Source organism: Aeromonas sp. SER (assembly GCF_038739615.1).
Taxonomy (GTDB): Bacteria; Pseudomonadota; Gammaproteobacteria; order Enterobacterales; family Aeromonadaceae; genus Aeromonas; species Aeromonas jandaei.
Genome location: NZ_JBCGFC010000023.1, coordinates 1 through 48733, shown reverse-complemented (window position 1 = coordinate 48733; position 48733 = coordinate 1). Strand labels below are relative to the sequence as shown.

Annotated in this window: 47 protein-coding genes; 20 read left to right on the top strand and 27 right to left on the bottom strand. The window is 59.5% G+C overall.

Going from position 1 to position 48733, the window contains the following annotated elements; all coding sequences use genetic code 11:
• Nucleotides 1–426 (top strand): hypothetical protein (locus AAHA41_RS21545; protein ID WP_323092197.1); only part of this gene is annotated, 426 nt, incomplete at its 5' end.
• A gap of 6 nt (nt 427–432) precedes the next feature.
• Here the strand turns inward: AAHA41_RS21545 and AAHA41_RS21540 are convergent.
• Nucleotides 433–1503 carry a nitronate monooxygenase gene (locus AAHA41_RS21540; protein WP_323070740.1) on the bottom strand — a complete coding sequence of 357 codons (1071 nt, stop codon included), beginning with the start codon at nt 1501–1503 and terminating at the stop codon, nt 433–435.
• Between the two features lie 72 nt (nt 1504–1575).
• Nucleotides 1576–2217, bottom strand: coding sequence for a ribonuclease (locus AAHA41_RS21535; protein ID WP_156853522.1), 642 nt, complete (start codon nt 2215–2217; stop codon nt 1576–1578).
• 203 nt (nt 2218–2420) lie between these two features.
• Here AAHA41_RS21535 and AAHA41_RS21530 point away from each other — a divergent pair, with 203 nt between their 5' ends.
• Nucleotides 2421–2981 (top strand): carbonate dehydratase, encoded by a 561-nt coding sequence (locus tag AAHA41_RS21530; protein WP_005343397.1) that lies wholly within the window; start codon nt 2421–2423, stop codon nt 2979–2981.
• Nucleotides 2982–3061: 80 nt separating this feature from the next.
• On the opposite strand, the gene AAHA41_RS21525 is transcribed toward AAHA41_RS21530, so the two are convergent.
• Nucleotides 3062–3970: an S-adenosyl-l-methionine hydroxide adenosyltransferase family protein gene (locus AAHA41_RS21525; RefSeq protein WP_182926150.1), complete on the bottom strand. Its 909-nt coding sequence runs from the start codon at nt 3968–3970 to the stop codon at nt 3062–3064.
• A 215-nt stretch (nt 3971–4185) separates the two neighbouring features.
• Between AAHA41_RS21525 and AAHA41_RS21520 the strand changes: the two genes are divergently transcribed.
• The 3 genes from AAHA41_RS21520 to AAHA41_RS21510 all read left to right on the top strand — a co-directional run bounded on the left by AAHA41_RS21520 (nt 4186) and on the right by AAHA41_RS21510 (nt 7574).
• A complete protein-coding gene (locus AAHA41_RS21520) occupies nt 4186–4644 on the top strand; it encodes a hypothetical protein (RefSeq protein WP_323070739.1) in 459 nt (152 codons plus the stop codon).
• Nucleotides 4645–4753: 109 nt separating this feature from the next.
• Nucleotides 4754–6223, top strand: a complete 1470-nt coding sequence (locus tag AAHA41_RS21515; protein ID WP_323070738.1) for a GGDEF domain-containing protein — start codon at nt 4754–4756, stop codon at nt 6221–6223.
• A gap of 103 nt (nt 6224–6326) precedes the next feature.
• The gene (locus AAHA41_RS21510) at nt 6327–7574 is read left to right on the top strand and encodes a DEAD/DEAH box helicase (RefSeq protein WP_323070737.1); all 1248 of its coding nucleotides are present in this window, start codon (nt 6327–6329) and stop codon (nt 7572–7574) included.
• A 78-nt stretch (nt 7575–7652) separates the two neighbouring features.
• Here AAHA41_RS21510 and AAHA41_RS21505 read toward each other — a convergent pair whose 3' ends face one another.
• A complete protein-coding gene (locus tag AAHA41_RS21505) occupies nt 7653–7961 on the bottom strand; it encodes a hypothetical protein (RefSeq protein WP_323070736.1) in 309 nt (102 codons plus the stop codon).
• Nucleotides 7962–8036: 75 nt separating this feature from the next.
• Between AAHA41_RS21505 and AAHA41_RS21500 the strand changes: the two genes are divergently transcribed.
• Entirely contained in the window at nt 8037–9461 is a 1425-nt protein-coding gene (locus AAHA41_RS21500) for a DASS family sodium-coupled anion symporter (RefSeq protein ID WP_071912905.1), read from the top strand.
• A gap of 105 nt (nt 9462–9566) precedes the next feature.
• Here AAHA41_RS21500 and AAHA41_RS21495 read toward each other — a convergent pair whose 3' ends face one another.
• Nucleotides 9567–10331 (bottom strand): CphA family subclass B2 metallo-beta-lactamase, encoded by a 765-nt coding sequence (locus AAHA41_RS21495; protein WP_139396099.1) that lies wholly within the window; start codon nt 10329–10331, stop codon nt 9567–9569.
• A gap of 343 nt (nt 10332–10674) precedes the next feature.
• Between AAHA41_RS21495 and AAHA41_RS21490 the strand changes: the two genes are divergently transcribed.
• Entirely contained in the window at nt 10675–11703 is a 1029-nt protein-coding gene (locus AAHA41_RS21490; protein ID WP_216951999.1) for a hypothetical protein, read from the top strand.
• 98 nt (nt 11704–11801) lie between these two features.
• Here the strand turns inward: AAHA41_RS21490 and AAHA41_RS21485 are convergent, their stop codons facing one another.
• Nucleotides 11802–13505, bottom strand: a complete 1704-nt coding sequence (locus tag AAHA41_RS21485) for an amidase (protein WP_323070735.1) — start codon at nt 13503–13505, stop codon at nt 11802–11804.
• A gap of 267 nt (nt 13506–13772) precedes the next feature.
• A complete protein-coding gene (gene aguA / locus AAHA41_RS21480; protein WP_124241734.1) occupies nt 13773–14870 on the bottom strand; it encodes an agmatine deiminase in 1098 nt (365 codons plus the stop codon).
• A gap of 155 nt (nt 14871–15025) precedes the next feature.
• Here aguA and AAHA41_RS21475 point away from each other — a divergent pair, with 155 nt between their 5' ends.
• Both AAHA41_RS21475 and AAHA41_RS21470 read left to right on the top strand, forming a co-directional pair.
• On the top strand, nt 15026–15979 hold the full coding sequence (locus AAHA41_RS21475) for a LysR family transcriptional regulator (protein ID WP_058059628.1): 954 nt from the start codon (nt 15026–15028) through the stop codon (nt 15977–15979).
• Nucleotides 15980–16661: 682 nt separating this feature from the next.
• A complete protein-coding gene (locus AAHA41_RS21470) occupies nt 16662–16997 on the top strand; it encodes an endonuclease domain-containing protein (protein ID WP_323070734.1) in 336 nt (111 codons plus the stop codon).
• Between the two features lie 129 nt (nt 16998–17126).
• Here the strand turns inward: AAHA41_RS21470 and AAHA41_RS21465 are convergent, their stop codons facing one another.
• The gene (locus tag AAHA41_RS21465; protein WP_041210179.1) at nt 17127–17693 is read right to left on the bottom strand and encodes a TetR/AcrR family transcriptional regulator; all 567 of its coding nucleotides are present in this window, start codon (nt 17691–17693) and stop codon (nt 17127–17129) included.
• 199 nt (nt 17694–17892) lie between these two features.
• Here AAHA41_RS21465 and AAHA41_RS21460 point away from each other — a divergent pair, with 199 nt between their 5' ends.
• Complete coding sequence (locus AAHA41_RS21460; protein ID WP_323070733.1) at nt 17893–18930, top strand: alkene reductase; 1038 nt, start codon at nt 17893–17895, stop codon at nt 18928–18930.
• Nucleotides 18931–19026: 96 nt separating this feature from the next.
• On the opposite strand, the gene rpoS is transcribed toward AAHA41_RS21460, so the two are convergent.
• From rpoS to putP, 10 genes are all read right to left on the bottom strand, one after another.
• Nucleotides 19027–20013 carry an RNA polymerase sigma factor RpoS gene (rpoS, locus tag AAHA41_RS21455; protein ID WP_041210181.1) on the bottom strand — a complete coding sequence of 329 codons (987 nt, stop codon included), beginning with the start codon at nt 20011–20013 and terminating at the stop codon, nt 19027–19029.
• Nucleotides 20014–20058: 45 nt separating this feature from the next.
• Nucleotides 20059–21135 carry a LysM peptidoglycan-binding domain-containing protein gene (locus tag AAHA41_RS21450; protein WP_043849958.1) on the bottom strand — a complete coding sequence of 359 codons (1077 nt, stop codon included), beginning with the start codon at nt 21133–21135 and terminating at the stop codon, nt 20059–20061.
• 9 nt (nt 21136–21144) lie between these two features.
• A complete protein-coding gene (locus AAHA41_RS21445) occupies nt 21145–21726 on the bottom strand; it encodes a YqaA family protein (protein WP_033113777.1) in 582 nt (193 codons plus the stop codon).
• On the bottom strand, nt 21723–22340 hold the full coding sequence (locus AAHA41_RS21440) for a protein-L-isoaspartate(D-aspartate) O-methyltransferase (RefSeq protein ID WP_033113776.1): 618 nt from the start codon (nt 22338–22340) through the stop codon (nt 21723–21725). The genes AAHA41_RS21445 and AAHA41_RS21440 overlap by 4 nt, the downstream gene beginning before the upstream one ends.
• 4 nt (nt 22341–22344) lie before the next feature.
• On the bottom strand, nt 22345–23091 hold the full coding sequence (gene surE, locus AAHA41_RS21435; protein WP_041210183.1) for a 5'/3'-nucleotidase SurE: 747 nt from the start codon (nt 23089–23091) through the stop codon (nt 22345–22347).
• Nucleotides 23072–24130 (bottom strand): tRNA pseudouridine(13) synthase TruD, encoded by a 1059-nt coding sequence (truD, locus tag AAHA41_RS21430; RefSeq protein ID WP_203132730.1) that lies wholly within the window; start codon nt 24128–24130, stop codon nt 23072–23074. The genes surE and truD overlap by 20 nt, the downstream gene beginning before the upstream one ends.
• Nucleotides 24130–24606 (bottom strand): 2-C-methyl-D-erythritol 2,4-cyclodiphosphate synthase, encoded by a 477-nt coding sequence (ispF, locus tag AAHA41_RS21425; protein ID WP_041210185.1) that lies wholly within the window; start codon nt 24604–24606, stop codon nt 24130–24132. Before ispF ends, truD begins: the two co-directional genes overlap by 1 nt.
• 54 nt (nt 24607–24660) lie before the next feature.
• Nucleotides 24661–25353: a 2-C-methyl-D-erythritol 4-phosphate cytidylyltransferase gene (gene ispD / locus AAHA41_RS21420; RefSeq protein ID WP_323070732.1), complete on the bottom strand. Its 693-nt coding sequence runs from the start codon at nt 25351–25353 to the stop codon at nt 24661–24663.
• Entirely contained in the window at nt 25346–25663 is a 318-nt protein-coding gene (ftsB, locus tag AAHA41_RS21415; RefSeq protein WP_041210187.1) for a cell division protein FtsB, read from the bottom strand. Before ftsB ends, ispD begins: the two co-directional genes overlap by 8 nt.
• Nucleotides 25664–25870: 207 nt before the next feature.
• A complete protein-coding gene (gene putP, locus AAHA41_RS21410; RefSeq protein WP_185228335.1) occupies nt 25871–27388 on the bottom strand; it encodes a sodium/proline symporter PutP in 1518 nt (505 codons plus the stop codon).
• Nucleotides 27389–27711: 323 nt separating this feature from the next.
• Here putP and AAHA41_RS21405 point away from each other — a divergent pair, with 323 nt between their 5' ends.
• A complete protein-coding gene (locus AAHA41_RS21405) occupies nt 27712–28605 on the top strand; it encodes a DUF535 family protein (RefSeq protein ID WP_203974948.1) in 894 nt (297 codons plus the stop codon).
• A 78-nt stretch (nt 28606–28683) separates the two neighbouring features.
• Here AAHA41_RS21405 and AAHA41_RS21400 read toward each other — a convergent pair whose 3' ends face one another.
• From AAHA41_RS21400 to AAHA41_RS21365, 8 genes are all read right to left on the bottom strand, one after another.
• Nucleotides 28684–29610 carry a L,D-transpeptidase family protein gene (locus AAHA41_RS21400; protein ID WP_033113768.1) on the bottom strand — a complete coding sequence of 309 codons (927 nt, stop codon included), beginning with the start codon at nt 29608–29610 and terminating at the stop codon, nt 28684–28686.
• A gap of 186 nt (nt 29611–29796) precedes the next feature.
• Nucleotides 29797–31038 carry a mechanosensitive ion channel domain-containing protein gene (locus tag AAHA41_RS21395; RefSeq protein ID WP_323070731.1) on the bottom strand — a complete coding sequence of 414 codons (1242 nt, stop codon included), beginning with the start codon at nt 31036–31038 and terminating at the stop codon, nt 29797–29799.
• A gap of 132 nt (nt 31039–31170) precedes the next feature.
• The gene (locus AAHA41_RS21390; protein WP_033113766.1) at nt 31171–32370 is read right to left on the bottom strand and encodes an acetate kinase; all 1200 of its coding nucleotides are present in this window, start codon (nt 32368–32370) and stop codon (nt 31171–31173) included.
• Nucleotides 32371–32591: 221 nt separating this feature from the next.
• A complete protein-coding gene (locus AAHA41_RS21385; protein WP_215805651.1) occupies nt 32592–33062 on the bottom strand; it encodes a YhcH/YjgK/YiaL family protein in 471 nt (156 codons plus the stop codon).
• A gap of 306 nt (nt 33063–33368) precedes the next feature.
• Nucleotides 33369–34475, bottom strand: a complete 1107-nt coding sequence (locus tag AAHA41_RS21380) for a 1-acyl-sn-glycerol-3-phosphate acyltransferase (protein ID WP_033113764.1) — start codon at nt 34473–34475, stop codon at nt 33369–33371.
• A gap of 130 nt (nt 34476–34605) precedes the next feature.
• The gene (locus tag AAHA41_RS21375; RefSeq protein WP_323070730.1) at nt 34606–35304 is read right to left on the bottom strand and encodes an aspartate/glutamate racemase family protein; all 699 of its coding nucleotides are present in this window, start codon (nt 35302–35304) and stop codon (nt 34606–34608) included.
• 126 nt (nt 35305–35430) lie between these two features.
• The gene (locus tag AAHA41_RS21370; RefSeq protein WP_042030532.1) at nt 35431–36021 is read right to left on the bottom strand and encodes a LysE family translocator; all 591 of its coding nucleotides are present in this window, start codon (nt 36019–36021) and stop codon (nt 35431–35433) included.
• A gap of 118 nt (nt 36022–36139) precedes the next feature.
• Nucleotides 36140–36736 (bottom strand): LysE family translocator, encoded by a 597-nt coding sequence (locus tag AAHA41_RS21365; protein ID WP_041210193.1) that lies wholly within the window; start codon nt 36734–36736, stop codon nt 36140–36142.
• A 120-nt stretch (nt 36737–36856) separates the two neighbouring features.
• On the opposite strand from AAHA41_RS21365, the gene AAHA41_RS21360 reads away from it, so the two are divergent.
• The 3 genes from AAHA41_RS21360 (at nt 36857) to AAHA41_RS21350 (ending at nt 40525) form a co-directional block, all read left to right on the top strand.
• Nucleotides 36857–38233: a PLP-dependent aminotransferase family protein gene (locus tag AAHA41_RS21360; RefSeq protein ID WP_201967694.1), complete on the top strand. Its 1377-nt coding sequence runs from the start codon at nt 36857–36859 to the stop codon at nt 38231–38233.
• Nucleotides 38234–38272: 39 nt separating this feature from the next.
• On the top strand, nt 38273–38734 hold the full coding sequence (locus AAHA41_RS21355; protein ID WP_323070729.1) for a hypothetical protein: 462 nt from the start codon (nt 38273–38275) through the stop codon (nt 38732–38734).
• A 129-nt stretch (nt 38735–38863) separates the two neighbouring features.
• Complete coding sequence (locus tag AAHA41_RS21350; RefSeq protein ID WP_323070728.1) at nt 38864–40525, top strand: hypothetical protein; 1662 nt, start codon at nt 38864–38866, stop codon at nt 40523–40525.
• 101 nt (nt 40526–40626) lie between these two features.
• Here AAHA41_RS21350 and AAHA41_RS21345 read toward each other — a convergent pair whose 3' ends face one another.
• Complete coding sequence (locus tag AAHA41_RS21345; RefSeq protein WP_033113757.1) at nt 40627–41037, bottom strand: CBS domain-containing protein; 411 nt, start codon at nt 41035–41037, stop codon at nt 40627–40629.
• Nucleotides 41038–41191: 154 nt separating this feature from the next.
• Here AAHA41_RS21345 and AAHA41_RS21340 point away from each other — a divergent pair, with 154 nt between their 5' ends.
• From AAHA41_RS21340 to AAHA41_RS21315, 6 genes are all read left to right on the top strand, one after another.
• Nucleotides 41192–43102, top strand: coding sequence for an ABC transporter ATP-binding protein (locus AAHA41_RS21340; RefSeq protein ID WP_043849947.1), 1911 nt, complete (start codon nt 41192–41194; stop codon nt 43100–43102).
• Nucleotides 43095–43556 carry a DUF2390 domain-containing protein gene (locus AAHA41_RS21335; RefSeq protein ID WP_033113755.1) on the top strand — a complete coding sequence of 154 codons (462 nt, stop codon included), beginning with the start codon at nt 43095–43097 and terminating at the stop codon, nt 43554–43556. The genes AAHA41_RS21340 and AAHA41_RS21335 overlap by 8 nt, the downstream gene beginning before the upstream one ends.
• Nucleotides 43550–44404, top strand: a complete 855-nt coding sequence (rlmJ, locus tag AAHA41_RS21330) for a 23S rRNA (adenine(2030)-N(6))-methyltransferase RlmJ (RefSeq protein ID WP_033113754.1) — start codon at nt 43550–43552, stop codon at nt 44402–44404. The genes AAHA41_RS21335 and rlmJ overlap by 7 nt, the downstream gene beginning before the upstream one ends.
• A gap of 611 nt (nt 44405–45015) precedes the next feature.
• Nucleotides 45016–47277, top strand: coding sequence for a tetratricopeptide repeat protein (locus tag AAHA41_RS21325; RefSeq protein WP_342697344.1), 2262 nt, complete (start codon nt 45016–45018; stop codon nt 47275–47277).
• Between the two features lie 101 nt (nt 47278–47378).
• The gene (locus tag AAHA41_RS21320; RefSeq protein ID WP_323092311.1) at nt 47379–47801 is read left to right on the top strand and encodes a hypothetical protein; all 423 of its coding nucleotides are present in this window, start codon (nt 47379–47381) and stop codon (nt 47799–47801) included.
• 305 nt (nt 47802–48106) lie between these two features.
• Nucleotides 48107–48637, top strand: coding sequence for an alpha/beta hydrolase (locus AAHA41_RS21315; RefSeq protein WP_323071668.1), 531 nt, complete (start codon nt 48107–48109; stop codon nt 48635–48637).
• The last annotated feature ends 96 nt before the right edge of the window (nt 48638–48733 follow it).

The window sequence follows — 48733 nt, the reverse complement described above, 5'->3', positions numbered from 1 at the left end:
AAATTGTTTTTGATGCTCGATGCTGTGAGTGCCCACACAGATTGCTTGATTCAAATTGTTAAAGAGCGAGGCAGCTTTTGCTGCTGCGGGAGTGGCATTCTACTCAACCGCCTTCTCGAGTCAAGCCTTATTTGCAAAGGCTTTTCGAGGTTATCGACCCGGTTGTTTGCGTTGCCGCTTACCGTGTCGATGGAGGCGCATTATAGAGAGATTGATCACATTGGCAAGGGCCAAAATGCAATAAAATCGCAAAAAACTGCACTTTATTGGTTATTCATATCAACCAACAAGCTTTGCACAGACTTATCCACAGAAAGGCGTAAAATCCGGATTGTTCGCGGCCATAACACAGCGCTTATCAGGTGGTTGAGCAGGCAGTTCGCCAGCCATCCCCTCACCAGTCAGCTCTCTTTGCCTTTTATATAGAGCCAATCACACCAGCCCGGCCTCCTTTATCCACTCCGCCACCAGCTCGCGGAGGGGCAGCTCACGACAACCGGAGAGATCCTGCCCCGCCCAGAGCGGAGAGAACCCGCTATCGCCCCGGGACTCCGCCACTGCGCGCAGCAGAGCCAGGGCGCCACTGGCATAAGGGAAGCAAGGCGCCAGCTCCGAGAGCGGGCCCAGCTCCCGCATCAACCGGTTGCTGATGCCACGAGCGGGGCGGCCGCTGAACAGATTGGTCAGCGCCGTATGCTCGCCTCGAGATGAGTGAAGCGCCGCACGATGCAGCGGCGAGGTCGTCGCCTCATGGCAACAGAGAAAGGCGGTACCCATCTGAACGCCACTCGCCCCCATCGCCAGCGCTTTGGCAATCCCCTTGCCATCGACGATGCCGCCGGCAGCGATCACCGGCAGGTCGATCGCGGCGAGGAGCTGTGGCAGTAAGGTAAAGGTGCTCTGCTGCCGCGCGAGATCATCAGAGAGGAAATGGCCGCGATGACCGCCCGCTTCCAGCCCCTGCGCAATCACCGCATCGGCTCCATGGTGAGCAAGCCACTGTGCCTCGGCCACCGTGGTGGCGCTGGCCAGCACATAGGCGCCGCTCGCCTTCACACTGGCAAGCAGCTCGGGGGCAGGCAAACCAAAGTGGAAGCTGACCACTGCCGGCCTGAACCCGGTCAGCAGTTCGGCATGTTGTGCGTTGAACGGAGCCCGGGTGGGCGCCCTGGCTGCGGCAGCCGTTGCTGCTGCCATGCTGATGTCAAACTCGGCATAGTAGGGAGAGATCGCCTGTTGCCAGCGCATCTGCTGATCAGTATCTGGCTCCTCCTGCCGATGGCAGAAGAAGTTGACGTTGAAGGGAGCATCGGTCGCAGCCCGCATTGCCTGCAGCTGGGCGGATAACTGCTCGCTGCCGAGCATGGCCGCGGGCAAGGAGCCCAGCAGGCCAGCCTGACAGGCGGCGATGGCCAGCCGGTGATCCTGCACACCCGCCATGGGTGCCTGGATCAGCGGGTAACGCAGGCCGAGACGACGAGCAAAACGGGAAGGGGCATCCATGAGCCAGACTCCTTTCTGAAAATGGCGGGAATAGAGCGGGCCCATCATGGGCCCGCTCACGCTAGAGACACATCAACGCACGCTGCGCAGCAGGAAATCCGGCTGACCGCAGGAACGGCGCTCGCGCTTTTGCATCTCGGCGGAGCAGGTGACCGCATCCGTCCCCTCTTTATTGACGCAGATGTAGATCTCCCGCAGGAAGCGGCCACCATCGGCGCACGCTACCGTGATGTTGTCGGGGGCCAGCCACTCGTTGGCGCTCGCCAGATCAGCCTTGAGCTGGAAGGTGCTCTTGCGCAGCGGCTCTTCCGGGGATTGATAAGCCGCCGGGATCTTCACCTTCTGGCGCAGGTCGCTCGCCAGCTGATGGAATTGGGGCTGACTCAGGCCGGAGCAGGTGCCGTGCTTCTCCCACTCATGGCGATAGAGAAAACGGCTGGGGTAGAGGCCGGCAAACTTCTGCTCCATGTTGGCGTCGAGCCGCTCGCGGGTACAGTTGCTCGGGTAACCACGATCGTACTGGGGCCAGAGACCATGCAACACAAAGCCCAGCTTGCGGGAACATTGATCCTTGTCCGCAGGTTTGACGGCGCAGTGCTCGGGCGACCAGGAGAGCGCCAGTGCATAGTAATCAAAGTCACCCGCCACCCCTTTCGCCTGCACCGCAGAGGAGAGCAGCAAACCACCAGCCAACAGGGCCATCATCTTCTTCATCTTTATATCCATCCAAACCGATTCTCGGGATGGCAGCCATGCTCCCATATTCCGGCGAGCGGAAACAGTGATCGCGGCGCTGCTTGCGACAAGGGTCAGACCAGTCAGGGCTTTCACCGAGGGGCAACGAGGGGTAAGCTGACCGACCGGTGGGCGCCTCGTCCACCACCCAAGCACTCCTCTTGGCAACCACAGGATGTAACATGATCCGCAAAAATCCCTCCGGCCACCTGCCGGTCATCGATGAATCCGCCTATATCGACAAAACCGCCATCATCTGCGGCAAGGTGATCATCAAAGAGAATGTCTTCGTCGGCCCCTACGCGGTGATCCGCGCCGACGAGGTGGATGCCAACGGCGAGATGGAGCCCATCGTCATCGGCGCCAACTCCAACATTCAGGACGGGGTGGTGATCCACTCCAAATCTGGCGCCGCCGTCACCATCGGCGAATACACCTCCATCGCCCACCGCTCCATCGTCCACGGGCCGTGCGAAGTGGGGAACCGGGTCTTTATCGGTTTCAACAGCGTGCTGTTCAACTGCCATATCGGCGATGGTGCCGTGGTGCGTCACAACTCGGTGATCGATGGCTGCGATCTGCCGCCGGAGTTCTACGTCCCCTCCACCACCCGCATCAACCAGCAGAGCGATCTGACCCATATCCCGCGGGTTTCGGTCGATGCCGCCGAATTCTCCGAAGACGTGGCCCACACCAATATCGATCTGGTCAAAGGGTACAAGGCGCTCTCCAACGAGTTCTGATCCCTTTCTTTATTACCAGAGAACAAAACGGGCGCCGAGGCGCCCGTTGCTGTTTCTATCGCTACTTATATATGTGCGGATCAGGAGCACTTCTTCAGGCTGATATGCCAGTTGGCACCGGACTGCACCTGATGCTTGGCGGCGAAGCTGTCCATGTTCAGCGCCACCGACACCTGCAGCAGGCTGTTGAGATAGACCAGCGGCTGCCCTTCCGGCACATCGCCAAAGCTGCTGACGTAGGGTGCCTTGCCGTCATATTTCAGCGCAGAACCTTCGCTGATCTTGATGCAGGCGGTATCCCCCTTGTTGATCCCCGCCTTGGTCAGCAGCGCATCGTCGATGTTGGTCCAGACGTTGCCGTACTGCACATCCAGAATGGGGATAGTGCCCTTGAGGGTGCCATCCTTCTCGGCTACCGCAGCCTGATAGGGGATCTTCACCACCTCGGCAGGCAGTTTCGGGCCCACCTGCTCGTAGCTGATGGCACCGGACGCGAGCCGCGCGCCGGTGTAAGCATACACATCGCGACCGTGGAAGGTGTAGGACTTCTCGGAGCCCTTGAGGCGGTTGGTCTTCTCGTCGATCTGGCGCACGGTGTCGATACCGAAGTGTTCGGCTACCAGAGTCAGGGTGCCGTTATCCGGGCTGACGATGTAGTGACCGCTCTTGGTCTTGAGCACCACCGACTTGCGATCGGTGCCGACACCCGGATCCACCACGCTGACGAACACAGTGCCCTTGGGCCAGTACTGCAGGGTCTGATAGAGGCGGTAGGAGGCTTCCCAGATGTTGTAGGCCGGGATCTCATGGGTCAGGTCATAGAGCGGCAGGGTGCGGTCCACCCCGAAGGCAACCCCCTTCATGGCCGACACGGCGCCATCTTTAAGGCCAAAGTCGGTCTGGATCACCAGCGCCTCGTTGGCGGTGGCAACACTGCTGGCCAGCAGCAGGGCGAGCGCAATGGCGCGGGGAGCGGTACGAATATCCATATCTGAACTCCTGAAACGGTGGCAATGAGTGGTTAAAAACCTTCATTTGGCCATCCAGACTGCCACAACAGGAATTTATTGCAAGGTGTTAACACCAAAGTGAGCCGCCACTCGCAAAACAGAGGGGCTATGGCAGAAATTGTGCTCGCCAAAGCCGGTTGATGGCGTTATCAAAAGAGGGTTGTCACACTCGCCCCCGACAGGAGTCCCGCACCATGAATCCCGCCCCCGACACCACACTGTTACTGGAGATTGGCGAGCAGCGCAGTCAGGTCTGGCTTGGCCACGCCGATGCCCCCCTCGCCAGCTGGACGCTCGCCTTCGGCACCCGCGCCATCCAGCCCGGGCCGTTTCGCCACGCGCCGCCCACCCCGCTCGAACTGGAGCGCGCCATCATGGTGGTGGAAGATGAACTGATGCGCATCGCTCCCGAAATACCGCCCGGTCTGCCCCTCACTCTGCACAGCGAACCCTCGCTGGCCGAAGTGCTGGGGGATAACACCATGAGCCGGGAGCTGGTGGAACAAGCCTTTGGCCAGCTGGCCGCCATGGCTGAGGGGGATCCCCTCGCCGCCAGCCAGTTGCCGCGGGAGGAGGAGTTTGCCGCCGTGCTGCTGATCGTGCGGGAGTGGTTGCACCATCTGGCCAGCGAGCAGGTGTTGCAGGTTGAATAGCCAGCCGCGCCGGGGCTGACGCCGGGCGGGGTGGCATATACTCAATCATGTCCACACCCGCAATCCGCCACCTGCGGATCCTTTACCCCACTCAGGAGAGACCCCGGCCATGGCCTGGTATCAGATTCGACTCGACCGTCCCAGAGCCACCCTGCTGGGGCTCGCCCTGCTGGTATTGGGCGGGCTGGGTTGCGTCCTCTATTACACCTATCTCAACATCCAGCACGATATGAACCTCATCACCGCCAAGCAGAAGAACGTGTTCGACGTCTTCTACCAGCGGGCCAAGATCCTCAAGGTGGAGAACATCGCCAGCTATCTGGCACAGCACCATCCGCTCGACCGGCGCCCGCCCCCGAGCGGCGTCGGCACCGACTATCTCTACGGCTACGATCTCAAGAGCAAGGAGCGCTTTGCCGATGTCCCGCTGCAATACCCGGCGGCCAATATCCTCAACACCTTCCGCTACGCCCTCTCCTACCCGGAGGTGATCAACATCTACACCATCTGGGACGACTACCGGCTGATCGGCATGGTGGCCAACGAGCGTATCCTGCCCGCCAAGCTGGGTTCTGTCCGGGTGGATCTGATGAGTTTTCGCCCCTGGTATCACTACTTCGGCTGCGCCAGCTTCAGCAAGCTCCGGCACTTCTGCAGCACCGATGAAGCGGTGGTCTCCGATATCGAGGTAGACAGTTTCAGCCTGCGCAACACCATAGTGATGTACTTCCCCTTCACCTATCAGCCGGGGCGCGGCGGCTACAAATACGGCCTGCTGGCCATCGATATCGCGGTAGATGAAGCCTTCAACGAGGTGCTGCGCCCATTTCAACATCTCAACCCGAGCCGCACCGCCATAGCCTTCGATGCCGCCGAGCCGTGCCGCGCCTTTCATCTCTGCCTCAACAAACCCTTTATGCAGACCAAGAGCGGCGCCGTGCTCTATCTGAAGTGGTCCTACTCCTGGCTCGACTTCATCAAGCTGGCGCTCCACAGCGCGGCGTTCAAGGTCTACATCATCATCATTCTGCTGGCGATGGTGGCATGGAAGCAGCTCTACCAGCGGCTGCGCACCCTGGCCCACACCGATCACCTGACCCAGCTGCCCCGGCGCGACATCCTCAACCGCACCATGCTGCACGAGCACGACTACCTGATGATCCTCGACATCGATAACTTCAAGTCGATCAACGACACCTATGGCCACGGTATTGGCGATCAGGCGCTGGTCGCCTTTTCCCGCCACCTCAGGAGCAATATCCGCAAGGTGGACAGCGCCATCCGCTGGGGCGGCGAGGAGTTCATCGTGCTGTTCAAGGGGATGGATGATGACGAGATGATGCGCCACTCCGCCGCCCGGCTGCTGGCTCGCCCCCTCACCATTGCCGAGCTGCCCGACCCCATCACCTTCTCGGCAGGGGTGATCCGCATTCGCGACTACCTGTCGGTGGCCGAGGCGGTGCATCTGGCCGACGAGCTGCTCTATCACGTCAAGCAGCAGGGCAAACACAATATCGCCAGCTACGATGGCCAGCAGATCCACCTGATCCGCAACCCCGACGCCGAAACCGCCAGCTAAGCTGGCCCGCCTTCTGCCACTCCCCCTCTATCTGTTACCATCGCGGCCACGATCACTCACTGCATTGTGGCCGCAGGCCGCGATAACCCCGACTGGTGCCCCTATGTCCACAGCCTCCTTTGCCGAACTGGCCCTCTCCCCCCGCTTGCAGCAGACCCTGACCGAACTGGGCTATGCCGCGCCGACCCCGGTGCAGGCCAGCGCCATCCCCGTCATTCTGGCGGGGCGCGATCTGATGGCGGGCGCCCAGACCGGCACCGGCAAGACCGCCGCCTTTGTGCTGCCGCTGCTGGAACAGCTGCTACAACAGCCACAGGCAGAGCCCCGCCCGATCCGCGCGCTGGTGCTGGTGCCAACCCGCGAGCTGGCGGTGCAGGTCGCCGAGAGCGTGGCGCGCTACGGCCAGGGCACCGGTCTCACCAGCACCCAGGTCTACGGCGGGGTGAGTATCGCGGCGCAGGTAGCGGCGCTTCAAGCCGGAGTGGATATCCTGATCGCCACCCCGGGCCGCCTGCTCGACCATCTGCGGCAGGGGGCCTTGAGTCTGGCGGCACTGCGCCATCTGGTGTTTGACGAGGCGGACCGCATGCTCGACATGGGCTTTATGGACGAGATCAAGGCGCTGCTCAAACAGATCCCGGCGGATCGCCAGACCCTGCTCTTCTCCGCCACCTGCGACGACAACCTGTTTGCCTTGAGCAAAGTGCTGCTACGCGACCCCGAACTGATTGAAGTGGCGCCGCGCAACACCACGGCAGCCGAGGTGGAGCAGCGGGTCTATACCGTGGATAGCGATCGCAAGCTGGCACTGGTCGAACACATGCTGAAAGTGAAAGGGTGGGCACCGGCCCTCATCTTCAGCCGCACCCGTCAGGGGGCCGACAAACTGGCCCAGCAGCTTGGCAAGGCTGGCATCAATGCGCTCGCCTTCCACGGCGACCTGTCGCAGAGCGCGCGGGAGAAGGTGCTGCTGGAGTTTCGCGCCGGCACCCTGCAGGCGCTGGTCGCCACCGACGTGGCGGCCCGCGGCCTCGATATCAGCGATCTCAACTACGTGATTAACCTCGAATTCCCGTTTGTGGCCGAGGATTACGTCCACCGTATCGGTCGCACCGGCCGCGCTGGCAACAAGGGGCTCGCCATCACCCTGTTCAGCCCGGAAGATGCGCCGCTGCTGGAGAAGGTGGAAGCGGTGCTCGACACCCGTTTGCCCCAGCAGTGGTTCCCCGGCTTTGAGCCGGATCTGACCCGCTTCGAGCCCGAGCCGCGCCGCAACAGCAAGGCGGCCCAGAAGCAGCGCGCCAGAAAACAGGCCCTCGCTGGCAACAAAGGTGGCAAGGGGCGGCGCTAACGGCCCGCGCCAATCCCTTCCAACCAATCCTTGCAAACCCATCCCTGCAAACCGGAGCAAGCCCCTGCACGGCCGGTTTTACCGCCGTTCAGGGGCGCAGCGGCAAACCGGCTCACTATAAGCAGGATTTATGGGTTTTCCCGAAATGACCCGACTCCAGCTTATACCGGCCCCCGCCACGCCCCGTCTGCCATAAAGGGGCAACAGCGGGGCTGCGAGCCCTATAAAAAGAGAACGCCCGATCCCGGGCGTTTTGCTGTTTATCACTTTTAATGACCCGCCGGTTGCCCTGCACCACCCCATCTCCACAAGACCAAAGACGCCCAAATAATCAGCTGCAATTAATCTAAAGCTCAATTTGATGTAATTGATGGATTTGGCATCCATCAATACCCCTTTTATAGTAGGGGGGCTGAAGCGGCCTCAATCGCTCCCTCCCCACTCATTCCGGACAGGAATCTTATGAAAAAACTCACTCTCGCCCAGCTCGCCGCACTCGTGACCGTGCTGCTGGCTATCGTCTGCTGGCAGCTGCCAGCCCCGGCCGGACTGGCACCGGCGGCCTACCACACCGCCATTCTGTTTATCGCCACCATTCTGGTCATCGTCACCAACATAGCGCCAACCGGCTATATCGCCATCCTCTCCCTCGGGCTCTACGCCGTGCTCCATGCCGGCGGCGAAGCGACCCCCAAGGCGGCCATCGAAGGGGCGCTGGTCGACTTCAACCACCCGCTGATCTGGCTTATCGTCATCGCCTTCATGATTGCCAGCGCCTTTGCCAAGACCGGCCTTGGCAAGCGGATCGCCCTGCTGCTGCTCAGCCGCTTTGGCCAGTCCACCCTGCGCTCCGCCTACTGTCTGGCGGTTGCCGACTTTATTCTGGCCCCCGCCACCCCGAGCAACACGGCTCGCGCCGCCATCGTCGCCCCCATTGCCGACTCGCTGGCCAAGACCATCAACAAGGATGACCGCAAGCTGGGGCAGTTCCTGCTCTCCAGCGTCAGCGCCATGAACGACGCCTCGGCGGTCGCCTTCAGCACCGGCTTTGCCGGCAATCTGGCGCTGGTCGGCATTGCCGCCAGCGTCGCCGGGCTCACGGTCGGCTTTCGCGAATGGGCGCTCTATCTGCTGCCGCCCGCCATCGGCCTGCTGCTGATCATGCCGCTGGTGCTCTATCTGGTGATCCGCCCCGAAACCCGCGACACGCCGGATGCCCCCCGCTTCGCCCGCGAGGAGCTGGCCAAAATGGGCCCCCTCTCCCGCCATGAGAAGAGCCTGCTCGGGGTCTTTGTCGGTCTGGTGGTGCTCTGGGTTGGCGGCAGCAATCTGGGGCTGGATGCCACCACGGTCGCCTTTCTCGGTCTGGCCGCCCTGCTGCTGCTCGGCGTGCTGAACTGGAACGATGTGAAGGGCAACAGCGCCGCCTTCGATACCCTGATCTGGTTCAGCGTGCTGATGGGGATGGCCGACAACCTGAAACGGGTCGGCTTTACCGGCTGGCTGGGGGATGAACTCTCCGGTTTTATGCACAGCACCCTCGGCGGGCTCGGCACCATTCCCATGCTGCTGGTGGTGATGGGACTCTACCTCTTTACCTCCTACGCCTTTGCCTCGGCCACCGCCAAGGTGGTGGCGCTGGCGCCGGTGATTGCCGGGGCCCTGCTGGCGGTCGGCGTACCTGCCGAGCTCGCCATCTTCAGCATCGCCGCCATCACCAACGTCGGCTGCAACCTCGCCACCTACTCCCACGCCCGCATCCCGCTGCTGATGGGGATGGGCTATCACACCAGCGCGGAGTGGATGCGCATCGGTCTGGTGATCGCCATCGTGGGCTTTGCCGTGGTGATGAGCATCGGTCTCACCTGGTGGCAGTGGCTGATCTGATAACAAAAAGGGCCCGTAACGGGCCCTTTTGCATAGAGGGTGTGCAGCATTCCATACCGGCGCTGCGCTTGCCACAAGCTACGGCATTGTTAAAAACAGCGCGGGTCAGCTCTGGGGCGCCGCCTTGATCAGCGCCTCGTAGTGATCAATCAGCTCGGGCCCGTGCAGCGGTGAGTCGTGCCCGCCGATCACCGTCTTGATCGGCAGCTTCATCGCTTTCAGCCGCTCGATGGTCTGCGGATACTCCTTCACATTGGCAAAGCTCAGGTTGCCCAGCTTCTCCTTGAGGATGCAGTTGCCATAGAGCACCTGCTCGTCGGGGAAGTAGACAAAGATGCCGTCCGGCGTATGGGCCGGGCCCGCATAGAAGGCGCGCACCTTGCCCTCTTGCAGGGTGAAGTCACCATCGTGCACCACGTTGGGCAGCACCAGCGGCAGATCCGGATACTCCGGCAGCCCCTTGCGGGTAAAGGCGACAATCTCGGCCCAGTCGCTCTTCATCAGATCCCGGGTCTGGCGCGTCGCCACCACCTTGGCCCCGATGGACTTCCAGTAGGCGTTACCGCCCGCCCGATCGGTGTGGTAGTTGGTGTTGATCACCTCCAGCACCGGCTTGCTGCTGACTCTTTTTATCAGCTTGTGCAGCTCGCGGGCGGTATCCGGCGTCCAGGTCGCCCCCACCACCGTCACCCCCTTGGCCCCGAAATAGACCATGGAGTTCTCTTTGACGTAGTAGTTGTCCTCTACCACATAGACAGGGCCGCTCACCTGCTTGAGGGAGATCCCCGCCGCCCGCACGCTGCCACCCCAGAAACTCGCCATCAGCACCACGGCCCCGGCCAATGTGCACTTCATCCAACCTTTCATCATCTTGCTCCCTCGAACCAACCGCCCCCTCGCCACCCCTGTGGCAAGCCGGGCCTTTTAAGCAGTGAGCAGAAGATACGGGGGATTTGTGAGGGGAAAATGAGGTTGTGTGAAGAGAAGGTGAAGTCTGGGGGAAGTCAGGGGAAAGTCCGGAAAAATCGGCAACGACCTCCTGTTCGCGAACGACCGAATACTCTGTAAACGTAGGGCTTCGCTGCGCGAAGCCCTACATACAAGACGGTGAGTAATTGAGTCTGTTTTGAGCTCATTTGTGATAGACCTAATTTATTCACAAAACGATTCATAGTAACCTTTTGGCTCTTTTCTCGTGGCCGAAAGATACCCTATGGAAGCACCTGCGTTTGTTATTCGCTCAGAAAATGATGCCTATGAACTGCTTCGGCAGCTGTTGGAAAACGAAATTGATGTTGATGCTTATGACCTGCGGTTTGATGGATGGCCACGATTAACAGTCCATCTAAAAGGAGAGGGATTTCAGTCAACAATCACCCCTCCTTTGATGAGTGCCTTCTTGGAACTTCAACGCAATATATACAGAAGCTATGCTATCGCACGTTACAATACTCCTAAGGTAACGGCACTAAATGCCCTAGAGAAAGAAGCACTCCAGATCGTTGTAAAGGTAGAACCGGGTAGCTCCTTATTCAGTGTGGATCTGGATGGCCTGCTAGAAAAATGGGGTAAGGATCTAATTGATAAAATGGATGCTAAAACATTACTCACCATGGTTATTGCTGTTGCTGCCATTTGGGCAGGTAAATCCGCATACTCGGATTATCTTGCTCAACGAGTTGAGATTCGCCAAATTGAAGCGAAGAAAGAAGAGCAACAACTCCTGATTGAGCAACAAAAGCTCCGAATGGAAGAGCGTGCGCGAGACGATGCCCAAGAGACTAAGCGCATGGAAATGTTGACTGAGCTTCTCCAACAACAACCAAAGCTGCACACTATCAAAGCCTATGCTGATGACTCCAGAACTGAGTTGTTTAAACGAAGCGCAACTGCTGATGAAGTCGAAATCCAAGGCATGAAGATGGATGGAGAAACGGCAGCAGAGCTGGTAAAGAATGCTAGAAATAAATCCGAAGATGTGCGGCTAGATGGTATGTATCGCATCTTAAATGTCGACTCTTCCAACCCAGATGAGTTCAAAGTCAAAGTCCGCAGCCAAGAGTCTGGTGATGAGTTCATCGCTAAAGTCCAAGATGGAACATTAGATCGGCGCTATCTGGATGCATTGCAAAGAGGAGAGTGGTCACGTCGCCCTGTTCGCCTGCAAATTAACGCTAAGTCCATAAAGGATGAAATCCGCAGTGCCGTAGTGATGCAGGCAAACTTTCCTGAACAAGATTGAAATCAACCACCTGAATATTGTATCTCGCCTGAACCTCTGAACTTATAAATATAAGGCTCCCATCGGGAGCCTTATTGCATTCATAACGGAGATCTTCTTCACCCCAACGGCGGCGTCCGTGGCGGCACCATTCGCTTGCTGCCGGTAGACTCGAAGGCCGAGGCGAAGCGCAGCAGGTTGTTGTCGTCATAGGCGCGACCGGCGAAGGTCAGCCCCACCGGCATACCGATATCGGCCATCACCCCCATGGGGACGGTGACGGTCGGCACGCCGAGGTGGCGAATGGCGAGGTTGCCGTTGGCAACCCAGATGCCGTTGCTCCAGGCGATATCGGCGGAGGCCGGATTCACATCCGCATCAGCCGGGGCGACGTCGGCAACGGTCGGGAACAGCACGGCATCGAGCTTAAGCCCGTCCATCCAGTCCTCCAGGTCCAGCTTGCGGGTCTTCTCCAGACCACGCAGACCGTCCGGCACTGTGGGGATCTCGTCAAAGCGCTTGATGCCGCGCTTGGCCATATTGACGTACTCGTCCATGCCCGCCGCCAGATCGCCCTCGCGGTTCGGCAGGGTGCCCGGATCGTGGGGGAAGATCTTCGGCCCATCGACATCGGCCAGCTTGTTGAGCTTGGGATCGCCGTTGGCGCGCAGGAAGTCGTCGAACGCCCAGCCGGAAAGCTCCCACAGCTCATCGTTGAGAAACTCCGGGCTCACGATGCCGCGATTGAACACGGTCGGCGCGCCGGGTCGGTCCCCTTCGCAGTTGGAGACCAGCGGGAAGTCCACTTCGATGACTTCGGCGCCTGCGGCTTCCAGCGCCTTGCGCGCATCTTCCCAGAGGGCGATCACGGTCTCGCGGGTATGGATGCGCTGACCGGTCGGGCCGCCGATGCCGGGGTTTTCGCTGGTGCCGGCCAGTTCATCCTTGTTGATAAACATGCGCGGCACGCCGAGGCGCTTGCCCTTGAGGGCATCGGCCTTGGCTGCCAGATCCAGATAGGAAGCCGGACGCACTTCGGAGGCCTTGGGCAGCTGTACCCAGGGCTGCATGCGCCACAGATCGCCACGGGTATCGGCATCGTCGGCCACTACAACGTCGAGCACTTCCAGCAGATCGGCCATGGTGCGGGCATAGGGCACCACCACATCCATGGTCGGAGTCAGCGGCCAGTTGCCGCGCACCGAGATGACGCCACGGGACGGGGTGTAGGCGCACAGGCCGTTGTTGGAGGCCGGGCCACGGCCGCTCGACCAGGTCTCTTCCGCCAGACCAAAGGCAGAGAAGCTGGCGGCGGTGGCAGTACCGGCACCGTTGGAGGAGCCGGAGGCAAAGGGCGCAGTCAGGTAGTCGGCGTTGTAGGGGCTCTCGGCACGGCCATAGACGCCGCGCTGCATGCCACCATTGGCCATCGGCGGCATATTGGTTTTGCCAAGGCAGATGGCACCGGCGGCGCGCAGGCGCTCCACGGTAAAGGCATCGCGCTGGGCTACCAGATCCTTGAAGGCCGGGCTGCCGGAGGCGGCGGTCAGCCCCTTGACCAGATAGCTGTCTTTGGCGGTGTAGGGGATGCCGTCGAGCGGGCTCAGGGTCTCGCCACGGGCACGGCGGGCATCAGAAGCCTCGGCCTCTTTCAGCGCATCGGGATTGGCGACCACCACGGCGTTGAGTTTGGTGGCAGTCTCGGGGCCGTTGTAGGCCTCGATCCGGGCCAGATAGGCCTTGACCAGTTCGACCGCTGTGGTGCGGCCTGATTCGAGCGCTGCACGCAGCTCGGCAATGGAAACCTCGGTCACTTCGATCATGTAGGATCTCCTGTAAAAGGGTGACTGTTTGTCATGATGATCGCCGCATCAGCGCCTGCGACCATCACACCATCAAGAGAGAAAACCCCACGGAGTGGGGTTTTGAATACCAACCTCAGCTGGCGTAAACCGGTTTACGACCCGTCGCGAGAGGTCGTCAGCAAGGTGAAGAGCAGCACAGGAACCGGAGCGTATAAACATACGTGAGGCTTCCGAGCAGCACATGAGCCTTGATCACGGCTTCGCAGCAGGATCGTCATCCGGTTCTTATTTGCCGGAGGGGATCTGCTGGGTAATGCAGTGAATATTGCCACCGCCCAGCAGGATCTCGCGGGCCGGCACGCCGACCACGGTGTGATCCGGGAAGATCTCTTCCAGAATGCGCTGGGCTTCGCCATCGGTGGCGGCATCCAGCAGCGGATAGACGATGCGATCGTTGGTGATGAGGAAGTTCACATAGGAACCGGCCAGACGGCCTTCTGCCTCGCGCGGCACGCCGGTACCGCTCTCGACACCGGCAGACTCCTCTTCGGTGCAGAACAGCGGGCCCGGCTGGGGCAGCTTCCACACTTTCAGCTTGCGACCCTTGGCATCGACCGCCGCTTCCAGCACCTTGAGGGCGGCTACGGAGCGGGCGTACTGGGGATCGTTCTGGTCGTCAGTCCAGTGCAGGGCCACTTCACCCGGACGCACGAAGCAGCACATGTTGTCGATGTGGCCGTCGGTTTCGTCCATGTAGACGCCTTCGTCCAGCCAGATAAAGCTGGTAACGCCCAGATAGTCGCGCAGGTAGGCTTCGATCTGCTCTTTGGTCAGGTGCGGGTTGCGGTTTTCGTTGAGCAGGCACTCGGCGGTGGTCAGGCAGGTGCCTTCGCCATCGACGTGGATGGAGCCCCCTTCCAGAATCAGCGGCGCATCGTAGCGAGCCATCTCGTGTTGGGTCAGCATCTGGGCTGCCACTTCCTCATCCTGATTCCACGGGTAGTAGAGACCGCCCTTGTGGCCGCCCCAGGCGTTGAAACCCCAATCCACGCCACGGCACTCGCCGGCAGCGTTGGTGACGATGGTCGGGCCGGTATCGCGGGCCCAGCAATCATCGCTGTCCATTTCGACCAGAGTGACGTGGGCGGGCATGATGGCGCGGGCCTGCTCCATAAACTGGGCCGGAACCCCCATAAAGACCGGAGTCGCGCCACCGATGGCATCGGCCACCTTGGCGAAGGTCTCTTGCGCGAAGCGACCGGCTACGCGCCAGTTGTCCGGGCGAAACGGCCAGATCATCCAGACTGCCTGCTGGTGCGCCCACTCGGCGGGCATGGTGAAGCCGTCGGCGGCCGGCGTGGAGTTAATGGTCTTGATGCTCATCGCAAGGCTCCTTGCATGGATTGAGGCCCCCGTTTACGCCCGATGCGGCGCGGGAACCCGGAAAAATAAGAGTGGGTCGCAGATTAAGACGTTGCGCCCCCATCCATCAAATGAATAGGATGGATTGTCCCATAAACACGGCGAATAATCCCCCCATGAAACTGCACCAGCTCGACCTCAATCTGCTGCTCGCGTTTGACGCACTGATGACGCAGGGCAGCGTCACCCGCGCCGCCGAGGCGCTCTTTATCAGCCAGCCCGCCATGAGCCACTCCCTTAACCGGCTGCGCACCTTTCTCGGCGACCCGCTGCTGGTGCGCACCCCGCAGGGGATGCTGCCGACCCCGCGCGCCCAGCGGCTGCATCTCGGGGTGCAGCAGGCGCTGCGGCTGCTGGAGCAGCAGCTCACCGAGGAAGAAGAGTTCGAGCCGAGCCAGTCGAAGCGGCGCTTCGTGCTCTGCACCACAGATTACGTGGAGTGCGTGCTGATCCCGCCGCTTATTCAGCGGCTCAGACGGCTGGCGCCGGGGGTCACCATCGAGATCCGCATCCTGCGCGACACCCTGCCCGAAGCCGAGCTGGCAAGCGGCGAGATCGATCTGGTGCTGGGCTTTGACGAGTACATGCAGGTGCCGGGGTATCTGGGCAAGGAGACCTGGCTCACCGAACCGCTGGCCGGACTGGTGCGCGCCGATCTGCCGATTGCCAAATCGGCCCCCGCCGGCGCCGAGGATGACCCCTCCCAGTGGATGGAGCGCATCACCCTGCAGCAGCTTATCGCCATGCCCCACGTGTTCCACTCGCCGCTGGGCACCTCGGAGGCGAGCCTCGACCGCTATCTGAAGAGTCAGGGCTTTAGCCGCACCATCTCGGTCAACAGCCAGAGCTATATGTCCGCCGCCGCCATCGTCAGCCAGAGCGATCACCTGCTGGTGCTGCCCAGCATGGTAGCCGAGCTGCTCGCCACCCACTGGCCGCTGAAAAGCCTGCCGCTGCCCGAAGACGTGCCCGACTATCACCTCAACTGCGTCTGGCACCCCGTGCACGCCCAGCAACCTGCTCTGGTGTGGCTGAAAGATTTGATGAAGGAGCTGGTGGGGCCGAGGTAAGACCGAGGCGTCTGGCATACCCCATAGGCGCATACGCAACAACCGGCGCTGGTGTGGCTCAAGGATTTGATGAAGGAGCTTGTTGACCGACCACGATGCCCGCACAGAACCTCAATCAGTTCCCTCTCCCTTTGGGAGAGGGTTAGGGTGAGGGCTGCTCCTGCTCCCTCCCCCTCATCCCCAGCCCTTCTCCCGCAAGGGGAGAAGGGAGCCGTTACGCTACAACTTGCAGCATCGTAGTCAGCTAGGCGATTCCCAATACATTCAAAAAGTTACCGTCATCTTCGTATTACCCAATCCCGATAGATCCTCGAGCTGTTCCCTCTCCCATTGGGAGAGGGTTAGGGTGAGGGGGCTTCTTTCCCCTCATCCCCAACCCTTTTCCCGTAAGGGGAGAAGGGAGCCGTTACGCTACAACTTGCAGCACCGCGGACAACCAGTTAGTCAGTCAGGCGATTTCACATACATTCAAAAAGTTACCGTCATCTTCGTATTACCCAATCCAGCTTCCCCTGCTCGAATCCAACAATGAACACAGTGATGATCAGCCCAATCCCAACCACAACTCGATCTGTTCCCTCTCCTTCCGGGAGAGGGCTAGGGTGAGGGGACGCAATACCCAACCGGTAAACAGATGGGAAGCTGGCTATATCTATAGGGCGATACGGAGCAGGGGCAATTTATGGAGAGTAACCACTTTGCCAAGCGACTGAGACGGGATGCCACGCAGGCAGAGCAGAAACTGTGGCAACAGCTGCGCAATCGCCGTCTGGCGGGGCTGAAATTTCGCCGCCAAATGCCCATCGGCCCCTATGTGGTGGATTTTATCTGTCTTGAACAGGGATTGGTTATCGAAGTGGATGGTTCGCAACATGGAACACAAGCGAACCAGATGCATGACGAGGCTCGGACAGCCTATCTCAATCAGCAGGGATTTCGGGTGATACGAGTGTGGAATAACGATGTGCTGAGTCGGATGGAGGTCGTACTGGCCCATATTTGGCTCTCATTGCGCTGAGCAGAGCCCTCCTCCTCATCCCCAACCCTTCTCCCGCAAGGGGAGAAGGGAGCAAACAACCCGGCGCGTGTGGCATCCCCGGAAACAACCATGGCTCCCGCAGGAGCCATGGTTGTTTCCGGGCGCGCATTACGCCCGCAGGGCCCGCATCAGCTGGGCGACCACGTCGTCGAGCAGCGGGCGATCGGGGCGGCACTGGGCGAAGGTAATAAGACCCTGCAGGTTGATCAGCAGCAGGGCGGTGAGAGTGCGGATATCCCGATCCGGCGCCAGCTCACCGCACTGCTGCGCCTGCGCCAGCAGATCCGCCAGCTCCTGCTCCAGCTCGCCGTAGATCCCCTTGACCCGCTGGGTCAACTCTTCGTCCTGCTCGCTCAGCTCCATCATGGTGCGGGTCACCAGACAGGTGCCGCAGAGCGCCTCGGTCACCACCTGATCGAGATAGGCAGCAAGACCGGCCAGCGGGCTCGGATTGTCGAGCAGGGAGCGGCGCAGGGCTCGCTTGCTCTCCACGTAGTGATCGACAGCCGCCAGCAGCAGGCCGCGCTTGTTGCCAAAGGCGCCGTAGATGCTGCCCGGGTGCAGGCCGGTGGCAGCCACCAGCTCCTGCATGGTGGTCTTGGCGTACCCCTTGGCGCGAAACGCCTCCATGGCATTTCGTAGCACCTCGTCACGATCAAACTCGGCAATGCGCATGGCTCCTCCCGTCGGAAATGGTTCGTTGCCACTGCACAAAAAGAGCCGCTGGCAACGCGCGCTGGAAAAGGTCGGCAAGTGTACCCCACTCGCAGGTCGGGGCCAACCATCTTGAACGCTCATTCAAAAAAGACTTGCATCGGAACAAAAAAACGTCTTGAATGCACGTTCAAGAATAACCCGTTCAGGACACACTATCATGAATACCCTGTTTCAGCCGTATCGCCTTAATGAGACTCTGACCCTGGCCAACCGCTTCATGATGGCCCCGCTCACCCGCTGCATGGCAGGCCCCGGTCTGGTGCCGACCGAGCAGATGGCTGCCTATTATGCTCGCCGTGCCGACATCGGCCTGATTGTCTCCGAAGCCGTCATCATCCGCCCCGATGCGCAGGGCTATCCCAATACCCCGGGCCTCTTCACCCAGGCTCAGATCGATGGCTGGAAGAAAGTGACCAGCGCCGTGCACGCCAAGGGCGGCAAGATCTTCGCCCAGCTGTGGCACGTCGGTCGCCTCTCCCACCCCTTCTTCCATCAGGCTGAAGTGCTGGCTCCCTCTGCCGTGGCGCATGAGGGCACAGTGCCGCGCATGCGTGAGCTGACCTATCAGGTGCCACGCGCCCTGACCGAAGCCGAAATCGCCCAGCTGGTGCAGGATTACGCGACTGCCGGAGCCAACGCCATCGAGGCGGGCTTTGACGGGGTAGAGATCCACGGTGCCAACGGCTACCTGATCGACCAGTTCCTGCACCACTCCACCAACCTGCGCAGCGACAACTACGGTGGCTGCCCGGAAAATATGAGCCGCTTCGCGCTGGAAGTGGTCGATGCCATCAGCGCCCGCATTGGCGGTGATCGGGTTGGTATTCGCCTCTCCCCGGGTGCCTATGTCCATCTGGCGGGCAGCCCGGAAGATCGCGCCGTGTTCGACTATCTGCTGGGCAAGCTCAACGATCGCCCGCTGGCCTATATCCACCTCGGCATCTTCGATGACAACCTCACCTTCGATTATCTGGGTGGCCGCGCCTCCGACTATCTGCGCGCCCACTACAAGGGCAATCTGGTCGGTGTTGGCAACTACGACGCCGAGCGCGCCGCAGCAGCCATCGAGGCCAACCGCTTTGATCTGGTGGCCATCGGTCGTCCGCTTATCGCCAACCCGGACTATCTCGCCAAGGTGAAAAATGGCGAAGCGCTGGTGCCCTACGCCGATACCATGCTGGCCGAGCTGGTATAACAGCCCGCTATCGCCAGACGACAGGCAATAAAAAACGAGGGGAGCAGTTGCTCCCCTCGTGCTATCTGGCTGATGCCGTATTGCGTTGGTGCGGACTTAATTGGTGCGGAAGAGGGCCTCGATGGAGAGCCCCTGGCTCAGCAGGATCTCCCGCAGACGGCGCAGCCCCTCGACCTGGATCTGACGTACCCGCTCGCGGGTCAGGCCAATCTCGGCCCCCACATCCTCAAGGGTGGCCGGCTCGTAACCCAGCAAGCCGAAACGACGCGCCAGCACTTCCCGCTGCTTGGGATTGAGCTCCTCGAGCCAGTGCACAATGCTGCTGCGCATATCATCTTCCTGTGACTCCAGCTCCGGCCCCATGCCGCGCTCGTCGGAGAGCACATCCAGCAGCGCCTTGTCACGATCGCCACCGATGGGGGTATCCACCGAGGTGATCTTCTCGTTGAGCTTGAGCATACGGTTCACATTGTCTACCGAGCAATCGAGTGCCTGGGCGATATCCTCAGCGGTCGGCTCGTGATCGAGACGGTGAGAGAGTTCACGCGCGGTGCGCAGGTAAACGTTTAACTCCTTGACCACATGAATGGGCAGACGGATGGTGCGGGTCTGGTTCATGATGGCCCGCTCGATGGTCTGGCGGATCCACCAAGTGGCATAGGTGGAGAAACGGAAGCCGCGCTCGGGGTCGAACTTCTCGACCGCGCGGATAAGACCGAGGTTGCCCTCTTCGATGAGATCCAGCAGCACCAGGCCGCGGTTGTTGTAACGACGGGCGATTTTGACCACCAGTCGCAGGTTGGACTCGATCATGCGCTTGCGGGCTGCTTTGTCACCCCGCAAGGCACGACGGGCGTAATAGACTTCTTCTTCGGCAGTGAGGAGGGGGGAGAAGCCAATCTCCCCCAGATAGAGCTGGGTGGCATCCATCACCTTGTTCAGTTCCGGTGCCAGCAACTCATCGGAGATGGTCTCTTCCGCCTCGGCGGCCACCTCCTCCAGCTCTTCTACCTCTTCGTGAGACTCGGGGTCAGCGTCAAACTCTAACTCTGCATCCTGCATTACCAGTTGTTCTTGGCTCATGGTGTGTCTCCCTGACGTTACCAGAGTAAGACGGTCTCTCTGGGGTTAACGCTTTGGCAAATAGCTCATCGGATTGATCGACTTGCCTCTGTACCGGATCTCGAAATGCAATCGCACATCCGGCGCGTCCGTGCTGCCCATGTTGGCAATGACCGAGCCCCCCTTGACGCTGTCCCCTTCCTTCACCCGCAACTCGTCGTTGTGTGCGTAGGCGGAGAGATAGTCATCATCATGCTTGAGGATGATCAGCTTGCCGTACCCCCTTAAAGCACTGCCAGCGTATACGACCTTACCGCTGCTGGCGGCGTAGACGGGTTGCCCCTTCTGGCCGGCTATGTCGATACCCTTGTTACCCTGTTCTGCAACAGAGAACCCCTCGACGATCCGGCCTTTTGCGGGCCAGTGCCAGGAGAGTCTCGACTGGGAGTTGTCTGTTTTTTGTTCTTTGACCTGAGCGTATTCCTTCGGTGCCTCCGCAGCAACGGATTTCTGCGAGATGAATGGCGTGGTCTGACCAGATCCGCTTGGTTCTGCCAATGGACGCGGGCCACTGCTCGGTCGGGTCGTGGTGGTCTGCACCGGAACCGGCGTCACCGGGCGGGTTGCGGCTACCATCTGGGTGCTGCTGCCACCGGCAGACTGAACGTTGAGTACCTGACCCGGCTGCAGGGCGTAGGGGGCACTCAGGTTGTTGCTCTGGGCCAGCGCCTGCGGCGTCATGCCGAACTGGCGGCCGATGCTGCTCAGGGTATCGCCGCGACGCACCTCATAGGTGCCGGAACTGCGGCTGCTGCTCACGCTGGCGCTGGAGCCATCGAGTCGCAAGCGCTGCCCCGGATAGATGTTGTAGGGCGGGCTGATGTTGTTGAGGCTGGCCAGCGACGGCACGTCGTTACCGGAGTTGAAGGCGATGGAATAGAGGGTATCGCCCCGCTTCACCACATAGCTGTTGCCCTGAATGGGGGCACTGACCTGAGCGCCGGCCTGACGGGTCGGGATGGTCGAGACGAAGGGACCATCACCCAGCCCCTCAACCGGAGCGGCATTTTTACTGGAGGAACAGGCAAGCAGCAGCCATGAAAGAACGACGACACTGCTTCCCTGCCAAATACGCGAACGCATAGCGGATCCTTAACGACTAAACCAGAAATAGGCCACGACAGCCAGACCAATACAGAGCCAACCGAGCACGTCTACGTAGTGCATCAGTTTGCGTTCCATCTTCTCGCCACCCCAGCGCATCAAACCTGCCACCAGGAAAAAGCGCAAACCGCGGCCGATGAGGGAGGTGATGATGAAGGGCAACAGAGCCATTTGCAACAGCCCAGCCGTCACAGTAAAGACCTTGTAGGGGATCGGGGTGAAGCTGGCGATAAAGATGACCCAGATGCCCCACTGCTCGAACCAGTGACGGGCGATGGCGATCTTGCCCTCATAACCGACGGAAGCCACCAGCGGCTGCACCACCGGATCCCACAGCGCATAGCCAAGGGCATAGCCAAACAGCGCACCCAGCACCGAGAAAACGGTGGCCAGCGTGGCGTAGTGCCACGCCTTGTGGGGCTTGCCGAGCGCCATCGGTGCCAGCATCACGTCAACCGGGATGGGCCAGAAGACCGATTCGATAAAGGCGGTGATGGAGAGATACCAGGGGGCGTATTTGTGGCGCGCCCACTGCATTACCAGTACATACAAACGGGAAAACAACTTCACTCAACATCTCCGTCGATCAGGGGAACAAAACGCACCGGTTCCAGAATTCGGCTGGTCAGCTGGGAGCCGGAGCGTTCAATCAGTTGCAGGGTCTGCTGGCTGTCGCCCACCGGCAATACCAGCCGACCGCCATCGGCCAGTTGATCGGTGAGCGCCGTCGGGATCTCGCTCGCCGCCGCCGTCACCAGAATGGCGTCGTAAGGCCCCTTGTTGGGCCATCCCAGCCAGCCGTTACCGTGCTTGGCCGAGACATTGTGCAGATCAAGCTGGCGCAGCCGGCGTCTTGCCTGGAACTGCAGCGACTTGATCCGCTCCACGGTATAAACGTGCTCCACCAGATGGGCGAGGATCGCCGTCTGGTAACCGGAGCCAGTGCCAATCTCCAGCACGTGGGCCGGATCATTTTGCATCAGCAGCTCGGTCATTCGCGCCACCATGTAGGGCTGCGAAATGGTCTGGCCATGGCCAATGGGCAAGGCGGTGTTGTCCCACGCCTTGTGGGCCATGGCCTCATCCACGAATAGCTGGCGCGGTACTTTCGCGATGGTCGCCAGTACGCGAAAATCGCGAATATCCTGCGCAATGAGCTGATTTAACAGGCGCTGTACTATCACACCCTCATCCCTGCAGATCTAACCAGGCCCCCAGACCAGCGAGACTGTCATAGGCAGTCATGTCAATGGTCAGGGGAGTTATCGAGACATAACCCTGCTCGATGGCAGCAAAGTCGGTTCCTTCTCCTGCATCCTGCTTGTCGCCGGGAGGGCCAATCCAGTAGATGGGCTGACCGCGGGGATCCTCGGTGCGGATCACCGACTCCGCCCGATGGCGATTGCCAAGGCGGGTCACCCTGATCCCCCGGATCTGCTCAAGCGGCAGGTCAGGTACGTTCACATTGAGGATCTGATCCGCTGGCAGGGGGTGCTTCATCAACCCCTTCACCAGCAGGGCCGCATAGTGGGCCGCCGTGGCGAAATGGGTCTTGCCCACCAGCGAGATGGCGAGGGAGGGATAGCCAAGGTGGCGCCCTTCGGTCGCAGCCGCCACAGTGCCGGAGTAGATGACATCATCCCCCAGATTGGCACCATGGTTGATACCGGCCACCACCATGTCAGGCTCGGGGCGCACCAGCTCGTTAACCGCGAGGTGGACGCAGTCGGTCGGCGTCCCCTTTACCGCATGATAACCGGTTTCGCTGATGCGGGTGACCCGCAGCGGCACCTCCAGCGTCAGGGAGTGACTTGCGCCGCTGCGGTTGCGATCCGGTGCCACCACCACGACCTCGCCGCAGGCGCGCAACGCCTCGCTGAGGGCACGGATGCCCTCGGCATGCACACCATCGTCATTACTGACCAGAATTCGCATCGGTTTGATTCCTGAAACCGTGATCGGCCTCTTCGGCCTGCATTAACTCGCGCACCACGCTGGTAGCAAAGGCGCCCGCCGGCAGGAAGAAGGAGAGAGTCAGCACCTCACCCTCCAGTTGCCAGCTCATCTGCTCCGGCTTGAGCAGCAGTGGGCGGCGATCCTGATCCAACCCCGCTTTCTCCAGGCCGTCACACCAGTCGCTGTACGCCGCCAGTACGCCCTGCTCGAACTCGGCCGCCGCCCCCTGGCTGGCCAGCCGGCCACGGCCCCACTGGGGCGCGGTGAGCTGCACGTCACCGGAGGCGAGACGCGCTTCCAGCTCGGGGGTCACGCTCTCTTCACTGAAGATGGAGTGGCTACCCTTGAGCATCACGCAGTCACCGGCCAGCAGCTGATGGGCCAGCCCCTGCTCGATACGGGCGCTGACGATGGCATTGAACAGCATGCTGCGCGCGGCGGAGAGGTAAAGAGAGCGCTTGTTGCGATCCTTGATCCGCTTGCCGGCAAACATCGCCTTGGCCGCTTCCAGGTTGTTGCCTTCACGGCCGAAACGCTGCTCGCCGTAGTAGTTGGGCACGCCTTGGGTAGCGATAGCCTGCAGGCGGGACTCCAGCCCGTCGGCCTGCTCCAGACCGGTGAGACGCAGGGTGAAGTGGTTGCCCTTGAGGTAGCCGACCCGCAGCTTCTTGTTGTGGCGCTTCACCTCCAGGATCCGGATGCTGTCACTCTCGATGACGGAGAGGTCCGGCTCGGCCTTGCCCGGCAGGTGAATGCCGAACCACTGCTCGGTCACTGCGTGGCGATCTTTCAAGCCCGCCCAGGTCACCGCATTGCGGTTGACCCCGGCCGCATCGGCCAGCAGGCCAGCCACCCAGGCGGTGTTCTCGCCGGTTTTACGCACCCGGACGAAAATGTGCTCACCCTCGCCACAGGGTTCAAACCCGAGATCTTCATTGACCACGAAGTCGGCGGCCTCGGCCTTGAGGATACCGCGGGCGGTGGGCGCACCGTGCAGGTAGGCAAGTTGTTCCAGCATTATTGTTTCACCAGTAAGACGACGGCTTCGGTGGCGATCCCTTCCTTGCGCCCCGTAAAGCCAAGCTGTTCGGTGGTGGTCGCCTTGACGTTCACCCGGTTCAAATCACATTGCAGATCGGCCGCCAGCACGGCGCACATGGCCTCGATATGAGGCGCCATCTTGGGTGCCTGAGCGATGATGGTCACATCCAGATTGCCGATGGCATACCCTGCGCGCTGCACGCGGGCAAAGACATCCCGCAGCAGGATACGGCTGTCGATGCCCTTGAATTCGGCAGCGGTATCGGGGAAGTGACGACCGATGTCACCGGCACCGATGGCGCCCAGCAGGGCATCGCTCACCGCGTGCAGCACCACGTCGCCATCGGAGTGGGCGATCAGTCCCTGCTCGTAGGGAACCGGCACCCCGCCCAGCATGCAGGGGCCAACCCCACCAAATTTGTGTACGTCAAAACCATGTCCAATCCGGATCATGCTCGCTCCTTGTTTGGCCTGTCTGTTCAGACCTCTTTGTTCTGATAGGTGGGCTTATGCCTGCTGGCTTAAAAACAGTCCCGCCAAAGAGAGATCCTCCGGCCGGGTCACCTTGATGTTGTCGGCACGCCCCTCCACCATCCGCACCGCAAATCCGGCCCGCTCCATGGCGGAGGCCTCATCGGTAATGGTGGCACCGAGCGCCAATCCCTCTTCCAGCGCCCGCTTGAGAGGGCCGGTGGGGAACATCTGCGGCGTCAGGGCATGCCAGAGCTGTTCGCGCTCAACGGTGGCAATGATATTGCCAGCTGCATCGGAGCGCTTCATGGTATCGCGCACCCGGCTGCCGAGGATGGCGCCACCGCTCGTCATGGCGGCAGCAATCAGGGCATCGAGATCGCCGTGGGTCAGACAGGGGCGGGCCGCATCGTGCACCAACACCCACTCCCCTTGCGCCACATGGAGGGCGTTGAGGACGGAAAAGGCGCGCTCGGCGCCCCCCTCGACCAGCAGAATCCGCTCATCCTGCGCCACCGGGAGGGTGTCAAACCAGCGGTCATGGGGGGCCAGCGCCACGATCACCTGCCCGATGGCGGAGTGTGTAAGCAGCCGCTCCAGGGTGTGCTCGAGAATGGTCTTGCCCGCCAGTTGCAGATACTGCTTGGGGCACTCGGCCCCCATCCGGCTGCCAATGCCAGCGGCCGGCACGATCGCCGTCAGGGCTGGAATGCGGGGCGCATCAGTCATCGTAAGGGGCATCCGCTGGCACATTCTCTTTTTCTTTCTCTTTGGGGATGATCCGGTAGAAGGTCTCGCCCTGCTTGATGTAGCCCAGATCGTTGCGCGAAAGCTCCTCGATGGCCTCAAGGCCAGAGGTGAGATCATCGATCTCGCGATAAATCAGGTCGTTGCGATCCTTGAGGCTCTGGTTGTCCCGCTGCTGCTGCGAGATGGCCTCCGACAGACTCTGGTAGTCGGACAGCCCGTTCTTCCCCAGCCAGAAGTCATATTGCAGACCTCCCAGCAGGAGGATCAGGATCAGGGTGAATAGGCGCATGCTCTAGGTCTCCTTCAAGCGGCCTAGTGTCCCATATTCGGTGCAAAGACAAAAGAAAGCCAATACCCCGAAGGGGCCGGGCAAGCAGAAAAAAGTGCCCAAAGGTGAGTCAGATAGCGCAAAACCCCGCCAAACCGGCGCAAGGATTGACCAGTGTGGTCAAGATGCGCCGGGGCGGGGTTGATTGTCAGAACAGAGGTGCCGCTATCAGTTGACGGCGACCGGCTCCCCTTCCAGCTCGGCCGGGGTGTTGTACTCCTCCTCGGCCTCGCGGAAACGCTCCAGCATGGTTTTTGAAGGCGCTTCTCCCAGCAGGCTGCCCGCCACAATCGCGATACAGGCAAACAGGAAGCCCGGGATGATTTCATACAGCCCCAGCCAGCCGAACTGTTTCCAGACGATCACCGTGATGGCGCCTACCAGCATGCCAGCCAGCGCACCGTTGCGGGTCATTCGCGGCCAGAGCACAGAGAGCAGCACCACCGGGCCAAACGCGGCACCAAAACCGGCCCAGGCGTAACTCACCAGCCCAAGCACCCGGTTCTCCGGATTCATGGCAACGCTGATGGCGATCAGGGCGATGACCAGCACCATCAGGCGCCCTACCCATACCAGCTCGCGCTGGGAGGCGTTCTTGCGCAGGAACGGCTTGTAGAGATCCTCGGTGATGGCGCTGGAGCAGACCAGCAGCTGGCAACTCAGGGTACTCATCACCGCAGCCAGAATGGCCGAGAGCAGCACACCGGCGATCCAGGGGTTGAACAGGATCTTGGAGAGCTCGATAAAGACCCGCTCCGGGTTGCCGGTGACACCGCCCGCCACTTCCGGGAAGCGGGCGAAGTAGGCCAGACCGAAGAAACCAATGGCCACCGCGCCGCCCAGGCAGAAGATCATCCAGGTCATGCTGATGCGACGGGCATTGGCCATGGAGTGGTGGGAATCCGCTGCCATGAAGCGGGCCAGAATATGCGGCTGACCGAAGTAGCCGAGCCCCCACGCCATCAGGGAGATGATGGCGATTACATCCAGATTCTTGAACATGTCGAGGTTGCTGGCGCTCTTGGCGGCCACCTCGATCATGGCGCTGTCCACCCCGCCCACGGCGATGATGACAAAGACCGGGGTGAGGATCAGGGCGAAGATCATCAGGGTCGCCTGCACCGTATCGGTCCAGCTCACCGCGAGGAAGCCGCCGAAGAAGGTGTAGGTGATGGTGGCGGCCGCACCGACCCAGAGGGCGGTGTTGTAATCCATGCCGAAGGTGCTCTCGAACAGGCGGGCACCGGCCACCACACCGGAAGCGCAGTAGATGGTGAAGAAGAGCAGGATCACCAGCGCCGAGAGGATGCGCAGCACCTTGCTGTGATCTTCAAAGCGGTAGGTGAAGTAGTCCGGCAGGGTCAGGGCGTTGCGGTTCTTCTCGGTATGAACCCGCAGGCGGCCCGCCACCCAGCGCCAGTTGAGGTAGGCACCGATGACCAGACCGATGGCGATCCAGCTCTCGGAGATGCCGCTGATGAAGATGGCGCCGGGCAAGCCCATCAGCAACCATCCACTCATGTCGGAGGCGCCGGCGGAGAGGGCGGTGACCCAGCTCCCCATCCGGCGGCCGCCAAGGATGTAGTCGTCAAAGTTGCGGGTGGCGCGATAGGCAACAAAGCCGATCAGTACCATCCCGAGGATGTACACCAGAAAGGTGATTAACATGGGTGTGCTGGCTGTCATGCAAAACTCCGTTTTATTTCATCTTTTACCCGCTCTGATGACGGGCTCATCCCTAAAAACCGGCCTAGCTTAATCACCCGTCCCTATCGGCTCAACCCCTTTGTTAACAAACAGAAAACACAATAAAAGCCTTTGCGCAGCAAATCATCTCTACATCAAGGAGATAGAACCGAATTTCATTTTCCGTCCGGGCGAGAGATCAGAGCACTTGCCCCTGCTATTGAGCGTTTTATCTTCACATTTTGTTACTATCGAGCTTTTTACATCCTCCTCGCCCCCTCCTACACTCGCCGCCCTGAATCCAACGAACCGGGGCTACGCCTATGTCCTCTCATCTGTCGCAACTGCGCACCCTCGCCCGCCGTCTCCATCCGGTAGAGGAGTCGGGCCATCTCATCAGACGGGCCAAATTCGTTGGCCGCCTCTGGCTGCATCCGGGAGCCCGTGCCCTCTATCGCCAGCAGGAGACGCTGCCGCTGCTGGCGCAGGCGATCACCCGCTTCCCCGATATTCTGGAAAAGCCCATTCACCCCTATCGCCACAAGGGGCTGCGCAAGGGGCTCCGCGCCGGGCTCATCACTGCCCACTACCGGCAGCTGGCACTGGCCCTGCCCGAAGCGCAGCAGCAGGCGATCTACAGCCAGAGCGGCTTGCAGCTTGCCAGTTGGCAAAGCGACAAGCTTACCGCGCCGCTCACCCTGCAGCTCGATTACCAGACCCACATGGCCAAAGAGGGAGAGATGAGCCTGACCCTCAAGCTCGGCGAGTCGGCGCTCTACTTCATGGCGCTCAACCTGCGCTGCGAGCCGCAGCCCACGCTGGAGATCTGCTCGCTGCAAGGGGGCAAGGGGCTGAGTGAGGAGATCAAGCTGGTCACCAAGGCGTGTGGCGGCCTGCGTCCCATGTCGCTGCTGGTCTACATGGCAGCCGAGCTGGCCCGTGGTCTGGGGTGTGAAACCCTGCTCGGGATCCGCACTCAAAGCCACGTCTACCAGTGCAGCAAGCGCACCGCCAACCGGGTCAAGTTCGATCTGGATGGGCTGTGGGAAGAGCATCAGGGCAACGTCATGGATGAACTCTGGATGAGCCTGCCGCTGCAGATACCGCGCAAAACGCTGGAGGAGATCCCCTCCCGCAAGCGGGCCAGCTACAAGGCGCGCTACCAGATGCTCGATCAGCTCGCCGGAGAGCTCGCCGACAATCTGCGCCGTAGCTAATCCGGCCCCGTACAAGGTCAGAAAAGAGAAAGGGCGAACAGCACGCTGTTCGCCCTTTCTTGTGGCCGATTACCGGGATTAGCCGTTGATGGCGACCGGCATACCGCTGCGCTGCTCCAGCGCCTGTTTGACCAGCTGGGAGTCGCTGTCGGCGTGGGCAATGAAGCGGGTGATGGCAGGGGTCATCGGCAGCGGTGCCGGCAGGCTGGAGTTGAACTCCTCCTCGCTGCGCGACAGCGGCTGATGCACTTCCAGATAGCGGCGGCCATCCGGCTCGACAGAGGCCTTGAGCGGCTGGTTGATGAACTGGACGCGAGTGCCTACCGGTACCTTCTTGAACAGGTACTCGATGTCATCGTTGCGCAGACGCACACAACCGTGGCTCACCCGCAGGCCGATACCGAACTGGGCGTTGGTACCGTGGATGGCGTACATCTTGCCGATGTAGAGCGCAAACAGCCCCATGGGGTTGTCCGGGCCAGCTGGCCATACCGCAGGCAGGCTCTCGCCACGGGCGGCATATTCGGCGTGCATCTTGGCAGTCGGTGTCCAGGTCGGGCCCGCTTTCTTGCGCTGCACGCTGGTCACCCAGTTCTCCGGGGTGTCGGTGCCCAGCTGGCCGATGCCGATGGGCAGCACTTCCACTACTTTCTTGCCTTTCGGGTAGTAGTAGAGGCGCATCTCGGCCACGTTCAGCACGATCCCTTCACGGGGCGCATCCGGCAGGATCAGCTGATGGGGGATCACCAGCTTCTCGCCGGTCTGCACCAGCAGGGGGTCAGCCTTGGGGTTGGCTTCGATCATGTTGGTCAGCCCCAGCTGGAATTTTGCGGCAATGGCCTCCAGCGGCTGGCCGTTCTCTTCGGCCGGGACCACGTATTCCAGATTTTCCCCCACCAGACGGCTGTTGGCCGCAGGCAGAGCATATTCAACAGCGAAAACCGGCGCAGCGGTCAGCAGCAGGCTGTAGCAGAGTGTTGCCACACTATTGCGAAGGAGCTTCATAACTTTCCCATGATAATGACTGAGTTGACATCTCTGGGCTGACAGCTGATCAGACGAGGATCAGGGGCGCGAAGAGAAGGCCGCCATTTTTCTCTTCTGCAAAGCAAATTTCAACTGACAAGTAGCGGCGGGTCGACGATTAATATCGCTTTTTTTATCCGCCGCCAGCCCCTGTCGGTCGCCCGCTTATCCCTTCTGCCAGGAGCGCATATCGTATCCCGTGGGAGATTGGTGCAACCGCAGATGAAATTGCTCGATGATGGCGAAAATGTGGTCGAAAATATCGGCCTGAATCCCTTCGTACTCGGCCCAGGCGGTGGTCGCGGTAAAGCAGTAGATCTCCAGCGGCAAGCCGTCAGAGGTCGGCGCCAGCTGACGCACCATCAGGGTCATATCCTTGCGAATGCCGGGATGGGCGCGCAGATAGGCATCCAGATAGGCGCGCAGGGTGCCGAGGTTGGTGAGGTGACGGCCATTGATGGGGCAATTCAAGGCATCGCTCAGCTGCTGGTTGTAACTGCTCAGCTCCTGCTCCTTGCGGGTGAGATAGGGAGCCAGCAACTGGGCCTGCTTGAGCTGCAACTGCTCATCGGCCGTCATGAAGCGCACGCTGGTCATGTCGATATTGATGCTGCGCTTGATGCGCCGCCCGCCCGATTCGGTCATCCCCTGCCAGTTCTTGAAGGAGTCGGAGATGAGGGCATAGGTGGGAATGGTGGTAACCGTCTTGTCCCAGTTCGACACCTTGACCGTGGTAAGGCCGATATCGGTCACCTCGCCGTCGGCGCCATATTTGTCCATCTGCAGCCAGTCGCCAACGTTCAGCATCCGGTTGGCAGAGAGCTGGATCCCCGCCACCAGACCGAGGATGGGGTCCTTGAATACCAACATCAGCACCGCGGTCATGGCGCCCAGACCACTGAACAGGAACAGCGGTGACTTGCCAAGCAGCAGGGCGATCATCAGGATGCCGACCAGAATGCTGCCCACCAGCTTGGCCCCCTGGAAGATGCCGCGCAAAGGCAGATCACGCCACAGCCGGATGTTGCGGCTCACCGCCAGCACGCAGTCGAGCAGGGTAAAGAAGGAGAGCAACAGGAAGAAGAGGATCCAGAGCTGGGCCGACATCTCGATAAGCTTCAGGCTATCGGAACTGCGCGGCAGCCAGATCTCGGCCTGACCGAGCAGCACGGCCCCCTGAAAGACGAAAGCAAGCCGGTAGAAGAGGCGCTGTTGCAACTGGGGTGGCAACCACACCTGCTTGGCCCTGCCGAGGATGCCCACCAGCCGCACCAGCAGAAAGCGGTGCAACATCATGTGCAATAGCAGCGAGGTGACGAGGATGAAAGCGAGCGCAATCACCAGCCCCATCATGCCGGTCACCTCAACCCCAAGCTCCGACAGCCAGTTAAAAAACGTCTCTTTCATTCCTCTCCCCCTATGCTGCAATGCCAAAACGTGGCCGTCAGGGTAACGCCCCGAGCCTCCAAGTCAAATAACGGGTCGCCACAAACGACAACGCCCGGCAAAAGCCGGGCGTTGTGATGAGACCGATTGGCGTTAGCCGACCAGGCCCAGGGCATCGCGGGCAATGACCAGCTCTTCGTTGGTCGGGATCACCATGGCGCAACGGCTGTCGGCGGTAGTGATGCGGCCTTCGCCACCCAGTACCGCGGCGTTGTTAGCCTCTTTGTCCACCTTGAAGCCGAACAGGGCCAGACGCGCCAGCACCATCTCGCGCACCATGGCGGCGTTCTCACCGATACCACCGGTGAAGACCACGGCGTCCAGACGACCGTCCATCGCAGCGGCGTAGGCGCCGACATACTTGGCCACACGGTAGGTGAAGACATCCAGCGCACGCTTGGCACCGGCGTCGGTAGCGTAGTTGGTGGTGACATAGCGGCAGTCGCTGCTCGCTTCGGTCATACCCAGCAGACCGGACTCACGGGTCAGGGTGTGGTTGATCTGCTCCACGCTGTAACCGAGCTGGTCGTGCATGAAGAAGACCACGGCCGGATCGATGTCGCCACAACGGGTACCCATCGCCAGACCTTCCAGCGGAGTCAGCCCCATGGAGGTGTCAACAGACTCACCGTTCTTGATGGCGCAAACGGAAGCACCGTTGCCCAGGTGGCAGTTGATGATGTTCAGTTCGTTCAGCGGCTTGCCCAGCTCTTTGGCAGCCTCTTCCGCGATGTAGCGGTGGGAGGTACCGTGCGCGCCGTAACGACGGATGCCGTGCTCGCTGTAGAGCTTGTAAGGCAGCGCGTAGAGGTAGGCCTCCTGCGGCAGGGTCTGGTGGAACGCGGTGTCGAACACGGCCACGTTCTTGTCTGCCAGTTGCGGGAACACCTTGAGCGCAGCGCGGATACCGATCAGGTGAGCCGGGTTGTGCAGCGGGGCGAACGGGATAGCGGCTTCGATGCCGGCGATCACGCTGTCATCGATGCGAACGGAACGGGAGAACTGCTCGCCACCGTGCACGATGCGATGGCCGATGGCCACCAGCTGGCCGGCCAGAGACGGATCCTGCGGCAGGATGTGGCCCACGATGTGGTCGAGCGCTTCCTGGTGAGCGGCACCCGCTCCCAGCATGGCTTCGCCCTTGACCCCGTGGAGTTTCCATTTGATACGTGCATCATCCAGATTGAAGCATTCGGCCAGGCCGGACAGCATGTCCTCACCTGTTTCGGCGTCCATTACGGCAAATTTCAGGGAAGAGCTACCGCAGTTAAGGATCAGTACCAACTTGCTCATTTTCTACATCTTCCTGTGCTTCGGCTTTATGCCGACAGTGTCGTGTCATCCAAAAGAGGATGGGATTCCCCTGCCGGGGGCTTATGGTCGCAGGAGGGTGCGTCCAATTTTTCAATTCTTGCTCTTGAAAGAGTCATCGCAACTTGTGGTGCGTATCACTCGTTTCAATGCTTGCGAGTCTCGACGCATCAGCTGCGCAGGGCTCGCTTCAATGGGGATGCTCAGGCGATGGCCAGCAGATCCCGGTGTACCTTGACCACCAGCTTCTTCACTTTGGCGGGCTGGTTGCGGGTACAGAGCGGGCGATGCAGTTCGCCCGGCCAGAAGATGGCGAAATCGCCCGGTTGCAGCGCCAGATAGGTAGTCTGCTCGTCATCGACAAACCAGAGGTCAGGATGGGGATGGTCAGCACCTTCATTCGCATACTCATGAGGCCCGACACCGATCCACTCTTCGCCTGCCAGCAGCAACTGGATATCGAGATAGTCGCGATGGAACTCGCCACGGCGATCCGCAGCCGGCTCGGTCATCTCCTCGCTCACCAGACAGAACAGCTTGAGACCGTCGATTTCAGTCTTGCCAAGGGGCGCCTCGCGCCACTGGGCAACGCTTTTGACCACCTCGACCATGATGCGATCCAGCGGGGCAGGCAGCGGCGTACGCTGCAACGTGTTCAGGCTACCGGTGATCATGGTGCGAGCATCTTCCTGTTAGGTATATCTGCGCGGCATCTTTGCCGCCCAATGAAAAAGGACCTGTTACAGGTCCTTCGATAACGCCCCCGGCGATCCGTGCAGAGGGATTAGAGCTAATGCTCACATTCAGCATATTGGGGCACTGTTACACACTCATCCGGTGGTTGCCAAGAGCGTGAACCCCATTTTTCGGGTGATCGTACCAGCTGAAACCATATTATTCACCACCCTTTTGCCGGCGACTTTGACCAGACGCAAAAACGGGAGCATCTGCTCCCGTTTTTTTCACGCAACCGGTTTCATTCAAGCCTTGCCGGCGTTTTCCACCGGTTTGGCATACATGGCACGCCAGATTGCCTTGTGCTCTTCCGGCACCTCTGACTGACGGGTCAGGAAGGCCGCCTGCTCGATGGTGTTGGCCTTGCCAGAGACATCGGCCGCCAGATAGTTGCTCGGGAAGAGGCGGTAGCTGCTCCAGATCGCCTTGTCGATCAGGGCCGCCAGCTCGTCCGGATCGCTGAAGCCCTCGGTAATTGGCGCGCCGAAAGCGACGTGTACCCGCCCCTTCATGCCGACGATGCCGGCAACGATGCTCTCGATATCCTCGAACTCGCCCTTCTCGTAGCTGCCGTTGACCGACTTCTCGTAGAGCTCGCGAGCCTTCGCCTTGTCGGTGGGGTCCAGCTCGTAGCTGATGCTGACCGGCACGATATTGAGGCTGCGCATGTAGTCGACGAAGTCGATCTTCTGCTTCTTGCCGTCGACGTAGAACATCTTGAGGATGGCCGGATCCGTCTTGTCATCACCATTCTTGGCGCGCCCTTCCTTCTGGGCGATCCAGATGGAGTGGCCTTCGTGCACCGACTGGCCGATGTAGGCGGAGAGCTCGCCGAGCGCCTTCATCATCTCCCGCGGCCCCTTGGCGGAGCGCTTGACGATAAAGCTCTTGTTGAGCTTCATCAGCTCGGTGGCGCAGGGTTTGCGCAGCAGGTTGTCGCCGATGGCGATGCGGACCGTGTCAAAACCGTGGGTATAGAGACCCCAGTTGACGAAGGCCGGATCCATGGCGATGTCCCTGTGGTTGGAGACGAACAGGTAGCCCTGCTCCTTCTTCAGATGCTCGATCCCGGAGAAGGTCACCCCCTTGGTGGAGGTAGCGATCATCCGGGACATATAGTTGGTCACCCCGACCTGCACCTGATGCACTGTGGTCACTTTTGACCACTTGTAGCGCAGCACCTGGCGGATCAGCGGGCGAATCGCCCAGCCCAGCCAGCTCATCAGGGAGCCAAAACGGTATTTGGCGATGGCACCGATAAATTCATCATCCTGGATCAGCCGTTCGATGGCCGCCGGCACTTCTTCATCGCGGTAAGGGCGAATGTCCGCGAATCTGTCAACTTCAGTCACAATGTCAGCCTTGCATGCTAGGAAACCGCAGCCAACCCGCGTTGGCCGGGGAAAATTCAGGGCGCAATTTTACACGCTTTTATGGCAAGGGGTATGAGACAAGCATGAATAGTGAGATCTGACCAGTTAATTAATCGGATGTCAGGGCCAGGGTGACGGCAGCCTCGGCATGAATGGCGGTGGTGTCGTAGAGCGGCACGGCCGCCTGCGCCTCCCCCACCAGCAGGGCAATCTCGGTGCAACCGAGGATCACCGCCTCGGCGCCGGCAGCGGCCAGCCCGGCGATAATGGCCAGATACTCGGCGCGCGACGCGTCGCGGATCTCGCCCAGACAGAGCTCGTCATAGATGATGCGATGGACCCGCTCCCGCTCTGCCTCGGCAGGCACCAGCACCTCCAGCCCGAAGTGCGTCTGCAGCCGCCCCTTGTAGAAGTCCTGCTCCATGGTAAAGCGGGTGCCGAGCAGGCCAACCCTTTGTATCCCGTCCGCTTGCAGGCGGCGCGCAGTGGCATCGGCGATATGGAGCAGCGGGATATCGATGGCGGCCTCTATCTCGGGCGCCACCTTGTGCATGGTGTTGGTGCCGATCAGCAAGAAATCGGCGCCGCCATCCTGCAGTTTGCGCGCTTCGGCCGCCAGCAGGCGGGCAGTGGCGGGCCAGTCACCGGCATGCTGCAGCCGCTCTATCTCGGCAAAGTCGACGCTATTGAGCAGCACCCGCGCCGAGTGCAAGCCACCGAGCTTGGCCCGCACCCCGCGGTTGAGCGCCTGATAGTAGCTGACAGTGGACTCCCAGCTCATGCCACCCAGCAGACCGATACATTTCATAACAGCTCCTTTCATCCCAAGGTAAGGCTGTGCCACGCCACCTTGCAGGCAAGGTCACGCGAGCGAGATAAAAAAGGCCCCGCAGGGCCAACAAGACAGCCGGTAAAGGCCCGGGTCAACCCCGAGCTAAATCCAGATCATCAGCACGCAGGCCGCCGTGGCGATCCCCATGCCGAGGTTAAAACGGCGCCAGCCCCGGGCGGTGCGGATAAGACGGCGCACCTGAGCGCCGAACAGTACCCAGAAAGCACCGGTATAGAGGCCGGTCACAAAGAAGATGGCGAGCACCCAGATGGCCGATGGCCAGTAGGCCTCCCCTGCCAGGGTGAAACCGCTGATGGCGGAGAGCGCCATCATCCACGCCTTGGGGTTGAGCAGTTGCAGCATGGCCCCCTGATGGGCGGGAATAAGCGGCCGATTGCCCTCGGCCGGGCCGCTGGCGGTCGCCACCTTCCACGCCAGCCAGAGCAGGTAGGCCGAACCGATCAGCTTGAGCCCGTCGTGCAGCAGCGGCACCTTGTCAAAGATCACCCCGAGCCCCAGCGCCATGGCGAGGATCATCAGGTTGATGCCCCCGACCACGCCCACCAGCAGGGGCAGCGTGCGGCGAAATCCCTGCGCCGCCCCGGCGCTGGTGAGCAGCATATTGTTTGGCCCCGGCGTACCGCAGGTGACCAGTGCAAACCCCGCGAGGGGCAGTACCCAGTTCAGATCCATCTCAACCTCGTTCAGACCACATATCGGACTGCCTGCCAGACAATCCGTCAGATAAAGCAGCCCACCAATATGCAGAAGCGGCAGCCCGACCACAAGGAGAAAGCGGGTGGGAAAAGCCTCAATACCAGAGCATCACCACGCAGAGGGCAGTCAGCAGACCGAGGGAGCCATTGAGCCGGCGCCAGCCCCGATCCGTGCTGATCCAGTTGCTCAGCTGATGGCCAAAGAGCACCCAGACAAAGCAGGTGGGCAGCGCCACCAGCGCGAACATGGTCATCACCGCCAGCTGGCTGGGCCAGTAACCAGCACCGGTCAGACTGAACAGACTGATGGCGGAGATCCCCATCATCCACGCCTTGGGATTGAGAAACTGGAAACCCAACCCCTCCAGGAGGGTCAGCGGCCGGGCGCGCCGCGCCGGATCGCTCGGAGCGCCCGCCACCGCGATGCGCCAGGCCAGCCAGAGCAGATAGAGGCTGCCGAAGATCTGCAAGCCGAGGCGCAGCAAGGGCCAGCGCTCGAACAGCGGATAAAGCCCCAGCGCCAGCACCAGTTGCAGCACAGGTTGCCCCAGCGCTACGCCAAACAGGTGTGGCAGGGTGCGCCGCACGCCGAAATTGGCGCCGGAGGCCGTCAACATCAAGTTGTTGGGGCCGGGCGTGCCGCAGGTGAGCACGGCGAAGCCAAACAGGGTGGCATACCATTCGAACGTCATGAGCGACTCCTCATCTTGACAGGTTGATTGTATCGACACAATCAACCCTCAATGGTTGTTATCAGGTTGAAATTCACGCTATATTGCCCTTAACTTTCGATCAATGGATTTATTGTCACCATGACAATCTGGACGCCGGATCTCTCCGCCTTCGATGGCCCCCTCTACCTCAGACTGGCCAGCGCCATCGAGCAGGCCATTGTGGATGGCTCGCTGCCCGCCCAAACCCGTCTGCCCACCCACAGGGCGCTGGCGGACAAGCTGGGGGTCACGGTGGGTACCGTCACCCGCGCCTACAGCGAGGCAGAGCGGCGCGGGCTGGTCGCCGCCCGGGTCGGCCACGGCACCTGGGTTAAAGGAGCGAGCACGGACCCCGCCAATCAGTGGGTGATCCGCACCGAGGAGGGGCCGCGCATCGAGTTGTGGCAGAACCTGCCGGTGCAGCTCGATCGGGCCGCCTTAATCCGCCCGCTGCTGGAAAACCTGAGTCAGGGGGATCTCAACCTGCTGCTTGGTTATGGCAAGGAGGCGGGCCAGCCGGATCAGCGCCAGCGCTTTATCGAATGGCTGACAAGGCAGGGTATTGCAGCGCAAGAGGAACGGCTGCTGTTCAGCCACGGCGCCCAGCACGGCATCATGCTGGCCATGCTGGCGACCGGCTGTGTCGGCGAGAGTCTGATGTGCGAGGGGCTCAGCTATCCCGGCATGCTGGGCAATGCCCGCCAGCTGAAGAATCAGGTCATCGGCCTTGCCATGGATGAGGAGGGGCTGCTGCCCGATGCGCTGGAGGCAGCCTGCCGCAGCCGGCGCGCCAGAGTGCTCTACCTCACCCCTACCCTGCAAAACCCCACCACCGCCATCATGTCGCTGGCACGGCGCGAGGCCATCGTCGCCGTTGCCCGCCGGCACGACCTGCTGATCATCGAGGATGACGTCAACGGCCTGCTGCCGGAGCCCCATCAGGTGCCGCTGGTCAATCTGGCGCCGGAGCGGGTCATCTACCTCGGCAGTCTGGCCAAGATCGCCTGCGGCGGCATGCGGGTCGGCTTCGTGCTGGCGCCTGACCACCTCAAGCAGGCCTTCGCCCAGGCGATGCGCCTCTCCAGCTGGATGGTCAGCCCCCTGCTGGTCGAGCTGGCCTGCCAGCTGGTGAGCCAACCTGGGATCGACCAGTTGATCCGCGAGCAGCGGCAGACTCTGGCACGTCGTGGCGAGCTGTTGCACCACCTGCTGCCCGGCGCCCGCTGGCAGCCGGGCAGCATGCACGCCTGGTTGCCGCTGCCCGAGCCGTGGCGCAGTCAGGAGTTCGCCGCCGCCGCCGATGCCCTTGACGTCGGGGTGGCAAGCGGGGAACACTTCGCCGCCGGCCAGTTTGCCGCCCCGCAGGGGGTACGCCTGAGCCTGAGCCAGCCCGCCACCGATGCCCGTGTGGCCGAAGGGCTGGAGCGGCTGGCCCAGCTGCTGCGGGGCACGCCCCCCAGCAATCCCCTGCTATAGTCTGCCCTGCCAACCACAATGACCCGTCAAGGAGATGCCATGCCCCGCTTCAGAGCCACCCTGCTCGCCTCAACCCTGCTGCTGGGCGGGTGCGCCTCACCAGCCCATCAACAGCTGGGGGTTGTCATCACGGGTCTGGAGGGGGAGCTGCAACGGCTGGAGGAGGAGCTGGCGGCCATGAACGGCCTCAACTATCAGAAGGCGATCGACGCGCCGCTCAGCTTGCGCCGCTATCTGAAAGCGCCATCCCCCACGCCGGAGGGACTGGTGCCGCTTCGCAGCCAGCTGCAGGATGGGCCGCGCCTCAGCTATGACTACCGGTTGCCGACGGGGATGAGCACCCTGCCGCTGGATAATCCCTGTCAGCGCTACGAATTCGAGCTGCGCCACCTTGGCCACCTCGGACAGCTCGAACTAAGCTGGCAAGGTGCCGGGGGAGAGGGGGAACGCATGATCAGGCAGACCGAGTGCAGCTTCCCGGCCAAGACCAGCAAGATGTGATAACTGCTCATCATGCCCCATCCTGTTCTCTGCTGACTACTGTCAACTTTTCATCCGCCCAAAACTGGGCCTATCTGTCCCTTGGCTCTACCATGATCCATTCAAGGATTGGCAAAAAGGGAGTGTTGTATGGCGATATTGCTGCTTGATGAGGATCCTTTACTGCGCAGCGCCATCATCCGGCAACTGACCGAACAGGGTGTGCTGGCCGAACATATTCACTACCACAGCCACCCGGAACATGGGCACAACGGCCTGTTTGCCCTGCTCCAGCAACAACCTTTTGATGCCATCATCTGCCAGCAGGACAAGCAGCAGGGGCGTGAAGGGGCCCGCCTGCTCCACGAGGCCCACTACCTCGGCCTGCTGCAACCCGGTTGCGTCCTGCTGCTGCTCGATGCCGACGCCAGCGAGCAGGAGTTTCTCCCCTCGGATCTCTACTTCTCCCTCTATCTGCAGCTCCCCTTTATGACCGGTCAGCTCGACGAGGTGCTGCGCCAGCTGGTACACCTGAGTTCACTCACCCCCTCCCTCAGTGCCCCCATTGCCCTGCGGGAGTGGCAGATAGCTACCGCCACCTGTGAAGACCTGCTGTTCCAGCCGGAACATCGGGAGCTCAACCCCTGGCTGGATCGACTCAAGGGTTATCTGCTGCTGCAATCCGACGATCAGATGGCAGCCGCCCAGCACTACGCCCTCTGCGCCAACGAATACCGCACCAACTGGCCCCGAGCCGGCCTCTTCTACGGTCTGCTCGGGCTGGGCAAACTGCAGAGTGCGCTCACCGATCTGCAGCGCCATCAGGATACCTTGCCGCTTGCCATCAAACGGGAGCTGACGCTGGCCAGCCAGCTCCATCAACATCAGTGGCAAACTGCCTGGGGCACGCTGCAGGAGCTGCAAAAAATCCGCCCCCACCAGCCACGCTGGCACCAGCTGGCCATGCTGCTGGGATTGATCTTGCAGGATGAGGATAAGGTGCTGGAGCAGGTCCACAGCCTCAATCTGCGCTATTTCGGTGAGCTGCATCCCCGCCAGTCGCTGGAGAGCTTTATGCTGAGCGCGGCGCTGGCGGTGCTGTGGCAGAGCCCCTCTGCCAACCGGATCCGCTCCCTGCTGCAGGAGTGGGTTCACCTCAAGCGCACCGTGACTCTGCAGGCGCACGAGTACGAGCTGCTGCAGGCGCTGAAACTGGGGCTGGAGTACCGCTTCGACGAGGCGTTGATCCTCATCTCGCACCATCAGCCGGATCAGGCAAGCACCAGTCATGTCACCCTGTTGCTCGGTTTTGCCGTCAGCCAGTTCTGCGGGCTGCCGCACCATGCGAGCCGCTACCTGACCCAGCTATCCGAATATCGCATCCGGGTCGCCCCCCATCCCCTCACCCGCCAGCTCTTTCACCATCTGGTGAGCGAGCTGGGAGTGCGCCTGACGGCCCGTGAACAGCGCCTTACCGAGCTGCGCCAGACCCGCCACCGGGCGATGCATATTGGCGACCACCAGCTGGCGCTGCAGGCGGGATTGCAACTGCAGGAGGAGTTCCCCGCCCTGCCCGGCGATGCCTGGCAACTGCTGGAGCTGCTGCAGCACAGCTGGCCCGCCGGCATGGCGGCGCCCAAGGTGGCACTGGTGGTGGATCGGCTGGAGCGGCGCCTGCGCCATAGCCCCGCCTTTCTGGAGCAGCACGGGGAGCAGTATCGCCAGACCCTGAACGAGATCCGCAGCCACCTGCAACCCAAGCTCTCCGGCAGCATGCCTGCGAGAAATGCCGGCAAGCCGCCGGCGTCATAAAGCCCAAGCGACCAGTGAACCTCAATGCGAGAGGGGAGCCATGGCTCCCCTCTCTTATTCCGGTTATCACTTCCCGTTCGGCCCCGGGCGGCCGGGGCGATTCAGAGCCCGTCCGGCGTCAGCGCAACCCGCAGAAAATCCTTCCAGCTGATGATGCCGACCAGAGCCCCGTTTTCCAGCACAGGCAGGCAGGAGACATTCTTCTCCAGCATCAGCTGCACACCCTCGCGCACGGTGAGCTGGGGGGCGATAGTGACGGGGTGGCGGCTCATGATCTGGTGCGCCCGCTTGGTAAGGGTTTCGGTGTCGCGAGTCATCTCGGCCTCGGAGTCGAGATAGGGGCTGATGGCGCGAAACAGGTCGCGGTCGGAGATGACCCCCACCAGCTCCCCCTCTTCCAGCACCAGCAGATGGCGAAAGTGGGCCTGCTCGAAGATATCCTTGATGACGCTGAGCCGATCATCCATCGACACGGTGGCGACCCGGGTCGTCATAATATCCCTTATAAGCATGCTAACCTCCCGTAACCAAACTGGTTTCTCTGTTATGGCATGTTTTTGTCATACCAGCCATAGCGAGCCGCGCGCCAAAGTGCAAATCTGCGCCTTTTCACGTAAGATCCGCGCCAGTTTTTCTCCTCCATTTTTGAGCAAGCAGATCCCACCCATGATAGTTGCCAGTCAAATCGAACTGATCCGCGGCGGCCGCAAGCTGCTGGACAACGCCTCCGCCACCATTCACCCGGGCCACAAGGTGGGTCTGGTGGGCAAAAACGGCTGTGGCAAGTCCACCTTTTTTGCACTGGTACGGGGGGAGCTGGCCATCGACAGCGGCAGCTTCAGCCTGCCCGCCGGCTGGCAGATTGCGGGCGTGGCGCAGGAGACCCCGGCGCTCGATTGCTCCGCCCTCGACTACGTGATCGACGGCGACAAGGAGTTCCGCGCGCTGGAGGCCGAGCTCGCCCAAGCCGAGCAGGATGACAACGGCCTGCTGGTGGCCGAGCTGCACAGCAAGCTCGACACCATCGGCGCCTACAGCATCCGCGCCCGCGCCGCCGAGCTGCTGCACGGCCTCGGCTTTGCCGACGAGCAGCTCAGCTCGCCGGTACGCAGCTTCTCCGGTGGCTGGCGCATGCGCCTCAACCTCGCCCAGGCGCTGCTCTGCCGCTCCGACCTGCTGCTGCTCGATGAACCGACCAACCACCTGGATCTCGACGCCGTCATCTGGCTGGAGAAGTGGCTCAAGGGCTATCAGGGCACGCTGGTGCTGATCTCTCACGACCGCGATTTCCTCGACTCGGTCATCAGCCGCATCATCCATATCGAGAACGGCAAGCTCAACGAATACACCGGCGGCTACTCCGACTTCGAGCTGCAGCGCGCCGAACATCTGGCCCAGCAGCAGTCGATGTACGAGAAGCAGCAGCGCGAGATGGCCCACATGCAATCCTATGTGGACCGCTTCCGCTACAAGGCCTCCAAGGCCCGTCAGGCCCAGAGCCGCCTGAAAGCCATGGAGCGGATGGAGAAGATCCTGCCCGCCCACGCCGACTCCGAGTTCAGCTTCGAGTTTCGCGAGCCCTCGGCCCTGCCGACCCCGCTCATCGCCATGGAGAACCTCTCCGCCGGTTACGGCGACAAGGTGATCCTCGAGAAGATCAAACTCAATCTGGTACCGGGTTCGCGCATCGGTCTGCTCGGTCGCAACGGCGCCGGTAAATCGACCTTTATCAAGATGCTGGCTGGCTCCAACCCGCCGCTCTCCGGCAAGCTGGAAGTGAGCGCCGGGGTGAGCATCGGTTATTTTGCCCAGCATCAGCTGGAGACCCTGCGTCTCGACGACACCCCGCTCGATCATCTGGTGCGCCTCGCGCCGGACAAGACCGAGCAGGAGCTGCGCAACTATCTGGGCAGCTTTGGCTTCCACGGTGACAAGGCGCTCGATAAGGTGGCCCCCTTCTCCGGCGGTGAAAAGGCGCGGCTGGTGCTGGCCCTGATCACCTGGCAAAAGCCCAACCTCTTGCTGCTCGATGAACCGACCAACCACCTGGATCTGGAGATGCGCCACGCCCTGACCATGGCGCTGCAAGGCTTCGAAGGGGCCATGGTGGTGGTCTCACACGACCGGCACCTGCTGCGCACCACCACCGACGACTTCTATCTGGTGCACGGTGGCCGGGTCGAGCCGTTCGACGGCGATCTCGACGACTACCACAAGTGGCTCGGCGAGCAGGAGAAAGAGGCCAACGCCAAACCGGCCGATGGCCCCGTCTCCGCCAACTCGGCGGTGGCGCGCAAGGATCAGAAGCGACGCGAGGCGGAGTTCCGCCAGCAGACCCGTCCGCTGCGCCAGAAGCTGGAAAAGCTCGAAGCGAGCATGGAGAAGCTCCAGGGCAAGCTGGCCGACATCGAGAGCCAGCTGGCCGATCCGGCCATCTACGAGGAGAGCGCCAAGCAGAAGCTCTCCGAGCTGCTCAAGTCCCAGGGCCCCATCAAGGAGGAGCTGGAGAACGTCGAAATGGAGTGGATGAGCCTCTCCGAAGAACTGGAAACCATGGAGCAGGAATTCCTTGCGTGACGAAATGCTGATGGCCCCGGAGCGGGTCGCTGCCGACGAACTCCCCTCCCCGCGCGGCTTCTGGCAGTGGAGCGGCGAGGTGTACGGCGCCCGCAGTCATGACTGGCTCACCGTGCAGGAGCTGGGGGGCAACGTCAATCTGGCGCTGCTGCTGCATCGCCTCGATGAGCTCGGGATCCCGGTCGACCTGCTCGACCTGCAGCCCGCCCTGCTGCAAACCGAAGCCGTGCTGACCCCCTGGCGCGCCCTGCGCAAAAACGCCAAGGGGCGGCTCGGCGAATCCGAATATCAGGCCATGCTGGCCCACGAGCTGGAGCTGGAACGGCTCCAGCAGGGGGTGCTGCTGCAAACCCTGCGCAGCCTCACCCTGGTGCGCGGCAAGAGCCAGAATCTGTTGAACTATCTATCGCTACTGGGGGCCACGCAGGGCCCCCTCAGAGACCTAATATGCTGAGTTATCGCCACGCCTTTCACGCCGGCAACCACGCCGACGTGCTGAAACACACCGTTCAGGCACTGATCATCGAGTCCCTCAAGAAGAAGGAGAAACCCTTCATCGTGCTGGATACCCATGCCGGCGGCGGTCTCTACGACCTGCGCGGCGAGTGGTCGCAGAAGAAGGCCGAGTATGCCGACGGCATCGGCCGGTTGTGGGACGAGCGCGGCCAGTGGCCCGCCATGGCCCCCTATTTCGCCGTTATCGACGAGATGAATAGCGATGGCCAGCTCCACTACTACCCCGGCTCGCCGGAGCTCTCCCGCCGCCTCACCCGCGAGCAGGACAAGCTGGCACTGATGGAGCTGCACAACAACGAAGTGGAAGATCTGCGCGCCAATATGGGTTACGACCCGCGCGTTGCCGTCCACCATAGGGACGGCTTCGAAGGGCTGGTCGCCCTGCTGCCGCCCACCCCGCGCCGCGGGCTGGTGCTGATCGACCCGCCCTATGAGCTCAAAGAAGATTACTTCGCGGTGGTCGATACCCTGAAAAAGGCGCAGAAGCGCTGGGCCACCGGCATCTACGCCCTCTGGTATCCCATTCTGGGTGAAGAGGCGGACAAGTCCCGCGACATGCTGCGCGCCATCAAGCGCGAGAACTTCGGTAACGTGCTGGTGGCCGAGCTGGAAGTGGCCGGTCAGACCAAGGATTGGGGCATGAACGGCTCAGGCATGCTGATCATCAGCCCGCCCTGGATGCTGGACGAGCAGATTGAAGCCTTCTTGAAGCCCCTCTGCGCCAAGCTGGCGCAGGGCGCCGGCGCCCAATACAAGGTCGAGTGGCTCAACAAGGTCGAAGAGTAAACCTGCATCAGCCCGCTCCAGCGCCCGGACAAGGCGCCAGCGAGACGATCAGCCAAGCCGTCCACAGTGGCGGCATGGCCAGCAAAGAGAAGCCCCGTTCAGGGGCTTCTTGTTTTTTACCCGCCAGCGTTTTACCCACCGACACTACTACCCGCCAACACTTTTTATCCAGCAACACAGTGGCCGCACTTTCCACTCGCTGCGCCAACCGGTCGCGATTTATTAATTGCTTGATCTGGCTCAGAAACTCCCCGCATCGCCCTTTCCCTTGGCCAAGGGGCCGGTACTATAGCCAATTGGCAACACGAGCCTCGTCGGAGTCACCCCATGAGCCATGCCAGCCACACCCCGTTGGTTAAAAGCAGCAGACTGGAGGCTGTAATTCAGGGGCGGTAGCCATGCCAATTCCCCCTGCCTGCCAAGCCGGTGACTCATCCACAACACGCAAATCAAGGTGGAGTATGGAAGCTCAAACTTGATTTGCGTGTTGTGCAGGCCTTAAGTAATTGGCTATCGACAAATAGTATGCATTTAGAAAGTTAATTAACTCAAAGCTATTTAACTCCCTGTTTTAATTAAAAACATCTTATTACTCACCATAGAACCATAATATGAACAATAAAGAAATAGCTGATTCAATTAGAAACAAAAAATTCTCAGAACTTACCTTATTAGATGACCCTATTTATTTAGAGCAGAACGAAGATTATTATGGGTTTCGCTATTTTTTACTCGATGCAAAAGGCATTGATACATCTACAGCACTGCATGATATACTTAAAAAACATGGTAGTCTAAGTAAAGCATATGAGTATCTAGGCACGATAGCTAGAGAGATCTATCCTAATATTGGGGATGAATATATTCCTGCATCATATTTTCAACGAGCAGTAGATTATGATAAAAACAATACCAATGCTTGGTGGAGTCTATATCATTTAAACAATGACAGCGATGCGTTTTTCAAATCACTGAAACTAGATTATGACGCCCATGATTTTGACTTAGTGTCAAAAAAACTGAATGATACATATCTGTCTCTTTCTTATATGTCTTGCGATCATCAACGCAAAGATGACTGGGCTCTCCTTCTTCAAATAACCCAAGATGATAGGGTGTTTTTAAATGATAATGGCAAACAAATCTTGGCATTGGCATATTTCCACCTGGGAGATCTTGAAAGCGGCATAGATATAATAAACTCACTCGGCGAGGTATGCTTAAATATTGCCAGCAAGTATTACACTGCAAATAAAATAGATAAAGAAACCGTAATATCTAAAATTTCAACTTATGAAAAAGCAAGATTTTTGATAGAAGAACCTGAAAAACTATATAAAGAGTATTTAGATGATGCAAAAGAAAATGAACAATCAACATTAAAGTCATCATTAATGGAGATTGCATTAAAGGCAAAGCTTCATTCAGATGTCATAAAAATTTACTGTACTAACCAAGAAAGTGATGAACCTTTCACATATAAACTTAAATCTAAGACGCTCTTCGCTATTTCAAAGTTTTTATTGGGTGAGAATGTTGACAATGATATATTGCAAGAAATAAAAAATCACCCACACATTATTGATATTGAAAACACAGGCCTCTATAAAGTGTTTTTACTAGCCATGCATTTAAATACGCTAGAAGGTTACTTCAATGAACATCGTTTCTTAGATACCCCCATACATTTCAATCATGAGTATCAAAGTGCTCAGAAATTGTTAGATGACCCCGAGTTGACAGCTCACTTCTTATATGATGACTTGTATCAGAAATATAATAAGCTAGAGGAGGACTGGGATTATACGCGAAGCACTAGCAGTTTAAAAAAACTATTGGAAAAAGAAAGGAGCAGTTTAACAAAAAATGAAAAAATAAATATATTTCGTTTAGAAATACAAAATAAAAATTATGAAAGCACCTTTGAAAGAATAAATGAATTTCATAATGAAAATGGGCCAACGATAACTACTTATAATTTACTTGGCGTTTGCCTAGAAAGGCAAAATAACTATTCCGATGCTTATCATTACTATAAAGCCGCATTAGAATTAATGGAAAAACATTCTGAATATAGTTATGTTATTATTGGCAACTATCTAAATTGCGCAAAGAAAATAAAACAACCCATACCAGAAAGTGAATACAACTCACTAAGAGAAAAACTAAATGTCGGTTTGGTGAATGAGTTTATATGGGATATGTCTATAGGCGGTAGGAGTCGTATTATTTACAAATACTACCCGTTCAATATAAACACCATCGATGCTCTAGTTAATCAATATTTTTATTTTCCATCAAAAGAGTATCTAAATGACCCCATTGAGCTTCCAACGTTAGAGGGAATAGGGAAAGACCAATTAATAGATGATGACTACAGAATATGTTCATTCACGAATAACAACAATTCTATGCTGATGTGGTCACATTACACGCAAAATCATGAGGGCATTATGATTGAGTATAAATTTGGGCACGAATTACCTGATGGTGTCGGCATTAGCAAAGTTGAATATACAAACGAGCATAAAAGAAACAAAGAGCAGAGTAAATATTTATTCAACCAATATCTATTAACTAAAAACAGAGATTGGTCATATGAAAAAGAAATTCGACTTATATCTTATAAAAGAGATAAAATTCACTTTGATAAATGCAATTACATTCAACGAGATAGAAATAAAATAAATGCAGAAATACTAAGCGTTACTTTAGGATGTAAATTCCCTGAAGCAAAGTTAAATCTTATCATGAACATAATATCCACAATTAATGAAAAAAAGGGATGCCATGAATCAAAAATAAAAATTAAAAAAGCCAGAGCATCTAAAGACAACCCATTTAAATTGGAATATTTCGACATTGTTATGTAGCGTCAAAATTAATTTATGCATTAAATCATGCATGAAAGCGCGCAAATTATATCATTGTGGCTACACTGTCATGTACTTAGATAACTCCATAGGTATTACCAATGACTGACTTTAGGAAAAAATACAGCCCTGTAGGAAGCAAACTATTGGCAAACATTATGTTGTGGGCAATATTCATGATGACTTTTCTACTTTATTACATATTGAAATATGATTTAAAACCAACTCAAAATGTCCCGCAAACAGATATATATGAGCTTATCAACTGGAGTTCTTTTTTTATTTTGACAATATCGTCATTCATTCTTTTTACCATATTTTCGTTTGCAGCACATAAAAGTGACAAAGAACATGATAAAGTTAGCGGAGCTAAATACATGGATATAGCTCTTGCTGAGTGCTCTGGCATACTATTTAACTTTGGCTCATTGGTTTTGGTTATTACAATTACCACTCAAGAGTGGATATATTTAATTGCGACCATTGTTACATATTCTTTGGGTGTACTAATTCACCCCAAATAACAAACCATTAACATGAATAAGTTAAAATCTACAAGCTTGAATAGCGCAGCGTATTCGGACAATCGCGAATATCCCCGCCAATACATCACCAAGGATCGGGAGAGCCCCTTGTGGGGCTTGTATCAGTCACCCTGATGCAACCGAAGGCTCGTCGGTGCCACTATAAGCTGGATTTATGGGTTTTCCGATAATGACCCAACTTTTGCTTATAGTGGTTAGCGCCAGCCTGAAAGCGCCCCCTTACCGGCCGCAGGGGGCTTGTCATATACTCCTCCGCTCTTATGACACGCCGGGGAGGCGTTGATATGCAGTCACAGACTCACACTTTTATCGTCAATGGCAGCACGCAGCCCTGCCTGCAGGCGGGCAGCGGCGAACCGCTGCTGCTGATCCATGGCGCGCTGGCCAACCACACCCTCTGGCTCGAACATATCGAGCTGCTCTCGCAGCACTACACCGTCTATACCCCCACCCTGCGCCACTTTGGCGAGGCGGGCAAAGAGGGGCCGTTTGGCCTTGAGACCCATGCTGGCGATCTGCTTGCCCTGCTGGAACAGTTGCCATGCGGGCCAGTGCATCTGGCGGGCTGGTCATACGGGGCGGATGTCGCCCTGACCGCAGCCCTGATGGCGCCCGAGCGCTTTCGCTCCCTCTGTCTGGTGGAGCCGGGTTGCCCCGGCGCCCTCGATGAGCGGGGTCTTGCCGCCTTTATGGCCGATGCAGGCGCCATGTTCGGCCCGCTGTTTGCACAGGTGCAGGAGGGCAAGTTGCCACAGGCGGTCGCCAGTTTGATCGATGGCTCGGGTGCGGCGTTTTTCAAGATAGTTGTCGCGTAACCCTGTTTTAAGCCGCTTGTTTTTCTTCTGGTTCTGACCGCTCTGGGTTCAGCATCACGGCTCCTATCGGTGTCCAGTTTCGTGTGTTCCCACTCC

Coding starts and splice junctions, on each gene's coding strand:
- AAHA41_RS21475 (WP_058059628.1), top strand. CDS start 15,026: ATGAAACTGCACCAGCTCGACCTCAATCTGCTGCTCGCGTTTGACGCA.
- AAHA41_RS21400 (WP_033113768.1), bottom strand. CDS start 29,610: ATGAAGCTCCTTCGCAATAGTGTGGCAACACTCTGCTACAGCCTGCTG.
- AAHA41_RS21355 (WP_323070729.1), top strand. CDS start 38,273: ATGCCCCGCTTCAGAGCCACCCTGCTCGCCTCAACCCTGCTGCTGGGC.
- AAHA41_RS21485 (WP_323070735.1), bottom strand. CDS start 13,505: ATGATCGAAGTGACCGAGGTTTCCATTGCCGAGCTGCGTGCAGCGCTC.
- AAHA41_RS21535 (WP_156853522.1), bottom strand. CDS start 2,217: ATGAAGAAGATGATGGCCCTGTTGGCTGGTGGTTTGCTGCTCTCCTCT.
- AAHA41_RS21515 (WP_323070738.1), top strand. CDS start 4,754: ATGGCCTGGTATCAGATTCGACTCGACCGTCCCAGAGCCACCCTGCTG.
- AAHA41_RS21375 (WP_323070730.1), bottom strand. CDS start 35,304: ATGAAATGTATCGGTCTGCTGGGTGGCATGAGCTGGGAGTCCACTGTC.
- AAHA41_RS21340 (WP_043849947.1), top strand. CDS start 41,192: ATGATAGTTGCCAGTCAAATCGAACTGATCCGCGGCGGCCGCAAGCTG.
- AAHA41_RS21470 (WP_323070734.1), top strand. CDS start 16,662: ATGGAGAGTAACCACTTTGCCAAGCGACTGAGACGGGATGCCACGCAG.
- AAHA41_RS21365 (WP_041210193.1), bottom strand. CDS start 36,736: ATGACGTTCGAATGGTATGCCACCCTGTTTGGCTTCGCCGTGCTCACC.
- AAHA41_RS21540 (WP_323070740.1), bottom strand. CDS start 1,503: ATGGATGCCCCTTCCCGTTTTGCTCGTCGTCTCGGCCTGCGTTACCCG.
- AAHA41_RS21325 (WP_342697344.1), top strand. CDS start 45,016: ATGAACAATAAAGAAATAGCTGATTCAATTAGAAACAAAAAATTCTCA.
- AAHA41_RS21390 (WP_033113766.1), bottom strand. CDS start 32,370: ATGAGCAAGTTGGTACTGATCCTTAACTGCGGTAGCTCTTCCCTGAAA.
- truD (WP_203132730.1), bottom strand. CDS start 24,130: ATGCTGGAACAACTTGCCTACCTGCACGGTGCGCCCACCGCCCGCGGT.
- AAHA41_RS21360 (WP_201967694.1), top strand. CDS start 36,857: ATGACAATCTGGACGCCGGATCTCTCCGCCTTCGATGGCCCCCTCTAC.
- AAHA41_RS21385 (WP_215805651.1), bottom strand. CDS start 33,062: ATGATCACCGGTAGCCTGAACACGTTGCAGCGTACGCCGCTGCCTGCC.
- AAHA41_RS21460 (WP_323070733.1), top strand. CDS start 17,893: ATGAATACCCTGTTTCAGCCGTATCGCCTTAATGAGACTCTGACCCTG.
- AAHA41_RS21520 (WP_323070739.1), top strand. CDS start 4,186: ATGAATCCCGCCCCCGACACCACACTGTTACTGGAGATTGGCGAGCAG.
- AAHA41_RS21405 (WP_203974948.1), top strand. CDS start 27,712: ATGTCCTCTCATCTGTCGCAACTGCGCACCCTCGCCCGCCGTCTCCAT.
- aguA (WP_124241734.1), bottom strand. CDS start 14,870: ATGAGCATCAAGACCATTAACTCCACGCCGGCCGCCGACGGCTTCACC.
- rpoS (WP_041210181.1), bottom strand. CDS start 20,013: ATGAGCCAAGAACAACTGGTAATGCAGGATGCAGAGTTAGAGTTTGAC.
- ispD (WP_323070732.1), bottom strand. CDS start 25,353: ATGACTGATGCGCCCCGCATTCCAGCCCTGACGGCGATCGTGCCGGCC.
- AAHA41_RS21530 (WP_005343397.1), top strand. CDS start 2,421: ATGATCCGCAAAAATCCCTCCGGCCACCTGCCGGTCATCGATGAATCC.
- AAHA41_RS21500 (WP_071912905.1), top strand. CDS start 8,037: ATGAAAAAACTCACTCTCGCCCAGCTCGCCGCACTCGTGACCGTGCTG.
- AAHA41_RS21505 (WP_323070736.1), bottom strand. CDS start 7,961: ATGGATGCCAAATCCATCAATTACATCAAATTGAGCTTTAGATTAATT.
- AAHA41_RS21345 (WP_033113757.1), bottom strand. CDS start 41,037: ATGCTTATAAGGGATATTATGACGACCCGGGTCGCCACCGTGTCGATG.
- AAHA41_RS21495 (WP_139396099.1), bottom strand. CDS start 10,331: ATGATGAAAGGTTGGATGAAGTGCACATTGGCCGGGGCCGTGGTGCTG.
- rlmJ (WP_033113754.1), top strand. CDS start 43,550: ATGCTGAGTTATCGCCACGCCTTTCACGCCGGCAACCACGCCGACGTG.
- AAHA41_RS21525 (WP_182926150.1), bottom strand. CDS start 3,970: ATGGATATTCGTACCGCTCCCCGCGCCATTGCGCTCGCCCTGCTGCTG.
- putP (WP_185228335.1), bottom strand. CDS start 27,388: ATGACAGCCAGCACACCCATGTTAATCACCTTTCTGGTGTACATCCTC.
- AAHA41_RS21370 (WP_042030532.1), bottom strand. CDS start 36,021: ATGGATCTGAACTGGGTACTGCCCCTCGCGGGGTTTGCACTGGTCACC.
- ftsB (WP_041210187.1), bottom strand. CDS start 25,663: ATGCGCCTATTCACCCTGATCCTGATCCTCCTGCTGGGAGGTCTGCAA.
- AAHA41_RS21315 (WP_323071668.1), top strand. CDS start 48,107: ATGCAGTCACAGACTCACACTTTTATCGTCAATGGCAGCACGCAGCCC.
- AAHA41_RS21490 (WP_216951999.1), top strand. CDS start 10,675: ATGGAAGCACCTGCGTTTGTTATTCGCTCAGAAAATGATGCCTATGAA.
- surE (WP_041210183.1), bottom strand. CDS start 23,091: ATGCGAATTCTGGTCAGTAATGACGATGGTGTGCATGCCGAGGGCATC.
- AAHA41_RS21450 (WP_043849958.1), bottom strand. CDS start 21,135: ATGCGTTCGCGTATTTGGCAGGGAAGCAGTGTCGTCGTTCTTTCATGG.
- AAHA41_RS21320 (WP_323092311.1), top strand. CDS start 47,379: ATGACTGACTTTAGGAAAAAATACAGCCCTGTAGGAAGCAAACTATTG.
- AAHA41_RS21465 (WP_041210179.1), bottom strand. CDS start 17,693: ATGCGCATTGCCGAGTTTGATCGTGACGAGGTGCTACGAAATGCCATG.
- AAHA41_RS21395 (WP_323070731.1), bottom strand. CDS start 31,038: ATGAAAGAGACGTTTTTTAACTGGCTGTCGGAGCTTGGGGTTGAGGTG.
- AAHA41_RS21510 (WP_323070737.1), top strand. CDS start 6,327: ATGTCCACAGCCTCCTTTGCCGAACTGGCCCTCTCCCCCCGCTTGCAG.
- AAHA41_RS21350 (WP_323070728.1), top strand. CDS start 38,864: ATGGCGATATTGCTGCTTGATGAGGATCCTTTACTGCGCAGCGCCATC.
- ispF (WP_041210185.1), bottom strand. CDS start 24,606: ATGATCCGGATTGGACATGGTTTTGACGTACACAAATTTGGTGGGGTT.